Genomic DNA, 56716 nt, shown 5'->3' on the forward strand with positions numbered 1-56716 from the left:
ACAAAACCAGTCAACACCCTTCGCAAAATTATTTCTAGAAATTTAACCACCACCCTGTTTTAACAGGGTTTTTATTTCTAAAAAATACTATCAAACTTTCTACATAATCCACACATACAAAAAATACAAACTAAAGGCCGTCTGAAATGCTCTTTTAGACGGCCTTTTTTATGATTTCTATTTATCCAATGCGTTGAAGGACAATTTCTAGGACAAATTTACTGCCTACATAGGCAAAAATCAGACTAATAAATCCGACAATAGTCCAAACGGCGGCTTTTTTGCCGCGCCATGCGGTCATACTGTGTTTCAACAATAATGCGCCATAAATCAGCCACGACATAATACTGAAGATGGTTTTATGCGTGAAGGTCATCGGCTTGCCGAAAACGGTTTCTGCAAAAAACGTACCGCTGATAACGGAATAGGTCAACAAGACGAAACCTGCCCACATACCTTGGAACATGAGTTTTTCTAAACTCAATAATGGCGGCAAGAAGCTGACCAATGCGGAAAAACGGCGTTTGTGCAGATTGCGGTCGAGCAAAAGGATCAGGATGGCAAATAAGGTAACGATGCCAAACAGTCCGTATGCGAGCAATGATGATGCAATGTGCGACAGTGGCAATAAGTCTACGATTTGACGGCCTGAAAAATCCCCCGGGAAAAGGAAACCCAACAATAAAGTCAATGCGGCACAGGGATACAATAAGAGTTGCACCCCGCGCAGACAGTAAAAGAAGCTGCCCAGGCAGTACATCATCAACATCAGCCAAACTATCAGACTGAGCGAATAACCAAAACCGGTAATCAATACCCTATCCTGCAATACCGGGAACATCAATGCTGCACCATGTACCAATAATGCGCCGCTCAAAATCAGCAACTCGGTTTTCAGCGGGTAAGACTTATTATTGTGCTTTTTATGTTGCACCCAGGAAAATGCGCCCAATCCGGCATACACCAGCATAAGGCAGATTAAGACAATCGGCATAAATATCTTTCTCAATAGACGTGTGAACACTAGATGGGCAGCCGGCAGGGTTTCAGACGGCCTTGCTGTGCGTGTTTGTGTTCTTGAAGCATAACTTCGGACTATCGTGTAAAATAATCCGAATTTTATTTTAACAAAGAATGCCCTGTATTGGGCAGCTATTCTCATTATCAAGGATAAGTATGTTAGACAACCTGACCAACCGCTTCAGCAAGGTGCTTAAAAATATTCGCGGCCAATCAACACTGACCGAAGACAATATTAAAGAAGCCTTGCGCGAGGTTCGTCTTGCCCTGCTGGAAGCCGACGTTGCATTGCCCGTCGTTAAAGAATTCGTCAACACAGTCAAAGAACAGGCCCTTGGCCAAGAAGTCGTCGGCAGTCTGACACCTGACCAAGCCTTTATTGGTGTGGTCAACCAAGCCTTAGTCGAGCTGATGGGCAAGGAAAACAAAACACTGGATTTATCGGTTTCACCGCCTGCCATTGTTTTGATGGCTGGTTTACAGGGTGCCGGTAAGACAACAACCGTCGGCAAACTTGCCCGCCTGCTGAAAAACGATCAGAAGAAAAAAGTTTTGGTGGTATCTGCCGACGTTTACCGCCCTGCTGCGATTGAACAGCTGCGCCTGTTGGCCGAACAGGTCGGCGTGGACTTTTTCCCGTCTGATACCAACCAAAAACCGGTTGAGATTGCAACTGCCGCCGTCGATTACGCCAAAAAACATTTTTACGATGTCTTGATGGTCGATACCGCCGGCCGCCTGGCAATCGATGAAGAAATGATGAACGAAATCAAAGCGCTTCATGCTGCGGTCAACCCGGTTGAAACTTTGTTCGTCATCGATGCCATGTTAGGTCAGGATGCTGTGAACACTGCTCAGGCATTTAATGAAGCCCTGCCGCTGACCGGTGTCGTATTGACCAAGATGGACGGCGACTCGCGCGGCGGTGCGGCATTGTCCGTACGCCATGTAACCGGCAAACCGATTAAATTTATCGGCGTCGGCGAAAAAATCAACGGCCTCGAACCTTTCCACCCCGACCGTCTTGCCAGCCGTATTCTCGGTATGGGCGACGTATTGACCCTGATTGAAGACGTTCAAAAAGGTATTGATGAAGAAGCCGCCGCCAAAATGGCGAAAAAGCTGCAAAAAGGCAAAGGCTTTGATCTCAATGACTTTAAAGAACAAATTCAGCAGATGCGCAATATGGGCGGCTTGGAAAACCTGATGTCGAAAATGCCGGGCGAACTGGGCCAAATATCGAAACAAATCCCCGAAGGCACGGCTGAAAAAGCGATGGGCAAAGTAGAAGCCATCATCAACTCAATGACACCAAAAGAACGTGCCAACCCTGCCCTGCTCAAAGCCAGCCGCAAACGCCGTATTGCGATGGGTGCGGGCACAACCGTGCAGGAAGTAAACAAATTGCTCAAACAGTTTGAACAAATGCAACAAATGATGAAGATGTTCAGCGGCAACGGTTTGGGCAAACTGATGCGTTTGGCCAAAGGCATGAAGGGAATGAAAGGCATGTTCCCAGGTTTGTAAGCCGATTTGACAGAAAACGCCGTCTGAAAAGTTTCAGACGGCGTTTTTGTTTTTACTCTAGCAAGAATTACTATTCACATATAACTATGAAATCTATTCCTTTTAAGAATTTTCATAGCGTACTGATGCCTCTTCCAACATTTCCCATTGGCCACCACTACCATGGTAGGTTTCGGCACCAAGCCTGAAAACGGCATTGCAGTGCGTACATTGAAAATAATGTACCACAGAATCGTTCCAACCATATATGTCACGATTACCCTGAGAATCAGTATGGGTAATGTAACCGCTATTAGCGATGGTTTTGGCAACATCAAGGCTGGGACCATAAACTTTGTCGTAGGCTGGAGTAATATCGATAAGCGTGCCGTCTGCTAAACGATCAGAGGCTCGCAGTAACATTTGCGATAATTCTTTCGGAACCCTGATACGAACGGTAGGTCGCAGGTCAGAACAGTAATCACACATGGTTTGGATCTTTCAGCACAGTGAAGGAAAAAGAGATAAGGGACGCGAAATCTTTGCTCATTCAATCCTCAACTTATTGCGGCTTTTTCTGCTCTTCGCGTACTTTGTCCACCAACTGGTCAATCGTGGTCATGCCGGACTGCCAGTCTTTAAATTCGACTTGGTATTTGCCACCAACGATCACAGTCGGTGTGCCGCTGATTTGGAATTTATTGGTCAATTCTTCCATTTGAGCCGCACGTGCTTGGCTTTCGGGCGCTTCAAATGCAGCCAATACTTTTTTGCCGTCAAACGCTGTTTGTTCGGACAGCCATTTTTTCAGGGTATCGGTATCGGCCAAGTTGATTTTTTGGTTAACCATCGCATCGAAAATATGGCTGTTGGCTTTATCTGATTCACCGGCCATTTCCACTGCGGCCGCCAAACGTGCCAAAGGTTTCATTTCGTCACCCCACACGACATGCTCCCGGCGCATATAGGTATCGTCTTTAAACGTTTTGATGTGCTCGCTCAAAACCGGCTCAAGATGGGCGCAATGCGGGCAGAAGTAGCCGAAGAATTCCAATACTTCGATTTTGCCGGCCTGCTGTTGCGGAATCGGATTGGACAATACGGTGTAATTGACACCTTCGGTCAATGCGGCAGGGGCTGCCGGAGCGGATATGTTGCTTTGGGCGCTATCTGCCGGAACGCTGGTTTCCGCCTGTTTGCCGCAAGCGGCCAATGCCAACAGGGTTAATGAGGTCAAGGCTAAGGTTTTCAGTTTCATAGGTATCTCTTTACATTCAAATCAATGGGCGGATTTTATGGCATTTTGTTGGAGGTGTGTTCGATTTGAGTGAAAAAATGTGTTTAGTTTTATTTCAACCTTTATAAAAGGCCGTCTGAAATATGGCTTAGATCATAGCCTTATTTTCAGACGGCCTTTGCCTGATTTCATCAGAAACGGTAATTTACCCGGGCAGTATAGCCGCGCGGATTACCCGGCATGGCATCCGAACGCCAATATTTTTGATTGAGCAGATTGGCCGCGGCAAAGGTAACGTTGACGTTTTTATGGTTCCAGCCAAGCATGGCATCAACTCGGGCAAAGCCGGGAAGCGTAGTCACTTCTTTATTTCTTGAGTCGTAACCGTAGCGTTTGCCTGTACCGGTTACGCCGATTTCGCCGTAGAGGTTTTCGGTCGGGGTATAACGGAAAAACAGGTTGCCGGTAACGTTGCTGGTGTTATTCAAATGGATGCCCACTCGGTCGGGATTTTCTTTGTCTTCAACGACTTTCGCCTGCATCACGCCCAACGAACCGCGCAGATAGAGTTTTTTGGGTATGATTTGCCCGATGGCGGACAATTCCACGCCACGCGAACGGTGTTTACCGCCGACTGCCCAAGTGTAGGGATCATTTTGCGCGTCGGGGCGGTAGCGGATATTGAAGCGTTCTATTTGGTAGGCAGACAACGTAGTGCTGAGGCGGTCGTCCAGCCAACTGCTTTTAACGCCGGTTTCGTATTGGCGGGTGTACTCGGGGTCAGCGTTGAACACGGCAGAAGACGAAGTGTCGATACTCAAATAGCCGCCGCGTCCGCCATAAGGCGCGAAACCTTTGTTATAAGAGGCGTAAAGTGTGTGAACGGGGTTGATGTTCCACACTGCGCCGATGTTGGGGCTGAACGAGTGGCCGCTGTACTGGCGGCTGCTGCCGGTGAGTTTGTTTTCGGAATTAAAGGTGTATTTGTCGTAACGGCCGCCGAGGACGAATTTCAAATCGGGCGTAGCGGAGAAGATGTTTTGCACAAAGATGCCGTAGGAGTCGGCTTTGTGGCGGTTTTCGGTCAGTACGGGCTGCAATCTGCCCGAAGCCGGCCAGTTTGCGCGGTCGTAAGGGTCGATGGAAGCAGTAAAGGCGCGGCTGTAACCTAAGGTCGGGTTGCGGTGTTCGCGGCTGTAATCCATGCCTACGGTCAGGTGGTTTTCAAAACGGCCGATGTTGTAGTCGCCGTTGAGCGTGAAGTTGGACGACAGAGTTTTGTTGTCGGTCTGCTGCCAGGCGTAGTTGCGTTTGATTCGGCTGCCGTTTTCGCTGCCTGCATAAAAATGGTCGAAATCCTGCGCCGCCGTGCGGTGGGCAAGCTGCCATTGGGCGCGCCATTTGTCGTTGAAGGCGTATTCAAGGTCGGAACGCCAAACTTGCAGCTTGTCTTTCACAAAATCGTTCGGGTGGGCAAAACCCATGCGGTAAGGCAGTCCGAAGCGGTCGTACACGGACTTGGTCGGGCTGCGGTCGGGCGTGCGCTCCACATTGTCGTAGGTGTATTGCCCAGTCCATTTCAAACCGTTGTCGAGTTTGACGGTAATGCTGGGCGAAACCATGACATTTTTGCTGTCTATGCCGCTGCGGAATGAATTGGCGCGCCCGACTTCGCCGGTGAGGCGGATGGCGACGTTTTTGTTCAGCACCTCGTTAATGTCCATATTCAGGCTGCGGTTTGCCCACGAGCCGTAAACCGCTCCGATGTTGCGGCTTTGTTTGAAGTTGGCGTATTTGCTGACCATATTGATGACGCCGCCGCCGTTGGTGCGACCGTAAAGCACGGAAGACGGGCCTTTCAGGATTTCCACGCGCTCAATGTTGGCGGTACTGCGGCGCACTTGTCCGCTTTCGCGCACGCCGTCGCGGTAAATATCGGATGCGTCGGCTTGAAAACCGCGCAGGAAAATGCTTTCGCCGCGCATATCGTAAGCAGCGTCAATGCCGGCGTTACCTTCGAGGATGGAACTCAAATCGTTCGTGCCGTAGTTTTTGTTTTTCTGAATATTGAGCGTATCGATGGTTTGCGGCGTTTCTTTGATGAGCTGTCCGTTGCGGGTAACGGCGGCTTCGTCGTAGTTGATGTAGCCTTTGAGTACGCTGGTGTCGGACTGTCCGACCACGGAAACGGTGGGCAGGGTAGCGGTGTAATGTTCGCCATTATCCTGCGTATCGGCGGCAGCAACAGGGAAGGAAGCGATAATCAGCGTGGGTAATAAAGCCAAATGAAATGGTATTTGCATTTTTATACTCAATTTAACAAAACAACCAAATTATATTGCTTCATAAAAGAAATGAGAATAGTTTCTTTTAATTATATTTAACATGATATTTGCAAACAAAGGCCGTCTGAAATACATATCGGTTTCAGACGGCCTTCGTTTATTAATATTAATAGATATTACTACACTACTTACTCAACAACATTTCCTGCATCAGCTTCATGCCCCATTGCCAACCGCCGAGAGCGCCGTTTAACTGGCCGGAATGCGGTGATTGAAGCAGGCGCGCCTGCCAGCGGTCGGCCTGTTCTTGCGCCCAATCGCGTGGCGTGCCGTTTGTTTCGGCGATGACCAACGCCGTACGGCAAGGGCAGCGGACGCGTTGGAACGTATGGATTTCGTCCTCGGGAAAAGCTTCTGGGCGAGGCGAGACCAAAATAATATTGGTCAGGCGTTTTTGCGTCATGATGTCGGCTTGGTACAGCCATGCCAAAAATGCGGACACGCCGGCACCATGAGCCACGACGGCAATATTTCTGCTGACGATATGGTCGAAGGCCGTCTGAATGGCGTGTTGCCATTCGGAAATAGTTTGCCGACTATCGGCTTCGGCAGTTTGAACAATCGGATAGCTGACCACCCAGCGGTCTATCCACATTTCCGCTTCATCCGCATCGCGTATCAGAAACAGTGCCATTTCTTCGAGTTCGAAGCTCTGCATTTCAGACGGCCTATTTGAGCAAGTCGTTGAGTGTAAATGCAATCAGCAATGCGGCTGGCACGCTGAGGATGGCACAAGTCGCCAGACAAAGTACGATGTTGGCAATCAGCCGCCAGCCCTTCCAAGCAAAGCATTTGGCCGCAATCAGCAGGCAAGGCAGGGAAAACAGTAGCCATACCAACGCCCATGTCGGATTGGCCTTGGTCGGCGCAACCCAGCCGGACATCCGCGCCAGCATAAACACCGCCCACACCAGCATAGGCAATACAAATGCCGCCACGACCCACGCTGCGCCTACGCCGGTTTTGCCGTTTATATTCCAATCATATTTACCAAAAACCTTATTCGGCAACATAGTCATACTCCACAACTAAAGGGGCGTGATCCGAGAATTTTTCGTCTTTATAAACATGTGCGGAAACAGCTTTGGCGGCCAACTCCGGCGTCACCATCTGATAATCGATGCGCCACCCGACATCTTTCGCATACGCTTGTCCGCGGTTGCTCCACCAAGTATAGCCCGGCACATCGGGATAAAGTGTGCGCCACATATCAGTCCAACCGAGCTTGTGGATGACTTTGCCTATCCATTCGCGCTCTTCAGGCAAGAAGCCCGAATTTTTCTGATTGCCCTTCCAATTTTTCAAGTCGATGTTTTGGTGGGCGATATTCCAGTCGCCGCAAACGACAATATCGCGCCCTTCGTTTTTCATGGCTTCGAGCATGGGATAGAACGCGTCCAAAAAGCGGTATTTCACTTGTTGGCGCTCTTCCGCGCTGCTGCCGCTGGGCAGATACAGCGAAATTACCGACAACTTGCCGAAATCGCAACGGACAAAACGGCCTTCCCTGTCAAATTCTTCAATGCCCATGCCGATTTGCACATTGTCGGGTTTGCGTTTGCTGTACACCGCCACGCCACTGTAACCGCGCTTTTCGGCGCAATGCCAGTAGCCGTGCATACTGTGCGGATTTTTCATATCGTCCGACAGATCGGCTTCTTGAGCTTTCAGTTCCTGCACGCAGACAATGTCCGCGCCCGATGCGGCGATGTATTCATAAAAACCTTTTTTATAGGCGGAGCGGATGCCGTTGACGTTGGCAGAGATGATTTTCAACATAAGATTTGAGTAATTTTTAAAAACGGATAATAGGATTGAAGTTTCTCAGACGGCCTGCAAGTCATAAACGAATACTTTGGAATTGCGGCCGTTGGCATTGTATTCCTGCCGGCGTTCGGCAGGCAGGTCATCGGCTGAGGCCGTCTGAAAGCCCCGTTCGACAAACCATTCGCCCGTGTGCGTGGATAAGGCGAAAAGCGTTTTGATATTTAAGGCACGCGCTTTTTGAAACAGATGTTCCAACAGCAGTTCGCCGTAGCCGCCATCGCGCGCTTCGGGCGATACCACCAGACAGGCCAATTCGCCGCAGTCCGGTTCGGAAAAGGTTTTCAACGCCACGCAGCCGTAAATGTTTTGATCGTGTTCCAATACGGAAAAGCTGGAAATATGGTTTTCCAAATACTCGCGGCTGCGGTGTAACAAGATGCCTTGTTCCGCCAGAGGGCGGATTAAGGCGATGATGTGCGGAATATCGTCGCTGCGTGCCTGACGGATGGAAACAAACGGCTCGCGCGCAATAGATGTACCGCTGCCCTCGCGGGTAAACAGCTCGCGCAGCAGGCTGCCGTCTTCACGGCCGTTGAGAATCTGCACCCGCGATACGCCGTTTTCCAACGCGCCTACCGCCGCATGCAACAAATCGGCCGGCGCATCGGGATTGTCGTGTATCAGTTCCTGCACTTCGCCGATAGACAAAGTATTGGCCAAAGAGCCGTCGGCACGACGGATACCGGCTTCTTCGGTCAAGAAAACCAGTTTCTCCGCCTGCAAAGCCATGGCCACTTCCTGAGCGGTTTCACACATACTCAGATTGAAGGTTTTGCCGCTGTACGAATGTCCCAAAGGGCTGATCAGCACCACGGCGCCGCCATCCAAACGCAAACGGATTTCTTCTGCGTCGATTTTGCGGACGGTACCGGTATAGCCCATGTCCACGCCGTCAATAACGCCCAACGGACGGGCGGTAATAAAGTTGCCGCACGCGATAACCGGCGGCTTGCTCCGTTGCTGCGCAGATACGCTGCTGAACAAGGCGGCTTCCACATCGCTGCGGATAATCCCCGCCACCTGCTTCACTTCCATCAGGGTCGCTTCATCGGTAATCCGACGGCTGCCGCTGTATTTTGGAACAAAATTCCGACCCGAAGCCAATTTGTCGAGCAAATGCCGCGAACCGTGTACCAAGACCAAACGCAAGCCCAAGCTGGCCAACAGATTCAAATCTGCGGCCAAACGAATCAAGGTTTCGCCTTCCAACAGGCTGTCGGTCACGCCGACCACCATGGTTTTGCCACGCAAATATTGGATATAGGGCGCGGCCTCGCGAAAGCTGGCGACAAAATGGGCGATGGCACTCATAGCAGGGCAAGATAAAAGAGTTGCATAATCAAAACCGTCAGCGCAATCAACGATGCCAAAGTCCAGTTGAAACCGTCCTTGCGCGTTTTGACCGCCGCCTGCTCTTCCGCCTTGGGCTCTTCCTTAAGCGCGCTATTGAGCAAATCGGAAATTTCTTTGCGCGAGAGTTTGGAATGCTTGAGAATTTGCGCGCCGATGTTATGCACGAGGCGCACATCCGTTACCGCCACAGGCAGATGGGCCGGATCGGCCGGCAGGTTGCCCGACAGATAATCCTTGGCCTTAAACATCCCCGAACAACGCGTGCAGACCACGAAACCCTGCGCCACGTTCAACTGGGCATCTTTCACCCAATGCGGTGTTTTACAATGAGGACAAGAACAAGCAGGCATGAGTATTTTCCGTAAGTGTATTGAATCAAAAATATATTTTAGCCAATGCTTCAGGCCGTCTGAAACAGTTTTCAGACGACCTGAGCATGATGTTATGGTTTAAACCGCGCCGTAACGTTCGCGATAAGCTTTGACCGGCTCGAAGAAGCCGCCAAATTCGGCATTGTTTTGCAAGAGCGTGAACAAGTCGTTCAGGTTGGCAATCGAAACCACCGGCAGGCCGTATTGTTTTTCGACTTCCTGCACCGCCGACAATTCGCCCGTGCCTTTTTCCATACGGTCGAGCGCAATGGCCACTGCGGCAGGCGTTGCGCCTTCGGCCTCAATCAGTTTGACCGACTCGCGCACGGATGTACCGGCGGAAATCACATCATCGATAATCAGCACGCGGCCTTTCAAAGGCGCACCCACCAACACGCCGCCCTCGCCGTGATCTTTGGCTTCTTTGCGGTTGTAGGCAAAAGGCACGTTTACGCCTTTTTCCGCCAACATCATCGCTGTTGCCGCCGCCAAAATAATGCCTTTATAGGCTGGGCCGAACAGCATATCGAACTTCACGCCACTGGCAATAATGGCTTCGGCGTAAAACTTCGCCAGCTGCAAAGTCGATGCGCCGTCATTGAACAAACCGGCATTGAAAAAATAAGGCGACTGACGGCCGGCCTTGGTCGTAAATTCACCGAATTTCAACACGTTTTGTGCCAAAGCGAATTTGAGGAAGTCTTGACGGAAATCGGACATTTGGGTTCTCCCGAAAGATGTTGATTTATCAAAGAAACGATTATAAAGGATTCATGCGGAAAAATCAGGCCGTCTGAAAGCAGGTTCAACCCCGCTTTAAACCGACTTGCCCTATTCCCTTTCAAACCGACAAGGCGGTATTGCCGTCTTATCCTAGCAATCAAAACGGATTATTCCCGATGATACGGATGATTGTGCAAAATCGAAACGGCGCGATAAAGCTGCTCGGTCAATAAAACGCGCACCATGCCGTGCGGCAAGGTCAAGCTGGAAAGGCGCATCATCATGTTTGCCTGCTGTTTCAAACGGTCGGTCATGCCGTCTGCGCCGCCGATAATAAAGCAGACGTGTTCGCCGTTTTGCTGCCAGTTTTTTAAATATTGTGCCAATTCGACCGAAGTCGGCGCTTTGCCGCGCTCGTCCAATACCACCAAAAACGCGCCCTGCGGTATGGCTTCCAGCAGGCGTTTTTCTTCAGCCACCATGCCCTGAGCCGCATTCACACCCGCGCCGCGTTTTTCGGGCTTGATTTCTTTCAGCGCATAATTGACATCGCGCCCGAAGCGTTTGGCGTACTCGCCGACGGCTTCATCCACCCAACGCGGCATTTTCGTGCCGACAGCCAAGACGGTGATATTCATGGGGTATCCTTTTGTATCGTTGTCGGTTGGATATTATGGTCAAGCAAGCCCTTAACCTTTTCAAACCATGAGCCAATGCCTACGCAACCGACTGAAAATAAAAGGCCGTCTGAAAGCCGAATGTATCCCGTTCGGCTGTTTCAGACGGCCTTTCAATGATTAGCAGTGAACCAGTGTACCTTCGTTTTCACCGGTTACCACGCGTTTGAGCGAGCCTTCTTTAGCAATGCCGAATACCACGATATTGAGTTTGCGTTCGCGGCAGAGGGCGAAAGCGGTGGCATCCATCACTTTGAGGTTTTTCAACAAGGCTTCGTCAAAAGTAATGGTTTCGTAGCGTGTTGCAGATGGGTCTTTTTTCGGGTCTGCGGTGTACACGCCGTCGACGTTGGTGGCTTTGAGCATCACGTCGCAGTTCATTTCCGCACCGCGCAATGCGGCGGCAGTATCGGTTGTGAAGAACGGATTACCGGTACCGGCGGCGAAAATCACGACTTTGCCTTCTTCCAAATATTGAATGGCTTTAGGGCGGGCGTAAGTTTCAGCAATTTGCTGCATAGACAGTGCGGATTGTACGCGCGCTTTGATGCCCAAAGTTTCAAATGCGTCTTTGAGTGCCAACGCGTTCATGACGGTCGCCATCATGCCCATGTAGTCGGCAGTGGCGCGGTCCATGCTGCCTGCTTGTGCAGATACGCCGCGGAAAATGTTACCGCCGCCGACAACGATACCGACTTGCACGCCCATTCTCACGATTTCGGCAATTTCGCCGACAGTTTGAACGATGGTATCGTGATTGATGCCGAACGGATCGGAACCCATCAGAGATTCGCCGGAGAGTTTCAGTAATACGCGTTTGTATTTGATTTGCTGTGTCATGGGATACCTTGCTTTCTTGAATGTCGTCGGTCGGGGGTCAGACCGTCTGAATTTCAAACGGTCGGATTACAATGATATGGTGTGTCGTTCTATTATTGTTTTGTTTTCAGACGGCCTTTATATTCGGTCGTCTTAAAATAGGTACCGTAAACGGTTTTCTCAAAAAAAAGCACCCTGATTCGTTTGGAATCTAGGTGCTTTCTTTTTCATAAGTGTCTTACACTTTAGCAGCGGCAGCAACTTCGGCTGCGTAGTCAACAACGGCTTTCTCGATACCGTCGCCTACTTTGTAGCGTACGAAGCTAACCACTTCAGTGCCGTTTTCTTTAGCGAATTGGGCAACAGTTTGGTCAGGGTTCATCACGAATGCTTGGCCGTTCAGAGTGATTTCAGCCAAGAATTTGCGGATACGGCCTTCAACCATTTTAGCGGCGATGTCGGCAGGTTTGCCGGAAGCGATAGCTTGCTCGGTGTAGATGTGGCGTTCTTTTTCAACGGTTTCAGCATCTACTTCGGCTTCGCTTACGCATTGTGGTTTAGCGGCAACGATGTGCATACCGATTTTGCGTGCTACGTCTTCAGAGCCTTTGAACTCAACCAATACGCCTTCGGTAGCCAATGCACCATGGATGTAGGCAACCAGTTGGTTGGCAGTATCGATCACTTGGAAGCGGCGAACAGACATGTTTTCGCCCAATTTAGCGATGATGGCTTTGCGTTCTGCTTCAACCAGTTCGCTCAGTTCTTCAACGGTAGCCGGTTTTTTCTCGGCAGCAGTTTTAGCAACAAAGTTAGCAAATTCTACGAAGCCGGCGTCTTTAGCAACGAAGTCGGTTTCGCAGTTTACTTCAACCAATGCACCAACATTACCGTTAATTGCATAAGCCAATACGCCTTCGGCAGCAGTACGGCCAGCCAGTTTACCGGCTTTCGCACCAGATTTAATACGCAGGATTTCTTCGGCTTTGTCGAAGTTGCCTTCAGCTTCAACCAAGGCTTTTTTGCATTCCATCATGCCCAGGCCGGTAGCGGCGCGCAGGTCGGCAACCATTTTTGCAGTAATTTCTGCCATTTTGAATCTCCTAGATTTTTGGGAACACGGCCATTGCCGTGTTTGGAAATAGTGGCCGTCTGAAACGGATTTCAGAACGGGATTTGAGAAAAGGGGCATAACGCCCCTCTTCTGTGTACCGAATTATTCGGCAGCAGCTTCTTGGGCAGCGGCTACAGTTTCTTGCAGCGCTTGGTTTTTGCCTTCCAAAACTGCGTCAGCGATGCCGCGGCAGTACAGGCGGATGGCTTTAGCGGAGTCATCGTTACCAGGGATAACGTATTTCACGCCGTCAGGGCTGTTGTTGGTATCGACTACGGCGATAACAGGGATGCCCAATTTTTCAGCCTCAACCAGAGTACCTTTTTGGTAGCCGGTATCGATAACGAAAATCGCGTCAGGCAGGCCTTTCATGTTTTTGATACCGCCCAAAGAACGTTCCAGTTTTTCAACGTCGCGTTGCATTTCCAGAATTTCTTTTTTGTTGAAACCGCCTTCTGCAGCGTTTTCCAGGGCAGCAGTTTTTTCTTCCAGGCGTTTGATGGATTGCTTAACGGTTTTGTAGTTAGTCAGCATACCACCCAACCAGCGGTAATCAACGAAAGGCATACCGGCACGGGTAGCTTCTTCGCGGATGATGTCGCGGGCTTGGCGTTTGGTACCAACGAACAATACTGTACCTTTGTTGGCAACCAGACGACGTACGGCTTCTTGCGCCTCTTGGAACATCGGCAGGGTTTTTTCCAAGTTTACGATATGGATTTTGTTGCGCGCACCGAAAATATATTGAGCCATTTTCGGGTTCCAGAAACGGGTTTGGTGACCGAAGTGAACACCGGCTTCAATCATCTGACGCATAGTAATTTGAGACATGTTATTTCCTTGAAAGGGTTAAAGAGCACACATTCAATCGCATAGAACTTGATAGGCGGCGCCTATTGTCAAGCACCCTTCGGCGAAAGTGGGCATAAGTTTTAAAAAATAAAAGAGTGTTTCCGAAATGGAAAACTGACGGATTATAGCGGATAAGAGGCCGTCTGAAAAGGGATTTTATACCTTTCCGTCCTGTTTTTCATCCGTCTGTACCGCCTTTTGGCGGGCCGCTTCAAACTCCGCCTGCTCCTGCCGTTTCATCAGGCGGTTGCGGCGGCGGATGGTCACGACGAAGACCGTGAACACGGTGGGCAACACTGCCCAAAAAACCAAATAAATCAACGCGCGCGCAATACTCGGCTGCGCGGCGGAAAACATCACGGCAACAAAAAGATAGCCGATGGCGACAATGTGCCACATCGTGTGCGTCCTGTTTGAATGTTAACAAAATCGTTATAATCGCAACATTCTACCGCAATCTCGAAAGGCCGTCTGAAAATGAGGAATCCCGAAAAATCGGCACTACGCAAACAGTTCCGCCGCGCACGCGCCCAAATGAGCGCAGACGAGCGAAACGCCGCCACCAAAACCATCAACCGCCTGCTCAAACCCTACATCAAAAAAGGACGGAAAATCGGCGTGTATTGGCCGATGGGCAAGGAATTGCGATTGGACAGCTTTGTCCGTGCCGCACAAAAACGCGGCGCCAAACTCTACCTGCCCTATATCGAACCGAACACGCGCCGGATGTGGTTCACGCCTTATCCTGGCAACGGAGTAAAACAAGAACGCAAGCGCGGCCGCGCCAAATTGCATGTCCCCCAATTCACCGGCAAAAAAATCCGCGTCCACCAACTCAGCCTGCTGCTGGTCCCCATCGTCGGCATCGACAAACGCGGCTACCGCCTCGGACAAGCCGGCGGCTATTACGACGCCACCCTCTCCGCCATGAAATACCGCCTACAAACCCAAACCCTGGGCGTAGGCTTCGGCTGCCAACTGACCGACACTCTGCCAACCGAACCACATGATATTCCCCTCAACGGCTTTGTCTCCGAGCTTAGCGTATTGAAATTCAGACGGCCTTAAGCATGACAATCATAGTAGCTTAGAGGTTATCCCATCTCAAAATCATCAATTTATTAACAATACATATGCAGATAAATAATCTTTTCAAATTAACTTTACATTATAAAAAATTAAATTTATGTATATGAAATGATTGTTGTTCCTGTGCAGCTTAATCAAATTTAAGAGCAACACCTTCTCATAATGAGAAGGTTAGAGCTTTGCTTTTCCATCATAAGATTTAATAAACAAGGCCTTCTAAACATTTTTAGGTTATTTTCAATCTTGCTCCCACAGGCTTATCTACTCATGCCATAGAATTGTGATTGATCCAACTGCCTTTGCAGCACTTCATATTCAAACTTCTGTTCCGTTTGTCGAATGTTTTTAATACTCTCTTCAATCGATGTGGACCCAGCACTATTTACATCCATAGTAGCCTTTATCAAAATAGGAGTAAGTTCGCCGATTAAATAGTGTCCATCCTTAATATTGAACAGTAGTTCTGCATTCCCTTTACCCATTGTTTTAGAATACCCCAAAGCAGCTAAAGACATTGCAGCATTATTCATTGCCTCCTCATTCTTCGTTGGAAGGCCATGTTTTTCATGATATTCACCAAGTCGCTCTTTAATAGAATGGAAAAGTTTTTGTGCTGGCAGGGGCAAATCTTCAATTCTTGACAAATTCCCTTCGGAAACTGCCATCCGCTCCATCTCAAAATCCCAGCGGTTCTGCGACATTTTGTTCCAATCTCTATCTATGTTCTCCCTTGTCTTTTGGTACATCTCCATTATCGACACACCACTGCCAGACATATTTTTTTTCGGCTCCTCCAAACGGATGCCCAAATCGCCGTTTTTGAAGTTTTCGATTTTCAGACCGTTAACATCCAAAGTCCCCGTTTTTTTATTCCAGTCGTAAACTGTATTGCCGTCTCGGAAAATCGTACGGTCGTGTTCGGACAAATCGCGCACACCACCGTGCAACCTACGCCCGTCCAAAAACACTTCTCCTTTACCGTCTTCATCACGGATAATATCGTATCTGTCGGCGCGGTAGGTGTCGTAACCTCTGCCCCCGTACAGCCCGTCTTTGCCCTCATTACCAGCCAAAAGGTCATTGCCGTCCCCACCTTCAAGCTTATCGTCCCCACTGCCGCCCAGCATCCTGTCGTGCGATTTTGTCCCCGTCATCACATCATTACCCGCATCGCCGTACATAGACGCACCACCGTTCAGTCGGGTAGTCGGTTTGCCGTGCAGCAGGCTTTGACGATCGACCGCGCCGTTTGCATTGACGCTGTTGCCTCTACTATCGCCGAAAGTATCGTAATTTGCCATATGCTTGACGAAACCGACCATGTCGCTTTTCCTTAACCCTGCCTCGGCAAAATCTTTTTCAAAAGCGGTACGGCGGTGCATAAAGAAGAGAATGTCGTTTTCGTAGTAAGACAACCTAACCGACCCGTTCGTACTCGGATACATCCCGTACATATTTTCACGAGCAAGCAAATCTTTGACCTGCTCATAACTTTTACCTTTGACTTGAGAATAAAGACCACCGCTGATATGGGTGCTGTATGCTCTGCCGTTGCGCCGCTCTTCGTAAGCGACCATACGCGCCTCGTTGTAAATCGCTTCAGCTTCTCCGTAGCCTCGGGCTTGGGCGTAGGATTTGGCAGTAAGGTAGTAATCAACCGATTTGGCTTGATTTTTACCTAATGCATGTCCAACTTCGTGGGCTAAAATTCGGGCAGTGATGTATTGAGAATTTGGCTCAAAATAGATATTCCCTTTTTTAGGGCTGTAATATGCACCTGAGCCTTTATTAGGAATTTCAAGAAAACTTTTCCCTTTCCCCCTAAACTCATTGATTTGCGCAACCAATTCTTCATCAGCTTTTATCCTGTCCAACTCCGTCATGGTAGAATTAGGCATTCTTTTATTATGAAAACCAAGTTTCTTTAATTCAGCTTCTGCCTGTTGATTTAATATTATATTTGCCATAGAAACTCCTTAATTCATCGGACTCATTTCAAGATTGCTATAAAAAGAAAGAGCCAAAATAGCACCAGTACCTGAATTTGTAGCAATTATCTCCCTACCATTTTCTCTCCAATAATAATGAAACCGTTCTTTAATTGAATCACTTTCTTTTCTATCCACAAAGATCGTGTCCGTATAATAGGAATCTGGCATTTCATCCTCTTTAGGAACAGGAAGAAAAGCAGGAAAGTTATTCTCAGGAAAAATACTTCCTTTTTTTTCTCGATATTTTTTTGTCATTGATATATATATATTTGTTTTATAAGAAGTATGTTCAATAACAACATACATTCCAATTGGTGACTCTATATCTAAATACTTTGGCATCTCAGGGTAGCTGTCTGTTACTGGAATTTTCCATATTTCTTTCAATTCTTCAGCATGCATCACATACAGACAGTCATCTTTAAATGCTGTTTCGTACATTTGTTTAATCAAATCATCACGACTTTCCACTTTATGCAACATTCTACGGCAGCGATTTCGTACCTGTTCCATCGTAGTTTCTTTCTTTACAGTTTGAGTATTTGGGGAATTTTCTTTATTCCTGCTACTTACTTGTTGAGTGCAGGAACTCAATAAAAAAACAGTTAATACGGCAGTTGCCGACAGTTTCATGCATAGTCTCCTTTTTTAGTCTGTATATTCAAATAAATTTCTTCTGAGAAGTTTAGACAACTTTGATTTCTATTGCGCATCTTTAAACCCGCGCTTCAAATGCACCATCAGTAATGCGACGGCGGCAGGCGTTACGCCGGAGATGCGGCTAGCTTGGCCGACGGTTTCGGGTTTGTGCTGGTTGAGCTTTTGCTGCACTTCGGCCGACAAACCTTTGACTTTGCTGTAATCGATATCTTCGGGCAGCTTTAAGGTTTCGATGTCGCGGCGGCTGTCGATTTCTTCGTTTTGGCGGTCGATATAGCCTTGGTATTTGACTTGGATTTCGACTTGTTCGACCACGCTGTCGGCAAGTGCGGTTTCAGGTTGTGCGTCGGGCAGGGTCATCAGCGCGGCGTAGTCGAGGTTCGGGCGGCGCAGGAGGTCGTGCAGGTTGGCTTCGCGGCTGAGCTTTTGGCCGAATACGCGCAGCTGCTCTTCTTCGGCGAGTTTTTGCGGCGTGTACCACGTTGTTTTCAAACGTTGGATTTCGCGCTCAATGGCTTCGCGTTTTTCGTTGAACATACGCCATTGTTCTTCACCCACCAAGCCGATTTTGTAGCCGTCTTCGGTCAGGCGCATGTCGGCGTTGTCTTCCCTGAGTTGCAGGCGGTATTCGGCGCGGCTGGTGAACATTCGGTAAGGTTCGTTCACGCCTTTGGTGATGAGGTCGTCCACCAATACGCCGAGATAGGCTTGTTCGCGGCGCAGCAGGAGCGGGTCTTGTTCACGGATGTATTGCACGGCGTTTGCACCGGCGAGCAGGCCTTGCGCGGCGGCTTCTTCGTAGCCGGTCGTGCCGTTGATTTGTCCGGCAAAGAAGAGGCCTTGGATGGTTTTGGTTTCGAGGCTGGCTTTAAGGTTGCGCGGATCGAAATAGTCGTATTCGATGGCGTAGCCGGGGCGCAGGATATGGGCGTTTTCAAGGCCTTTCATGCTGCGGACGAGCGCGATTTGGATGTCGAACGGCAGGCTGGTGGAGATACCGTTGGGGTAGTATTCGTGCGTGGTCAGGCCTTCGGGTTCGAGGAAAATCTGGTGGCTGTCTTTGTCGGCGAAGCGGTTGATTTTGTCTTCAATAGACGGACAATAACGCGGACCCACGCCTTCGATTTTGCCGGTAAACATCGGGCTGCGGTCGAAGCCTGAGCGGATGATGTCGTGGGTTTGCGTGTTGGTATGCGTAATCCAGCAGGACACTTGGCGCGGGTGCATATCGGCGCTGCCGCGTACGGACATTACGGGCACAGGCGTGTCACCGGGCTGTTCGGTCAGTTGGGAGAAGTCAATCGTGCGTCCGTCAATACGCGGCGGCGTGCCGGTTTTCAGACGGCCTTGAGGCAGGTTCAATTCACGCAAACGGCCGCCCAAGGATTTGGCGGCGGGATCGCCGGCGCGGCCGCCTTCGTAGTTTTCCAAACCAATGTGGATTTTGCCGGACAAAAACGTGCCTGCGGTCAATACGACGGCGCGTGCTTTAAACTCCACGCCCATCGCGGTAACCACGCCGCTGATGCGTTCGCCGTCGAGCGTTACGTCTTCGACGGCTTGTTGGAAAAGGTCGAGGTTTTCTTGGTTTTCCAACATTTCGCGGATGGCGGCTTTATATAGGATGCGATCGGCCTGCGCGCGCGTGGCACGGACGGCCGCGCCTTTGCTGGCGTTCAAGCGGCGGAACTGGATGCCGGATTTATCGGTCGCCAACGCCATCGCGCCGCCGAGCGCGTCAAGTTCGCGTACTAAATGTCCTTTGCCGATGCCGCCGATGGACGGGTTGCACGACATTTGTCCGAGCGTTTCGATGTTGTGTGTGAGCAAAAGCGTCTGCGCGCCCATGCGTGCGGCGGCAAGCGCGGCTTCGGTACCGGCATGGCCGCCACCGACGACAATCACGTCGTAGGTTTTGGGGTAAATCATGTAAGTCATTTTTATGTGTTCTGTAAAGGTTTCAGACGGCCTTTTGTTGATCAGGCCGTCTGAAAAGTGGAATCAAATCTTAAAAAACCAAGCTTAGAAGGTATAGCCTGTTTCCAATTCGTCATCGCCGACCAATTCGACCAGCAATGCATACAGCGGCGCCAAATCGTTGTAACGGCGGGATACGCGGCGCAAGTAGTTCAAGAAGCGCGGAATTTCAGGACGGTATTTGTCTTTGCCGTCGCGGTAGTACAGACGGGCAAAAATACCGGCCACTTTCAAATGGCGTTGTACGCCCATCCATTCAAACCAGCGGTAGAACTCGTCAAACTCGGCAGGCACGGGCAGCTCGGCAGCGCGTGCTTTTTCCCAATAACGGATGACCAAGTCCAATACAAATTCTTCTTCCCATTCGATAAACGCATCGCGCAACAGCGACACCAAATCATAGGAAATCGGGCCGTAAAGCGCGTCTTGGAAGTCCAATACGCCCGGACGGCCTTTTGCCAGCATCAGATTGCGGACGATAAAGTCGCGGTGGACATACACTTTGGGCTGCGCCAACAAGGGTGGCAACAGTGTATCGACGGTTTGCTGCCACAACTGGCGTTGTTTGAAGGTCAGCTCGCGGCCCAATTCTTTGGCCACAAACCATTCGGGGAACAAGTTAATCTCGCGCAGCATGACTTCGCGGTCGTATTCCGGCAGTTTGCCGGGCTGGCTGGCCTTTTGCAGTTCGATCAGTTCGTCGATGGCTTCGAGCAGCAGGGCTTTGTGGGCAGTTTCGCTGTTTTCCTGATTCATGGCGGTCAGGAATGTGGTATTGCCCAAATCGTTCAATACCATAAAGCCCAACGCTTCATCCACATGAAGCACTTGCGGCACATTGACCATGTTAAACAGTTTTTGCACTTTCAAATAAGGCGCAACACTCATCTTCTCAGGAGGCGCGTCCATACAGATAACGGTCTGACCGTCTGAAAACGTCGCGCGGAAATAGCGGCGGAAGTCGGCATCGGCTGCCGCAAAACTCAATTCGAACGGCTGGTTCGGGTAAACAGACTCCAGCCAGTTTTGTAATTCGGTTTGTCGTTGCATAGCGGTATCGCAGAATTTCAGGTTACAATAACCGCTATTCTAACTGGCAAACCGATTTAAGGGGCGATTTTGGCTCGTTTATTTTCACTCAAACCCTTGGTACTCGCCTTAATTATGGGCTTTGGCGCAACAGCCGTGCGTGCGGAAGATGCTTCTGTTCCACAGGCGGAAGACTATACCCCTGCCCCCGTCACTGCATCCAAACCGGCAAAAACCAGCCAAAGCGAAGCCGACCCGCTTTCCTTGGGCAGTACTTGCCTGTTTTGCGACCACGAAGATGCCAAGCCGGCCGAAACCGCCGAAATCAAACGCAGCGGCGAGCCTGCCCTGCCTGCCGATTACACCCGCGTCAACGCCGATAAAATAGAAGGTCAGACCCAAGTCGGCGTCCGTGCCGAAGGCGACGTCATTGTCGAGCGTAATGCCGATGTTCTCAACGCCGATTGGGCGCAATACGACCAAGCCACCGATACCGTTACCGCCGGCGACCGCTTTACCCTGTATCAAAACGGTTCGACCGTATCCGGCGATCAATTGGTTTACAACCTCAAAGACCAAACCGGCTCCGGCACTGCTGTGCGCCTCAATACCGAGCAAGGCGGCCGCCGCCTTCAAAGTGTCAGCGAAAAAGCCGAACTCAAAGGCAAAGGCCTCTACAAGCTCATCAATACCAAATTCAACACCTGTTCACCCGGCGATGCCAGCTGGTATATCCAAGCGCAAAGCATTGAAGCCGATGAATCGACAGGTATCGGCGTGGCCAAACACGCTTCGCTGGTATTCGGCGGCGTCCCTGTCCTCTACACGCCTTGGGCGGACTTCCCCATCAACGGCAACCGCAAAAGCGGCCTGCTCGTTCCGACCATTGCCACAGGTTCAGACGGCCTTGAGCTGAGCTTGCCCTACTATTTCAACCTTGCACCGAATTTGGATGCCACCATCCGCCCGGGCATTATCAGCAAACGCGGCGTGCAACTGGGCGGCCAAGTCCGTTACCTGCAACCGAATTACAGCGGCGAAGTCGATGGCGACTGGATGCCGAACGACCAAAAAAGCGTCCACAACAACCGCTACCAGTTCAAATGGAAACACCAGCAGCAGCTGAACAGCAAAATCAGCGGCGGCATCAACTACAACCAAGTTTCCGACGACGATTACTACCGCGACTTCTACGGCCGCGAAGACATCGCACGCAACGTCAACCTCGACCGTCAGGCATGGCTCAATTACAGTGACAAACTGTTGGGCGGCAGCTTCGACGGCTCGTTGCGCGTACAAAAATATCAAACACTGGCCAACCAAGACGGTTATAAAGACGAGCCTTATGCCATCATGCCCCGTCTGACCGGCCGTTGGCAAAGCCATCTCGGCAAAGCGCAACTCAACGTGTTCGGCCAATTTACCCGTTTTGATCACGATACCAAGCAAGACGGCAGCCGCGTGGTGCTCTACCCGAGCGTTAAATGGGACTTCCACAACCAATGGGGCTACATTCGACCTAAAGTCGGCGTACACGCCACTTATTACAGCCTCAACAGCTTCAACGGCCAAAGCAGCCGCAATGTCAGCCGCGTCCTGCCGATTATCAACGTCGACAGCGGCCTGACTTTCGAGCGCAGGGCCCGGCTCTTCGGCGGGGAATACCTGCAAACGCTTGAACCGCGCCTGTTTTACAACTACATTCCGACCAAGTCCCAAAACGACCTGCCTAATTTCGACAGCTCTGAAAACAGCTTTACCTATTCGCAGCTGTTCCGCGAAAACCTGTATTCGGGCAACGACCGCATCAATTCGGCCAACAGCCTGACGCTGGCCACACAAAGCCGTATCCTCAACCCCAACACCGGTGCGGAACTCTTCCGTGCAGGTATCGGCCAGAAGTTTTACTTCAAAAACGACAACGTCCTGCCTGACGGCAGCGTCAGCCGTTATCCGCGCAGCCAGTCCGACTGGGTAGCCTTTGCACACGGCAACATTACCCCGAGCATCCGCATCGACTTGGACATCCACTACAACCAAAACCAAAGCCGTGCCGAAAGCTACGCCGCAGGGATTGCCTACAACCCCGAACCCGGCAAAGTCTTAAGCGCGCGCTACAAATACGGACGCAACGAGCGCATTTATCTACAAGCCAACGGCGACTATTTCTACGACAGGCTCAGCCAAATCGACCTTGCCGCCCAATGGCCGTTGAGTAAAAACCTGTACGCCGTTGCCCGTTACAACTACGAAATCGAAGCCAAAAAACCGCTGGAAATGCTCATCGGTGCAGAATACAAAAGCAACTGCGGCTGCTGGAGCGCAAGCTTGGTCGGCCAACGCTATGTTACCGGCGAAAACAGCCACAAAAACGCCGTATTCTTCAACCTCCAACTCAAAGACTTGAGCAATATCGGCAACAACCCATTCGAAAAACTCCGCTTAGCCATCCCCGGTTACAGCAAAACCAACGAGGTAGTCAAACAATGAACTTCAAACCCCTGATTCTCGTCGCCGCACTCACTTTCGCAGTAGGCGCACACGCCGCCCCTAAAGCCAAAGCAGGCAAAGCGCGCGCAGCCAAAGCAGCTGCCGTCAGCGCCACCACCATGCCTGCCGTACAAAGCGGCGTACATCTTTCAGACGGCATTGCCGCGGTTGTCGACAACGAAGTCATTACCCACCACCAAGTAGCGCAAGCCGTAGCGCAAGCGCGTCAAACCATGCCTAAAGGCACGCAAATGGACGCCAACGAGCTGCGCCAACAGGTTTTGGCACAAATGATCAACCAATCCCTGATCCTCCAAGCAGGCAAACGCCGCAACATCCAAGCGACCGATAGCGAAATCGAAGCCGTTATCGCGCACAACCCCAACATCAAAAACCCGTCTGCCGCCGTCCGCCAAGACATCGCCGACAGCATTATTGTTGAAAAAGTGCGCCAACAGGCCATCATGCAAAACAGCCGTGTCAGCGACTCCGAAGTGGCACGCTACATCGAGCAGGCCAAACAACAAGGCGTAACCCTGCCTGAAGCAGACCCTGTGCGCCAATACCATGCCCAACACATCCTCATTAAAGCCGACAACGACAATGCCGCCGTCGGCGCAGAAAGCACCATCCGCAAAATCTACTCACAAGCCCGCAGCGGCGCAGATTTCGGCGGTTTGGCACGCCAATACTCGCAAGACAGCAGTGCCGGCAATGGCGGCGATTTGGGCTGGTTTGCCGACGGCATGATGGTTGCCCCATTTGAAGAAGCCGTCCACAAACTCAAACCCGGCCAAATCAGCGCCCCTGTCCGCACCCAATTCGGCTGGCACATCATCAAGCTGAACGACGTCCGCGAAGCAGGTACGCCTGAAGAGCGCCAACAAAACGCCGTCCGCCAATATCTGTCCCAACAAAAAGCACAACAGGCGACCACCAACCTCCTGCGCGAACTGCACAGCAGCTCATACGTTGACGTACGCTAATCGCGCGTATTGTTAAAAAGGCAGAAATCCGTACAATAAGGCCGTCTGAAATCCATTGTTCAGACGGCCTTCTCTCCTTTTACTTAAGCAACCCATTGATTAAAGCACCCCATCATGCCCATCCGTCCCAACTGGCAAACCGCCACCCTGCTGCAAGCCGAAGAAACCTCCATTACCTCCGCCCACACCGGCCGCACCTACCGCATTCAAGCCGCGGCACTCGGCGAGCGTCCGGCAGACGGCTATCCCGTACTGTATATCCTTGACGGAGATGCCTTTTTCCCCGCCATCCTCAATATGGCGCAATCCCTGCTCATCAACCCCATCACCAAAAGCCATGCCGCCTGTCTGATTGTCGGTATTGGCTACACCGGCGGCACCATCCGCGACTTAAGCCAACGCGCCCTCGACTACACGCCGCCGCTGCCCGACAGCGCGCCTGAATCCGAACGCAAACAATACGGCCAAGCCGACCGCTTCAGCCGCTTTATTGATGACGAACTCTCCGCCCTGCTCAACAGCAAATACCGCATCGATACCCAAAACCAAGCCATCTTCGGCCATTCGTTCGGCGCACTGTACGGCCTCTATTCCCTATTCACCCGCCCCGAACGATTCCGCCATTATTTGCTGGTTTCGCCGTCTATCTGGTGGCAAGACCGCCGCGTGCTCGATTGGCTGCCCGACACTTTGCCGCAAAGAATCGGCATCCGCCTCGGCGCAGGCGAACATGAAGGCAGAAACAACCGTCCCGACCAAACCAGCCGCGGCATGGTCGCACAAGCCAAAATCCTTGCCGGCACTTTGCACCACCTCGGCGCGGATGTCCGCTTTACCCTCTACCCCAACGCCAATCACGGCAACGCCCCGTTTTACGCCCTGACCGACTGCATCGAATATTTGCGCGGCGCATGGCAGCGTTGAAGCAGGTTTGCCAAACATTGAGGCCGTCTGAAACGCAAACACCAAAGCGTATTGAACCTATTGGATCAATCTAAAATCCAATTATAAAAAGGCCGAGACCTTTGCAATAACATAGGTTGAGACCTTTGCAAAGGCCTCGGGGCATGAAAAAGGGAGAGGCTACCTGAAAAATAGATTTTCAGGTAGCCTCAAACTGGTTTGGCATGCATCCGAAACGGAAAATTTGAGCGGTTACATACCTTGGGTTGGTGGCAGTGTTATTTCAACTTGGCTGCCAATTTGTCGAATTTTTGTTTGATGTCGGCCTTGAAGGCTTCCACTTTCCCTTGGCGTTCGGCTTTGCGTTCGGCTTTGCGCTGTTTTTTCCACGCTTCGTGTGCCTGACGTGCCACTTCTTTCTCCGCTTCTATTGCTGCCAATACCTCCTCTTGGGCAACGGCTGCATCTTGCCGGAGAATAACGGTTTTGAAACGGTGGAAGAAAGCATCCAATATAGCTTCGTTGAGTTCTTGCGCCAAAATAATGATTGCAGTACTGCCGTTATCCAGTTTTTTGGCTGCATTTTCCAGCAACGCCCCCTCTCCCAATGTTTGGGCAGTGCCTACATCACTGCCGATGAGTGCGCCAGTAGCTCCACCCAACAGAACACCGATAGGACCGCCGAGGATGCCGACCAGTGAACCAATGAGGCCGCCCGTCCATGCGCTTTCGGCCGTATTGGCGGTAAAGTCGGTGCTTTCTGCTGGGATAATCAGACCATTTTCCTTTTTAATCAAAACGGCTTGTGCCACCAAAGCATCTGTTGTCTGCGAGTAAGCTTTCAATTCAGAAAAGGCTTGATAAGCTTCGCTGGAGATGTCGAATAAGGCAACGATGATATTTTGTTTCATAAGTCCACTCCCGTAGATTGAAAGATTTAAGAACATACTAGTTGTATGCAGTGTCATTGTAAATTACAAGGGGGGGGGGGGAGCAATGCGGCAAACAGAACTTTACCTATATAAAGCCTGTAGAACCGGCAAACGGATAACGAACAATACCCAGTTTTGCCTGTAGGAAATCGTCGCATCGTTCACACCACAGGTTGAGAAAAATAAGCCTGCAAGACCTCAAGCGTCGTCTGAAATCCGTTTCCACTCCAACGCTAAATCATACAGCGCCTTTTTATTCTCGCCGGTAATCTTGGCGGCAAGCTCGGCAGCTTGTTTGGTCGGCAACTCGGCCGCAAGGATTTTCATGGTATTTTGCGCCGCCTCGGGCAAATCGCTGTGTTTCTCTTTCACCGAAGGGTGCAACACCAGCACCATCTCGCCGCGCGTTTGGTTGCTGTCGTTTTTGAGGGCGGCTTGGATTTCGGCAACCGTGCCGCTGAGGAAGGTTTCAAACGTTTTGGTGATTTCGCGCGCCAGAGTCAACCGGCGTTCGGGGAACTGCGCGGCCATATCCGCAAGGCTTGCTTCGATGCGGTGCGGCGTTTCAAACATCACAATCGGAAAATCGGCTTCCGCCCATTTGGCCAACAGCTTTTGGCGTTCGCCGGCCTTAGGCGGCAGGAAACCGTTGAAGTAAAAATCGGATTCCGTCACCCCGGCCACGCTCAATGCCCCCATGACCGCGCTTGCGCCGACCACAGGCACCACTTTAAATCCGGCTTCGCGCACGCGGGCGGCAAGTTTTGCACCGGGATCGCAAACCGCAGGCGTACCCGCATCCGAAACTTGGGCGACGCTCAGGCCGTCTGAAAGATGGGCGATGATTTTATCGGCCATTTGCTGCTCGTTGTGTTCGCGCACGCTCACGAGTTTGCCCTGAATGCCGTACGCACTCAAAAGCTGGGCGGTAACACGGGTGTCCTCGGCGCAGATAATGTCGGCCTTTTGCAGAACGGCCAGCGCGCGCAGCGTTATGTCGGCTAAATTGCCGATGGGTGTGGCGACAACGTATAATGTCTGTTTTTCGATGCTGTCGACGGCTTTTTGCAGGTGTTTTGTGTACATAGATTCAAGGCCGTCTGAAACGGCGTCTCTTTAAAAACAATGATTATATAACGGGTAAACTTTTCATGCGCTTAAACCACAAACAGGGGGCGGCGGCCGAAGATGCGGCACTGGCATTCCTGCTGGGCAAAGGCTGCTCGCTGCTGGCGCGAAACTGGCATTGCGCCTACGGCGAAATCGATTTAATCGTCAAAAACGGCGGTACGATTGTGTTTGTTGAAGTAAAATACCGCAAAAACCGAGGTTTCGGTGGTGCCGCATACAGCATCCCGCCGTCCAAATTATTGAAATTGCAACGAAGTGTAGAGTATTATCTGCAAAAGCACGGGTTAAACCATGCGCCCTGCCGCCTGGACGCGGTATTGATTGAGGGCGACGGCCCGCCCGAATGGATTCAAAATATTACAGGTTAACCTCATGACAACATTACAAGAACGCGTTTCCGCACATTTTGCCGAGAGCATCCGCTCCAAGCAAGAAGCCGAAAAAGTACTGGTCGAGCCGACCGCACAGGCCGCCGAGCTGATGCTGCAATGCCTGATGAACGACGGCAAAATCCTGGCTTGCGGCAACGGCGGTTCGGCTGCCGACGCGCAACACTTTGCCGCAGAAATGACCGGCCGTTTTGAAAAAGAACGCATGGAATTGGCTGCTGTCGCGCTGACAACGGACACTTCCGCCCTGACCGCCATCGGCAACGACTACGGTTTCGACCATGTATTCAGCAAACAAGTGCGCGCGCTCGGACGTGCCGGCGACGTATTGGTCGGCATCTCCACCTCCGGCAATTCCGCCAACGTCATCGAAGCCATCAAAGCGGCACACGAACGCGATATGCACGTCATTGCCATGACCGGCCGCGACGGCGGCAAAATCGCCGCCATGCTCAAAGATACCGACGTTTTGCTCAACGTCCCTTATCCGCGTACTGCCCGCATTCAGGAAAACCATATTCTGCTGATTCACGCCATGTGCGACTGCATCGACTCCGTCCTGCTTGAAGGCATGTAACCCTTTCTTTTCAGACGGCCCATCCCTTAAAGGCCGTCTGAACACCCAACCGTCCATACCCAAGGAAAAGGATATGAAGAATATCAAACGCTACGCCCTCCCCGTTCTGACTGCGACCCTTTTGAGCCTGAGTCTGAGCGGCTGCGTCGGCGCACTGATCGGCGGTGCAGCCGTCGGCACCAAATCCGCCGTCGACCGCCGCACCACAGGCGCGCAAACCGACGACAACGTTATGGCCCTGCGCGTCGAAACCACCGCACGCTCCTACCTGCGCCAAAACAACCAAGTCGAAGGCTACAAGCCCAAACTGAACGTTGTCGGCTACAACCGCCACCTGCTCCTGCTCGGCCAAGTGGCCACCGAAGGCGAAAAACAATTTATTGAACGCATCGCCCGTTCCGAACAAGCCGCAGAAGGCGTGTACAACTACATTACCGTCGCCTCGCAAGCGCGTTCGCTTGGCGACGTGACCAACGACACCTGGGGCACATCCAAAGTCCGCGCCGCCCTGTTGGGCCTCAGCCCGGCCACCCAAGCACGCGTCAAAATCGTGACTTACGGCAACGTGACCTATGTAATGGGCATCCTCACGCCTGACGAACAAGCCCGCGTGACCCAAAAAGTCAGCACGACCGTCGGTGTACAAAAAGTCGTGACCCTCTATCAAAACTACGTTGCCAACTGATTCACAGGCAACCCGGGGCCGTCTGAACATTCAGACGGCCATTCCTCCAACGATTACCTGCCACATCATGTCAAAGAATAATAAAACCCCTTTCCAACTTAAGCCCAAACACCTAATCCGCGCTTTATTCCTTGTCAGCTTTATTGCCGTCGCAGCCCTTGTTGCCGGCGTATTCAGCACCCTAAACTCCGGCAAAACCGACGTACCCGAAAAAAGCCCTGCCGAACAAACCGACACACGCATTGAAGTTTGGCGTCCCAACGGCACTGTCGAACCTGAAACCGTTCAGCCTACCAAAGACGGCGACACAAAAACCGCCTCCGGCAATCCTGTCGTCCCACAAAACGAAAAAAGCGAAAAAGCGGAAGAAGGTGTAAAAAATGACCGCCCCACTACACACCGCAGCAAACGCACAGAAAACAAACGCGCTGAAGCCGACAAATCAGAAAACACACAATCCGACAACAGCAGCCCTGCCGCTCCAAACAAACCTCAAGCAGACAGCCAGCCGGTAGCAAACAAAGCCGCAGACAGCAAACCTGCCGCACAAGCGGTAGAAAACAAACCGGAAAAAGCCAAAGCCCCCGAGTCCAAACCGACTCCCAAAGCCGAGCCCGAGGCCAAACCACAAGCCAAACCGCGCAATAAAGACAATCTCGACAACCTGTTTTAAACAGACGGCACACCCGTCCCGTTCAGACGGCCTCCATACTGTCTGAAACAAGAAGGAAACCTCATGGACAAAGTCATCATCAAAACCCCCGAAGAAATCGAAAAAATGCGCGAACTCGGCCGCTTGGTCGCCGAAGCCCTCGATTACATCGGCCAATTCGTCAAACCCGGCGTAACCACCAACGAAATCGACAAACTCGTTTACGACTACCACGTCAACGTTCAAGGCGGTTATCCGGCCCCCCTCAACTACGGCAACCCGCCCTACCCGAAATCCTGCTGCACCTCCGTCAACCACGTCATCTGCCACGGCATTCCCGATGACAAGCCGCTGAAAGAAGGCGACATCGTCAACATCGACCTGACCATTAAAAAAGACGGCTTCCACGGCGACTCCAGCCGGATGTTTACCGTCGGCAAAGTCTCCCCGATTGCCCAACGCCTGATCGACGTGACCCACGCCTCCATGATGGCGGGTATCGAAGCGGTCAAACCCGGCGCCACTCTCGGCGACGTCGGTTATGCCTGCCAACAGGTTGCCGAAAATGCCGGCTACTCCGTAGTACAGGAATTCTGCGGACACGGCATCGGCCGCGGCTTCCACGAAGCGCCGCAAGTAGTCCACTACGGCCGCAAAGGCGAGGGCCTCGTCCTCAAACCAGGCATGATTTTCACCATCGAGCCGATGATCAACCAAGGCAAACGCCATCTGCGCATCCTGAACGACGGTTGGACAGTGGTCACCAAAGACCGCTCCCTCTCCGCCCAGTGGGAACACGAGGTTTTGGTTACCGAAACCGGCTACGAAATCCTTACTATCAGCCCTGCCAGCGGTAAGCCTTAACCTTGAAAAAACCTTCAGGCCGTCTGAAAATACAGATTCAGACGGCCTGAAATTTATTCGTATTCTCAACCTAGAAAACCGAACAAAAACTCGAAATTAAGTTTTTACCCAAATTGAATTGTTTAATTATGTAAAAATTTGCTTACGCCATATTTAAGATAAAAGCATAATTTGATGATTTATATAATGAAAATTTACCGAAATAATGAATTAAGAAATATTTACACAAATTATGGCAAACAGCGGAAAACTTCTTTCGAATATACTGTCTAATTATCTAGATCAGTCATTTGCAATACGCCCACATATCACCCCAAAAGCCTACAGGAAAGGGATGCCGGCATTCTTGCAGACCCATTTTTATGCCTAGAGGCATGCAACAAATACCACAATAAGGAAGATTCATGAAATCGTTCGAAAAAATTGAAAACATCCGCGATATCCGTAAAAAACTCGGCCTGAACCAAATGGACTTCTGGAGCCGCATTGGTGTGACTCAATCCGGTGGTTCCCGTTACGAATCCGGCCGCAATATGCCTAAACCTGTACGCGAATTGCTGCGTTTGGTACACATCGAGCGCGTAGATTTGGCTAAAGTCAACCGTGACGACTTGGCCGTTGCGTCCTTGCTGAAAAACCGCGACCCTGAGTTGTACGCTTCTCTGAAAAAAGAAGCTAAAGCCGACAACAAAGGCAAATAATCAAGCCATTCAAAAGGCCGTCTGAAATTCGTTTTCAGACGGCCTTTTTACTTTCTACACACTAAGGGCATGTCGCATACATGCCCTTTTTCATTTACGGCTGATACTGTTTGAAATAGTCCAACACCGTTTGCGGCAGCCATTGCAGATTCAGACGACCTTGATCGCGGCTGACGAAGCCGACATGACCGCCGTATGCCGGTTGCAGCAGCGTAACGGCCGAGGACACGTCCCGCTCGGTCGGCAGGGCTTCCGGCGGCAGGAAAGGGTCATTGACGGCATTAAGCAGCAGCAACGGCGTATCCACGCCTTTCAGAAACGGTTTACAGGAGTTTCGGCGGTAGTAATCATGACGGTCGGCAAAACCGTGTAGCGGCGCGGTAAAGCGGTCGTCAAAATCGCCAAGCGTTTTGCAGTTTTGCTGGCTTAAAGCCGTCTGAAACCGGGGAATCGCTCGGGCTTTCGGCAACAGCGAATTTAAAAAATAGCGCGTGTAAATCAGTCGCGTCATGCCTTGATCGAAACGCGTACCGGCCGCTACGGCATCAACCGGCGCGGAAACGACGGCAGAAGCACGCGGAACGGCATTGCTGCCCTGCTCGCCCAAATATTTGGCCAGGGCATTGCCACCCAAAGAGACGCCGACGGCGTAGATGGTTGAGTAGCGTTGTGCCAGTGTGTTGAGCATAAAGGCGATTTCGGGCGTATCGCCGAGGTGGTAGAACACAGGCGCGGTGTTTTCTATGCCGCCGCAACTGCGGAAATGGGCAACCACGCCGTTCCAACCGCGCTGCTGTACGGCTTTCATCAACTCGACTGCGTAATGGCTCTCGCTGCTGCCTTCCAGTCCGTGGAACAAAACCACCAGCGGCGCATCGGGGTCGGTACTGTCAACAAAATCGTAGGCAACTTGGGTTTTGCCGGTACTGTCGGGCAGAAGCTCGCGGCGGTAGTCGGGCGCCTTGCCTTGCAGCAATTTGGCAAACAGAGTGTCGGCATGGCCGTTTCTGAGCCAATAAGGCGTGTTGGGTGAACGTGTATTCATGATTTATTTCTTCTATTTTTCAGACGGCCTGAAGATGAGTATATACACCAGCAAGGCAGTCAGCGTGCCGTTTGTCCAGCCTGCCCAAACATCGGTGGGATAATGCACGCCCAAATAAACGCGTGAAAACCCGGTCAACAGGGCAAAGGCAATACCGACCACCCAAGCGGCGCGGCGGTAGCGCGTGCGGCGGCAAAGCAATATCAGCATGACGGCAATGGCGGCGGAAAACGTACTGTGACCGCTGGGGAAGGAAAAATTGCTCTCTTCAACCAGGCGCGGCCAAAGCAGCGGACGTTCGCGGGCAAACCATACCTTCACAATCAGCATATTCAAAGTCGGCACCAATGCCGCCAACACGCAAAACAGCGCTTCGCGCTTCTTATCGGCAAAATACAGGGCAGCGGCAACCGCGCCGATTAGCGGCACAGCAATCGCGGTTTTACCCAAATAGTGCAACACGGTGGCAATCGGGTCAAACCATGTGCCCACGTGGGCATGGACGGCGTGCATCAGCGGCGGTTCGAAAGCGAAGCCGCCATATTGCGCCAGCCAAATGCCAATAACGAGGGTCGGCGGTAAAAACAGCAAAGAAGCGAAAGTCAGTGCGCGTTTGGCTTGGGCCGGAGACAAGTGCATTATTCCACCGTTTCTTTCAAAGTCGCGCCAATTGCCTGCAAACCCTGCAACGCATCTTCCCACGCCGCATCCAGCAAGCGGCAGGCCTCGCCTTCCGCCTTAATGCCGAACTCGATATGCGGCGGAATATAACGGCCGTCTGAATCGGTACGGCCCACAGTGGGCAGGCTGTACGAACGGATACCGGCGTAGGTACGCTCAAGATGTTCCATAATCGGCGTAATGCGCGATTCGGGTTGGTCGAACACATACACGCTGCGGCTGCCGCGTTCGGTTTGGTTGAAGCGGTTGGCGTAATAAGTTTCCAATACCCATTCGGCCATCGGGTGCGCCATCACCGGGAAACCGGGGAAGAAATAATGCTCGCGGATGGAAAATCCGGCGATGTTGTTAAACGGATTGGGCACCAATTCCGCGCCTTCGGGAAAATCCGCCATCTTCAGGCGTTGGGCGTGTTCCGGCGAATCGAGCGGTTCGCCGCGTTTCTGGGTCACGCCTTCGATAAACTTGGCAGCTTCAGGATGGAGGACGACAGGTAAATCCAAAGCAGCCGCTGCGGCTTGGCGCGTGTGGTCGTCAGGCGTAGAACCGATACCGCCGGTAACGAAAGTCGGCAGGCCGTCTGAAAAGCTGCGGCGCAGCTGTTTGACCAGCAAATCGGGTTCGTCAGGCAGATATTGCACCTGATTGAGCTTCAGCCCGTGCGATTCCAATAAAGATTTAAAAAAGGAGAAATGCTTGTCTTGACGGCTGCCGTGCAGGATTTCATCGCCGATGATAATAAGGTTAAAAGCGTTCATGATGAGGTTTCTTTAATACGGCCCTCCGAACATTCAGACGGCCTAATTGCTGACAATGTATTCCATTTATAAGATAATGGTTTCAACTTTTCAAGTCTGGAGGAATCCCAATGAGCCAAAACCATACCATTTTACAAAATCTCCCCATCGGTCAAAAAGTCGGCATCGCCTTCTCCGGTGGTCTTGATACCTCTGCCGCGCTTTTATGGATGAAACTCAAAGGCGCACTGCCTTACGCCTACACTGCCAACCTCGGCCAGCCCGACGAAGACGATTACAACGCCATTCCTAAAAAAGCAATGGAATACGGCGCAGAAAATGCCCGCCTGATTGATTGCCGCGCGCAGCTGGCACACGAAGGCATTGCCGCCATCCAATGCGGTGCGTTCCACGTTTCCACCGGCGGCATCGCCTACTTCAACACCACGCCTCTGGGTCGCGCCGTGACCGGCACCATGCTCGTTTCCGCCATGAAAGAAGACGATGTGAATATCTGGGGCGACGGCAGCACCTACAAAGGCAACGACATCGAGCGTTTCTACCGCTACGGCCTCTTGACCAATCCCGCGCTGAAAATCTACAAACCTTGGCTCGACCAACAATTTATCGACGAACTCGGCGGCCGTCACGAAATGAGCGAATTTCTGATTGCCAACGGCTTCAACTACAAAATGTCAGTTGAAAAAGCCTACTCCACCGACTCCAATATGCTGGGTGCCACCCACGAAGCCAAAGACTTGGAATTTCTCAACAGCGGCATCAAAATCGTTAAGCCCATCATGGGCGTTGCCTTCTGGGACGAAAACGTCGAAGTCAAACCCGAAGAAGTCAGCGTGCGCTTTGAAGAAGGCGTGCCGGTTGCATTGAACGGCAAAGAATACGCCGATCCTGTCGAACTCTTCCTCGAAGCCAACCGCATTGGCGGCCGCCACGGCTTGGGCATGAGCGACCAAATCGAAAACCGCATCATCGAAGCCAAATCGCGCGGCATCTACGAAGCCCCGGGCATGGCATTGTTCCACATCGCCTACGAACGCTTGGTTACCGGCATCCACAACGAAGACACCATCGAACAATACCGCATCAACGGCCTGCGCCTCGGCCGCCTGCTCTACCAAGGCCGCTGGTTTGACAGCCAAGCCCTCATGTTGCGCGAAACCGCCCAACGCTGGGTTGCCAAAGCCATCACCGGCGAAGTCACCCTCGAGCTGCGCCGCGGCAACGACTACTCGATTCTGAACACCGAATCGCCTAACCTGACCTACCAACCCGAACGCCTGAGCATGGAAAAAGTCGAAGACGCAGCGTTCACACCGCTCGACCGCATCGGCCAACTGACCATGCGCAACCTCGACATCACCGACACCCGCGCCAAACTGGGTATCTACTCGCAAAGCGGTTTGTTGGCATTGGGCGAAGGCTCCGTATTACCGCAATTGAATAATAAGGAGTAGAATCAGGGGGCTTTAAAGCCCCCTTATTTTTTAAAGGAATAAAATGAAAGAATATAAAGCTGTCATTTATCAAGAGAACCTGCTTTCCAGTTTGGTTTTCGGCAGCGCCAAAATCAATCCGGTCAAATTCAGCGATTTCCTCAACAGCCACGCTTCGCAAGGATGGAAGGTCGTTACCATGGAAAAAGACCAGCGCCGCATGCTGCTGTTTTTCGTGCGTGAAGCCTACGTCGTCATTTTGGAAAAAGAACGTGTTTAAACTCGGCGTCTATGCCTGTCTCGGATTGTTCGTCAGCTGGGTGTTGCTCTTGATTTTGCAACTTTGGTTTTCCTTCATCGATGCCGATTTGTTTCTCAAAATCACCCTTGACCATGGCAGGTCTTTTCATTATCATTCTGGCCAGTTTGCTGGTCATCAGCCAGTATTTTTCCGAAAAGAAAATGAAGGATGACGGATTTATCAACTGATACTACTTCAGGAAGCACCATGTATGCTTTATCCGAAACCTTGACGCAACATCCTTGTTTAATAGACGAGGCCGTCTGAAATTTAAGTTTCAGACGGCCTTATTACCCTTCCCAAATTTATCAAATACCATGAAATTCTTTTCCCACTTTTATCTTGAAAACCATATGTATTTCAACGACTACTTGAAATACGTCCTGATTTTCGCCGCCCTCGTCATCCTCCTGCTCGCCGTATCGCAATACCTGCGCCACCGTATGGACACCAAATACCGCGACCTGAGCATTATTGCGCTGTTGTTGCTCATCCTCATCTGCGGCACGCAATATCTTTCATACAGCGAGCGTCAAAACTTTGCCGCCGATACTTCGCGCATGGTGGGTTTTCTCAATGCCTTGATTGAAAACCAAAAAGTTGAAAAACAAGACATCATCGTCAACAGCACGCGCCTGTTCAACGGCATGATTATCGGCATCAAAAACCAATACTACGAAGTCCATTTCAATCAAGACTTCTCCGCCTACACGCTGACGCCCATCAATTTGGTCAACAACAATATCGAACTCATCGATAAAGAATAACAGGATACACACATGGAAGCATACTCCCTGCTCGCCCTCAAACTACTGATGGGTATTTTAGGTTTGATTTTGCAAATCAACCTCTTAGGTAAAGGCAACCTCGCGCCGACCTCCGCCATGGACCAAGTGCAAAACTATGTACTCGGCGGCATCATCGGCGGCGTGATTTACAGCGACAGCGTCGGCCTGTTGCAATTTTTCCTCGTGCTGATTTTGTGGACACTGTTGGTCTTGAGCCTGAAATTCATCAAAAACCACAACCGCTGGGTCAAATCCATCATTGACGGCAAATCCGTCTGGGTTATCGTCAACGGCAAAATCCAAACCGATGAATGCATGAAAAACGGCATCAGCGCACACGACCTCATGTTCAAACTCCGCGCCGCCGGCATCTACGAAATCTCTGCCGTCAAACGTGCCGTGATGGAACAAAACGGCCAGCTCGCCGTCATTAAGTACGGCGACGAAAGCCTGCGCTATCCGCTGATTACAGACGGCCAAGTCGACCCCGACATCCTCGAAATCATTAAGCGTGATGAAGAATGGCTGCAACAGGAACTCGACCACCTCCACCTTGAAGCCTCGCAAGTCTATATCGGCGAATACATAGACGGAAAATTGGTGGCACACCGTTATCCTTCTTGATTTGAAAATAGCAGGCCGTCTGAAACCTTAATTTCAGACGGCCTTTTTGTATTCAGCCCAAACACTGATTTTTTAATCGCGATATTCAAACGTTGTGCCCAAAAATTGAGCCAGTGCGGAGATGTGGGAATGTCGAGGGTCTTTGACGGCGGTCAGCAATAAAATATTGCCGTGCTGTTTTTCCAAATCCAGCAGCCGCTTGATAGCGGCCTGCTCGGCATCGCCTTGCAGCTCTTCGTGATAACGGCTGACAAAACCGTCAAAATTCTCAGCCGGATTTTCATGATACCAGCGGCGCAGGTTTGCACTGGGCGTAATGTCTTTGAGCCAAATCGCCGTAGCGAAAACTTCTTTATGGACGCCGCGCGGATAAAGGCGGTCGATAAAGACGGCGGTCTGTTCGGGATTCGGCTGATAAGCATAAATGCGTTGTACGGTAAACATTTTTTCTCGTCTCCAATGGATTCAGGCCGTCTGAAAATTCAGACGGCCTGATATTTTTTAGGTTTAGAACAGTTTTTTGACTTCGGCTTCGATATCTTCGGCACGCATAAAGGTTTCGCCGATCAGGAAAGTATGCACGCCGTGGCCGCGCATGAAATCGACATCTTCTTTGTTGCGGATGCCGCTTTCGGTTACAACGGTTTTACCGTTCAATTCAGGCAAGAGGTCGAGGGTTTGTTGCAGGGTCACTTCAAACGTACGCAGGTTGCGGTTGTTGACGCCCCACAACGACGTGGTCATGTTGCGGCATTTTTCCAGCTCGGACGCATCGTGCAACTCCAACAATACAGTCATGCCCAATTCGTGGGCAACGGCTTCAAAACGCTCAAGCTGCCCGGCTTCCAATGCGGCGGCAATCAGAAGAACCGCATCCGCACCCCACGCGCGCGCCTGATAGATTTGGTATTCGTCGATGATAAAGTCTTTACGCAAGACCGGCAGCGCCACGGCCGCACGCGCCTGTTTCAAATACTCGGGCGAGCCTTGGAAGTAAGGTTCGTCCGTCAACACGGACAAGCAGGCCGCTCCGGCTTTTTCATAGGCAGCGGCGATTTCAGCAGGATGAAAATCAGGACGGATCAGGCCTTTGCTCGGGCTGGCTTTTTTGACTTCGGCAATAATGGCTGGCAGATTCTGCGCGTGTTTTTCACGGATCGAGCCGATAAAGCTGCGAACCGGCGCAGCAGCCTGCGCTTGGGCTTTGATGTCTTCCAAGGAAACGGCGGCTTTTTGGGCGGCTACTTCTTCTGCTTTGGTGGCAAGGATTTTGTTGAGAATATCGGTCATGGCGTTTTTCTATTGGGGCTGATTTTCGGGTTTGAATCGTACAACATGCTGTTGCAGATTAGATTTCAGACGGCCTGAATGCCGTTATTTTAATGGTTTGAAAAAAGGCGGGCAAGAATGCCCGCCTTTGTGTCTGCTTCAATTTAGTGATGAATGCCCAAAACGGTCGCGTTGTAGCTAATGATTTCGTCCGCCAAAGTCGGATTGTCGTTCAGCTTGATACCGTAGCCGGGCACCAATTCTTTCAGACGGCCTGACCATGATTCGGCATGACCTGGGAAGCATTGGTTGATCAGCTTAATCATCAAAGGTACGGCGGTTGATGCACCTGGGGACGCGCCCAGCAATGCGGCCAGCGAGCCGTCGGCATGGGCGACGATTTCGGTACCGAATTGGAGTACACCGCCTTTTTTCGGGTCTTTTTTAATGATTTGTACGCGTTGACCGGCGGTAATCAGTTCCCAATCGTCAGGATTGGCTTCCGGATAATACTCTAAGAGCGAAGTGAAGCGTTCTTCTTTGGTTTTACGCAATTCACCCAAGAGGTATTTGGTCAGCGGCATATTAGCCCAACCGGCGCGGAGCATAGGATAGAGGTTGTCCATGTGGATAGACATCGGCAAATCCATGAGCGAGCCTTGTTTGAGGAAGTTGGGACGGAAGCCTGCATACGGGCCGAACATCAAATGGCGTTGGCCGTCCACGTTGCGGGTATCCAAATGCGGAACGGACATAGGGGGCGCGCCGACGGAGGCTTGGCCGTACACTTTGGCGTTGTGTTGCGCGGCCGTTTCGGGATTGCTGTTGCGGAAGAAGAGGCCGGAAACAGGGAAGCCGCCGTAGCCTTTGCCTTCGGGGATACCGGATTTTTGCAGCAGGGTCAGTGCGCCGCCGCCTGCGCCGAGGAAGACGAAACGGGTGCGGAGTGTCAACGGGTCGTCATCGTCTTTGGTGCTGCTGGTTTTCAGCACCCATGCGCCGTCCGATTCGCGGTTGAGGTCGTCGACATGACGGTTGAATTTGATTTTTACGCCTTTGTCGCTCAAGTATTTGACCATCTGGCGGGTCAGGCTGCCGAAATCGACGTCTGTGCCTTCGGCGGAGTAGTTGGCGGCAATGGATTGGTTTTCATCACGGCCGTTGACAACCAGCGGCGCCCATTCGGCAATTTTGGCGCGGTCGGTAGAAAACTCCATTTTTTCAAAGAGTTTTTGGTTTTTGAACACGTCGAAACGTTTTTGCAGATAACTGCAATGGTCGGCGTTCATCACCAGCGACATATGGGGAACGGAATTGATGAAAGTGCGGTCGGTCAGTTTGCCTTCTTCGACCAAAGTCGCCCAAAATTGGCGGCTGATATGGAATTGTTCGGCAATATTGAGGGCACGGGTCGGATCGATCGTGCCGTCGGCAGTCAGGGGCGCATAGTTCAATTCACACAGCGCAGAGTGTCCCGTACCGGCATTATTCCATGCATTTGATGATTCCAACGCTACATCTTCCAAGCGTTCGATCAGGGTGATTTCCCAAGATGGTTCGAGTTCTTTGAGCAATACGCCCAAAGTGGCGCTCATAATGCCGCCGCCTACTAATACGACATCGGTTGCTTCAGCCATGGTTTTACTCCTACTAAAGTCAGGCATGGTTTGCCTTGTGGTTATCTATCATTATAAACAACTGATTTCATAGGAATTATTTTGTATTTTTGTTGTGTGTGAAACTTTTGTTGCCTGCTGAGTTTCCGAGCGTAAATGGCGGGAGGCAGTTTCGGTTTGGGTTCCAGATTTCAGGTCTTTATAATATGTTATTGAGAATTTAGTAGATTTTACGGAGAAATGCAAAGATTTTCTGTTCGGTTCATATAAAAATAAGAGATTAGGCCGTCTGAAAACGTTTTCTTAACCTTTATCCGCCAACGTTTGCTAAGAAAAAAGAATTTTTCATTTCTTTTTTAATTGACCGTTTTTGTCAGCAATTTCAGCGCTAACAAACGTGAATCAACCGCCAATCTGCTATCATTTCGACTTATCCCACAACAAGGCAAACCGCCATGTATCTGACACAAGAAAAACCCTACCGCCCCCTATTGGTCGCACTGATGTTCCTCACCCTGCCGCTGGCGATGATATTGCACAATATCGTGCAAATCGCCTTTTCAGACGGCCAAGGCCTGCTGATAACGGTCAAAGACGGCACATGGGCATGGCAAAGCGGTTGGCAGGACTCCGTTGCATGGTTCGTCTGCGGCATGTTTGCCTTCCTCAACCTGCCGATTGCCGGCGGACTGACCAAGCTGGCGTATAAAAAAATGATGCGCCGGCATTCGCGTTACGCCATCTTCCTTGCCGGTGTCGCAGCGTGTGCCTCGGCGGCGGCAGGATTGATTTTTGAAGCCATCTTAGGCAATGCCGCATTGGCCGGTATGCGCGGGCAAGGCGTGTTCTACTACACACTCTCCGTATGGATCATCGCCATGCTGACCCTGCCCAAACAGCTCACGCGCGCACCGGAGCAGCCCATCGTCTTTCACAAGATGAAACGTTGATTCAACAGGCGCAAACATTTTCAGACGGCATGCTTTCCGTTACCATTACATCCAACGCGTTTTAACCAATAAGGAATAACAAATGAATCAGGCGCAACAGCTCCGCGACGGCATACAGGCACTGGGTTTGGACATCGACGAAGCCAAACAGGCCAAACTGCTAGACTATGCCGCCCTGCTGCAAAAGTGGAACAAAACCTACAACCTGACCGCCCTGCGCGATCCCGCCCAAACCGTCAGCCATCACCTGCTCGACAGCCTGACCCTCCTACCCTATATCGAACACGCACAAACCATGCTCGACGTCGGCTCCGGCGGCGGACAGCCCGGCATACCCACCGCCATCTGCCGCCCCGACCTCGACATCACCCTCCTTGATGCCAACACCAAAAAAACCGCCTTTCTGCAACAAGCCGTCATCGAACTCGGCCTTAAAAACGTCCGCGTCATCAGCGGCCGCGTAGAAGCCGCCGCCGACTGCCGCGCCGACGTCATCACCAGCCGCGCCTTTGCCGAACTCGCCGACTTCGTCAACTGGACCGAGCACCTCCTCAAAGACGGCGGCTACTGGGCGGCCATGAAAGGCGTATATCCGCAAGAAGAAATCGACAAACTGCCCGAAAGCGTCGCCGTCGAAAAAGTCGAAGCATTGCACGTCCCCCAACTCAATGCCGAACGCCATATTGTCATCATCCGCAAAAAGGCCGTCTGAAAACAACCCAAGCATACCGAATAACGGTACAATCCAGCCATCCACACTTAACACGACAGCAAAGCACATGAGCGCACAAATCCTCGCCGTCGCCAACCAAAAAGGCGGAGTCGGCAAAACCACCACCACCGTCAACCTAGCCGCCTCCCTGGCCTCCAAAGGCCGCCGCGTCCTCGTCGTCGACCTCGACCCCCAAGGCAACGCCACCACAGGCAGCGGCATCAACAAAGCCACCATCGAAAACGGCGTTTACCAAGTTGTCCTCGGCGAAACCGACATCCCCAACGCCGTCGTCCGCAGCAAAGAAGGCGGCTACGACGTATTGGGTGCCAACCGCACACTGGCCGGCGCAGAAGTCGAACTCGTCCAAGAAATCGCACGCGAAATCCGCCTCAAAAACGCCCTGCAGCTCGTTGCCGACGACTACGACTACGTCCTCATCGACTGCCCCCCGTCCCTGACCCTGCTCACCCTCAACGGCCTTGTCGCCGCCAACGGCGTCATCGTCCCCATGCTTTGCGAATACTACGCCCTCGAAGGCATTTCCGACCTCGTGGCCACCGTCCGCAAAATCCGCCAAGCCATCAACCCTGACCTAGACGTAACCGGCATCGTCCGCACCATGTACGACAGCCGCAGCCGCCTCGTCGTCGAAGTCAGCGAACAGCTCAAACAACACTTCGGCAACCTGCTCTTCGATACCGTCATCCCCCGCAACATCCGCCTCGCCGAAGCCCCCAGCCACGGCCTCCCCGCCCTCGCCTACGATGCCCACGCCAAAGGCACCCAGGCTTATCTGGACTTGGCCGACGAACTGATTGCACGGTTGGAAAAATAAACAAAAATATGAATATAAAAAGGCCGTCTGAAAGTTGGGAAATACTTTCAGACGGCCTTTGGTTTAGTTGGAAAGAATATTTCTTAAGACCGCGTGCGTGCGTACCGCACACACCCTACACATAAATTTCAAATTCTTTGTGATTCATAGGTAGGGTGTGTGCCTTAAGGCACGCATGCGGTTTGATGTAGGCTACAGCTTGCTGATTCGGGCAACGTTTGGGGAGATGGTAGCGGGAAGATTTGTTTTACAAAGTGGCAAAAGGTCGTCTGAAAATGGGTTTCAGACGACCTTTGGGAAAAGAGATAGCCAGTTAGCAATCCAACAGATAACAACATTGTCAAATGAGATTTTAACAACTTAAATTGTGTTTTTTAGGAATTTCTGTAAAATAACAGTTTGAGGCATAAATAGATTTGTTGTCCTGCTTCGGGATAATTTAAAACAATGTGCCAAGGGTAACGCGTCTCGTGCAGTCTGCACTCGTCGCTAATTACCCTCATCTTTCTTGACTGCATGAGAGTATTTATGCCTCTTCTTAACGATCCAATAACCATTTGAAACTTATAAAGTCATGTCTAACCACTTGAAAAAATTAAAATCATGTAAAACAGGCATCGATTTAGTCAATATTTTTTCTAATGAACTAGGAGTTCCCACCAAACTCTTTTGGGATACCATATATTCTCTTAATCATTTCTCACAATATACATCATTTATTATCCCCAAAGCATCAGGCGGAGAAAGAACTATCCTTATTCCTCCTCAACCGTTAAAAGACTTACAGAAAAAGTTTGCAACTATTTTAAATTTTTGCATACAAGAGATACAACAAGAAAATCCAAGCTACTTAGTCTGTAATCATGCTTTTGAAACAAAAAAATCTATTATAACAAATGCACAAATTCACAGAAATAAAAAATATATATTAAACATTGATTTATCTAATTTTTTTGGAAGCATTCATTACGGAAGAATTAGTAGTTTTTTCAAATCAGATAAATATTTTAGATTAAGTGAAAAAGTAGCAAAAACTATTGCTCAATTAGCATGTTTTCGCGATAAAAATAATAAAACTTTCTTGCCACAAGGCTCGCCGTTATCACCGATAATAGCTTCTCTCATTGGTAACTTATTGGATATAAGGCTAGTAAAAATTTCCAAAGAATACAAATTAACTTATAGTAGATATGCTGATGATTTAACATTTTCATCCAACAAACCAATTCCTGAAGATTTAGTGAAATGGAACGGTGAAAATTTCATATGGGAAGCTGGGGATAAATTAAGAAAAGTAATAGAAGATGCGGGATTTAAGATAAATGATAAGAAAACTAGATTGTTTTCTGCTAAGCAACGTCAAACTGTTACAGGTATTATTGTTAATAAAATTCTTAACATATCTGAATATTACCAGAAGCATAATAGAGCAATGATGCACAGTTTATTTACCAATGGGAAGTTTTCAATTGGTGATAAAGAAGGGTCAATAAATCAGCTAATTGGACGACTTAATTATGTCGCGTCAGTTAAATATCTGAAACAGCACCATGGTATGTCTAATCAAAAATGGGAAGAAGAAAGAAAGAAATTTTCTTTCTTATGCGCAGAAAATTTTGATAATAAAGAAAACTCAAATCGAAGTATCAGATTATTAAGGCAAGCAATCTTCTATAAATATTTTATTGGTAATGACAAGCCAATTATTTTTCCAGAAGGAGTAACAGATTCCATATATTTTAAATTAGCAAATAAAATTCTTAATCCAAACGAATACAAAGAAAACTATATTATTCAGTCAATCAATTCAGAACTCACAAAAATAGGTTTAGGTGGCGGAACTTCTTTAATCAATAGTTTTCTTTTGCATGCCTATAAAAATTATTATATCAATTTAGAAAATCTAGAAGTTAAAAGTAAACACCCAGTTATATTTATACTTGATTATGACCAAGGATTGGAGACCAAAGATAAAGATGGAAAATCAAAAGGAAATATTCCTTCTACTTATAAGATGAAAGATGGACAACAATGGGTTCATATCAGGGGAAATATTTATTTGGCTTTATTAAAGCCATTAAAACTAGAAGGAAATCCTAAAAAACCGATACCAACATTTAAAAACACCCCAGATATGGTATGTATTGAAAATCTGTTATCTCATGTTTCTGCTGGAAAAATTCAAATAGATGATCAAAATCATGAAAATATAAAATTCAAAAAAGGAATATATCCCAAAACTGTTTTTGCAAAATATGTTGCTAAACACTCTACACACTTTAATTTTTCAGAGTTCAAAAAAATTTTTGAACTATTAGATGAAATTAAACAGCACTTTTATCAGGAAATCACTTCTGATTAAGAAGAGGTCGTCTGAAACTTTCAGACGACCTTTCTTTTTACCCTTTATTCAAACTCTCCCACTCCTTCATTAACCTCTTCACCGACACCGGATACGGTGTCTTCAATTCCTGCGCAAACAGCGACACTCTCAATTCTTCAATCATCCATCTAAACGCGGCGAGGTCGTCTGAAACGGGCAATCCTTGTTTTACCAGGCCGTCGATTTTTTCCTGCCACATTTGTTCCAATTCCTGTATATCGGCTTCGCGGGCTGCGTCGCGGGCGGGGTTGCTGCTGTATTTTTCGAGGCGCAGGGTCATGGCTTTGAGGTAGATGGGGAGGCGCGGCCATTGTGTCCACGGGGTGCGGGTGGCGAAGCCGGCGGCGAGCAGGGTTTGCAGGCGTAGTCTTAGAAGGTGGGTCAATGGGTGTTTGCCGAGTTTGCTGTTCAGTTCGGCATAGGCGGCGGCGGTTTCCTGCAAATAGCGGCTGAGGGCTTCTTTGACGGCGGGCAGGCGGCTGCGGGCGCGTTTGATTTGTTCTTTAAAGGCTTTTTCGTTGCGCGGCAGCTCGTCTTCGCCGATAAAGGCGCGGTCGCAGACGGCCTGTGTGAGGTCGTCGTGCAGGGTGTCGGCGTTGATGTGTTTGAGCAGCATGGCGGCTTGGGTGAAGCCTTGGATGCCTTTGTTCAGGTCTTTTACCTGCTCTTTTAATTGCAGCTTCATCAATTCGATTACGCCTTGACGGTGTGCCTGTTCGGCGGCTTCTGTGGTGTCAAACAGGCGCAGGGCGATGCGGCCGTCTTTTTCTTTTTGCAGGCCGAGGTAGCCGGTGAGCTGTTGTTTGCCGCGTGCAAATTTGATGGATTCTGGCAGGGTACCGATGTCCCATGTGGTCACGTTGTCGCGCTCAAATTCTTGGGTGTTGTCGCGGAAGGTGACGGCGGCGGCTTGGCCGAGTTGTTGTTGCAACTCATGCAGTTTGCGGCCACCGGCAAGCTCTTGTCCGCCATCATCGATAATGCGCAGATTCAGATAGCAGTGTTCGGGTAATTCTTGCGCCGCCCATGCGTCTTGGTCGATTTGCTCGAGAATCCGCATATCGCCGGCGCTTTTGGCGATAAAGTGCGCCAACTGGGGAATGATGGCCGCTTGACGGTCGGGATTGCTTTCGAGAAATTTGGTGATGAAATCGGGTACGGGCACGCAAATGCGGCGGATTTGCTTCGGCAGGGCTTTAATCAGCAGCTGGATTTTTTCGCGCAACATACCGGGCACCAGCCATTCGAGCGACGGCGCGTGCAAGCGGTTGAGGACGGTCAGCGGCACGGTCATGGTCACGCCGTCAAGCGGATGGTGCGGCTCGAAGCGGTAGGAAAGTTTGAACTTGCCGTCTGCGGTTTGCCAGAATTTGGGGAACTGCTCTTCTGTAATGTGTGCGGCGGCGTGTTGCATCAAATCGTCGCGGCTGAGGAACAACAGGCGTGGATTGTCGCGCTCGGCGGTTTTGAGCCAGGCTTCAAAGGTGCGGATATCGGCAAGGGGTAAAGGTTTCAGACGGACTTTTTGAAATGCTGGCTGCTTTTTGGGTTTGGGGTCGTCTGAAACATTTTGTCGGGTATGTGAACTCGGTTCACGCTCGCGGTTGGACGCATCTTTGGAATCCGCGTGCGTGGCTTGCGCCACACGCCCTGCGTTGCGCTGGTTTGCTTGTCCGTTTTGATCGGCTGTCTTGTCCGACTGGGTTTGTCCGCCCTCTTCGCTTCCCCAAACGCCGCCTTTCGCGTCTTTCCACACCAGCTCGGGCAGGCGTTCGTTATAAAACGCAAACAGGGCTTCGTCATCGACCAATACGTCTTGCTTACGAGATTTGTGTTCGAGTTCGGTAATTTCTTTAATCAGCTTTTTATTGTGGGCAAAAAAAGCCGTCTGAAGATTGCTTTCCTGCGCCACCAATGCGCCGCGGATAAAGATTTCGCGCGCTTCTTCGGGTGCAACTTTGCCGTAAGACACGGGGCGGCGCGGCAATACGGTCAGGCCGTAAAGCGTCACGCGTTCGCTGGCGACGACTTCGCCGCGTTTTTGTTCCCAGTGTGGCTCGAAATAATGATAGCGGACGAGGTGCGGCGCTTCCTGCTCGATCCATTCGGGCTGGATAACGGCGACGTCTCGCGCGTAAAGGCGCGTGGTTTCAACCAATTCTGCCGCCATCACCCATTTGGGTTTGGCTTTGAACAGGGCTGATGCAGGAAAAAGGTGGAAACGGCTGCCGCGCGCGCCGGTATAGTCGTTGCCGTCGGGCGATTTCATGCCAACGTTGGCGATAAGGCCGGTCAGCAGGGCGCGGTGGATTTGTTCGTAGCCCGCTTCTTTGGCGGCGCGGATTTGGGCGCGGTGTTGTTTCTTGTCCAGTTGTTTTTGTTTGAGCTTTGCCGCCAAATCTTGGTCGCCCTGGCTTTCAGACGGCCTTAATTGTTCTTGGGAAGGAGCTTGTCTAAACGCGGCTTCTTTGGTGGTCAAACCCATTTCAATCGCGGTTTGGGCAAGCTGGTGATGCAGCTCGCGCCACTCGCGCATACGCAGGTGCGACAGGAAATATTGGCGGCACCATTGCACCAATTGCTTGTTAGACAAACCTTTGTCGCGCTCGCGCTGGAAGCTGTCCCAAATATTCAGATAGGCAAGAAAGTCGGATTGCTTGTCGGTAAAGCGTTCATGCGCCTTAGCCGCGGCATCGCGTGCCTCCAGCGGCCGCTCGCGCGGGTCTTGAATCGACAGCGCGGACGCAATCACCAATATTTCCGCCATGCAGTCGTGTTTCTTCGCCGCCAGCAAAATGCGCGCAATTTTCGGGTCGATGGGCAGGCGTGCCATTTGTTCGCCAAGTTTGGTCAGACGGTAGCGCGTGTTGGCGCCGATATGGCCCGAACTATTTTGCAGGCCGTCTGAAACATTGGCTGGGTTGGTTCGGGCATCCATGCCTGATCCGCGTACTTGGTTTTTCATATTTTGCATAGTCTTGTCGGTCGGGCATCTTCCCCGACATCATCTAAATTTGTCTTTATTGGTTTTTATGCCGCTTATTGCGGATAAACATATTCCGCCTTGCCGTCGCGAATGTTCAAGCTGCCTGCATCGCCTGTAATCAGATTGCCCGTTACCGAGCCTTCGCGACAACCTGAAACCGGCATATCGTAGCCCAGCGTGTGAATCAGGAACGTTGAAAGCTGCTGATGGAAGGCAATCTCGCAAGGCGCAAAAGCCTGGTTGACAGCCTGTTGCACGGCCTTATCCGGGCTGTACAACACCAGCGGCACGAGATAGCTGTCGGGCTGCACCGTGCCTTGATTGTAGGTATCTTGGCGCACATACTGACCATGATCAGAGGTATAGGCAAACAGCCAGTTGCCATCAGGCTGCTTTTGCAGCTGCTCGAATACGGTTTGGATCATTTGGTCGGTTTTGTGGATGGTGTTGTCGTACTTATCCACAATATTGGCTTCGCCGAAAACTTTATCTTGAGGCTGCAACAATGCGCCGTATGGGACGTGCGAACCGCGTTGGTGCAACACAATAAAATGCTTTCCCTGCTGCAAATTGATTTTGTCGAACAGCGGCAGCAGCTTCTCATCAGGCATATTGTCGCCGTTGCCGTAGCCAAGCTGCGTCGGCTGAATCAGATGGTCTATCCATTTCTTACCGATTAAGTTCAAAATTGCCATCTCGTTTTCCGCCTGCGCGCTGTAAAAATACGTTTCATAGCCCTGCTCTTTGGCGAGACGGAACATATTGGTATCGCCGCTGCTGATTTGTTCATAGCCGTTGGCATGCGGTATGGCATTGAAAAAGCTGGGCAGGGACACAGCCGTCATCAAAGCGGCGGAATAGCTTTGTTTCACAATCGGCTTAAAGTCAGCTTGCGACAGCTGGGTCAAAAACGGCGAAGTTTCGCGTCCGTAGCCAAACAGTTTCAAATGCGCCGCGCTTTCGCTTTCGCCCATGATGAGAACGATATTTTGAATACTGCCCTGCCCGATTTTGCTTGGCGCAGGCTGTTTGAACACAGGAATCTTGCTTAAATCAAACAACTGATATGGCAATACGCGCCCGACAAAATAGCCAAAGCTGAAATAATTGGCTTTGATGCGGCTGTATGTCGGTTTGGGCGAAATACCGTGTTCCTGTGTTGTACTGAATGAACGTCCAAAAATCAGCAACATCGCCGCAATAAACAAAATATCGGCGGCAAAATGCGTCTTACGGCGGAACTTGGCAAGGCTGCAAAACAACACGACTTCCGCCACGCCCCACAACGCAGGCAGCCACAACTTATCCAACATCGACGCGCCCGCGCTGCCAACTTCGGTAACCTCTTTCAGCATCAGCCAATAATTAATGCCCGTCATCCAGCTTTGATAAACCGCGTAATGCACATTGTTGGCAATAATGCTGAGCGCAAAAAACACCGCAATCAGCAAACGCGTCACCTTATAACGCGCAAACAGATACAGCGCAGCAATCACAAATGTCAGCGCAAACGTTTCTGCCATTTTCGCAGCCGGTAAGGTTTCAATTCCGAATACAAAACGATAGGCGATTTCGCTAGCAGTAAGTAGAGACGAATACAGAACAAGCGTGAGGAAAGATTTTTTCATCATTAATATTTCACAATAAAAAATTTACCGATTGGGTTTTAAAACCCAATATTCCCTTTTCAATAGTTTTTAGTTTCTCAATGATTTAGGCCGTCTGAAAATGAAACATGGCCTGCCATTTGATTAAGAAAGATTTTATTTTCAGACGGCCTCCACCGCACCCAATTCCAGCAATACCTGAAAACCGTCATTGATATACCGTGAATCGGGCATTTCTAAAAATGGGAATGCTGCTACGTCGCCTAAGTTCAGCGATGCCATGCGCAGGATGACGGCGGCGAGGTTGCTGCGGACGATTTCGGGATCGGTAAATTCAGGGCGGCTGTTGAAATCTTCTTCTGAAAACAATCGGATACATACGCCTGCAGAGACGCGGCCGCAGCGGCCGGAGCGTTGGCGGGCGGCGGCTTGAGAGATTTTTTCTACATGAAGCTGCTCCACTTTCGCCCGTGCAGAATAACGTTTAACGCGCGCGAGGCCGGTGTCGATGACGTATTTGATGCCCGGCACGGTGAGCGAGGTTTCGGCGACGTTGGTTGCTAACACGATGCGGCGTTTTGCGCCTGAAGGGTGGAAGATTTTGTGCTGTTCGGCGTGCGACAGGCGTGCGAACAGGGGCAGGATTTCGTCGTTGCGGCGCAGCGTGGATTTGCGCAGGGCTTCTGCCGCTTCGCGGATTTCGCGCTCGCCCGGCAGGAACACCAAAATATCGCCTTCGCCATAGCGTGCCAATTCGTCGGCTGCATCAACAATCGCGTCGGTCAGCTCAACTTCTGCGTCATCTTCGTCTTTGCTGGTCAGCGGTCGGTAGAGGATTTCGACGGGATACGTCCGTCCGCTCACTTCTAAAACGGGGGCGCCGTTGAAGTGTTGGGAGAAGCGTTCTGCGTCTATGGTTGCCGAGGTGATGATGACTTTCAAGTCGGGGCGGCGCGGCAGCAGCTGTTTCAGGTAGCCCAAGAGGAAGTCAATGTTCAGGCTGCGTTCGTGCGCTTCGTCAATGATAATCGTGTCGTAGGCGGCGAGATAACGGTCGGTCTGGGTTTCCGCCAGCAGGATGCCGTCGGTCATCAGTTTGATGCAGGCATCGCGCGAGGTGTGGTCGGTAAAGCGCACCTTATAGCCCACCGCGTTGCCGATTTCCGATTTCAACTCTTCGGCAATCCGCTCTGCCACGGAACGCGCAGCCAAACGGCGTGGCTGGGTATGCCCGATCAATCCTGCCGCCCCGCGCCCGAGTTCCAAACAAATCTTGGGCAACTGCGTGGTTTTGCCCGAACCGGTTTCGCCGCAAATAATCGTTACCTGATTCTCGGCAATGGCTTTTTTGATTTCGTCGAGTTTTTCGTGAACGGGCAGCGTGTTGTCGAATTCGGGCTTGGGCAGTTTGGACAGGCGTTGCAGATAGAGATCGTGCGATTTTTTGTATTTTTCCTCAACCTTGGCCAAGCCGCCGTATTTTTTGGGGTTTTTAAAGGCAGATTGCAGGAAATGGCGGTCTTTGGAGAGGGTTTGGGCGAAATCGGGTTGCGGCATGATGGTGCAATAAATTAAATAATGTGAAAAGAATGGAATTATAGCAAAAGGCCGTCTGAAACTTGCTTGCTTTCAAGTTTCAGACGGCCTTTGTATGGATAAACCGTTTTAGTCGGCGGCGTGCCAAGGTTTTTGCATACCGGCGTGGAAACTCGGTTTTTCTCCGCCCCACAAGGTGTCGATGTCGTAAAAGTCGCGCACTGCAGGGAGCATGACATGGACAACGAGGTCGCCTGCGTCGACGAGCGTCCATTCGCCGCTGTCGCCTTCGGTGCTGAGGATTTCGAAACCGGCTTCTTTCAAATCGACGGCAACGTTGTTCGCCAGTGCTTTAACTTGGCGTGTGCTGTCGCCGCTGGCAATAATCATGCGGGCAAACAGGGAGGTTTTGTCTTGGGTTTCCAAAACAGAGATGTCTTTGGCTTTAATGTCTTCGAGGGCGTTTACGGCCACTTCGACCATTTTTTGCAGGTCTTGCAATTCTTGTTCGTTCATTGTTTTCCTAGTTGAAATGTTTTCAGACGGCATTATAGCTTATCTGCCTGAATAAACGCTATTTTTCATAGAGTTTGTGTTGGCGGATGTATTGGGCAACGGGTTGCGGCAGGCCGTCTGAATGGTGCGTTTTGGCGAGATCGGCGCGGATTTGGGTGGAACTGGTATTGTGCAGCGGCGCGTTGAGGATGCGGACACTGCCGTTTTGCAGGGCTTCGCCGAGCCATGCGTGCAATTCGCGCGGGGTTTTGTTGAGGTTGTCGCCTTGGCGCATGGCGATGGCGATATGGGTCTGGCGCACGAGGGTTTGCCATTTTTTCCATGTGTGCAACTGCATCAGGCTGTCGCTGCCCATCAGCCACCACAGTTGCGCGCTGGGAAATTGCTGGCGGAAGATTTGGACAGTGTCAAACGTATAAGTCGCGCCGTCGCGGACGATGTCGCAATCGCTGGCGGCGAATTTCGGCTCGTCGGCGATGGCGAGTTCGACCATATTGAGGCGCTCTTGTGCCGGCGTGCGCGTGCTGTCTTTGTGGTACGGGTCGCCTGCCGGCAGGAAGACGACAAGGTCCAAACCGATTTCGTCGGCGAAGGCGCGGGCGATGTGGAGGTGGCCGTTGTGGATGGGGTCAAACGTGCCGCCGAATAATCCGATGTTTTTCATTTCGTGGTGGTGTCTGCGTTAGATGTTTTGGCCGTCTGAAGCAGGCAGGCTGCCGTCAACAATCAGGTTGAGCTTGCCTGTGGTCGGGTGGATGACCAGGCCGTGGATGGCGATGTTGTCGGGCATCAGCGGATGTTTGCGAATCAGCTCGACGGTATGGCGCACGCTGTCTTCGACATCGTCAAAACCGGTCAGCCAGCCGCCCAAATCGATACCGGCATTGCGCAGGGTTTCGATGCGGTCGTCGGGGATATTGCTGTCGTGTACGCGTTGGAGGAACTCTTCGGCGTGCAATCCGCGCATACCGCAGTCGTGGTGGGCAATGACCATGATTTCTTTGACTTTGAGTTCAAATACGGCTACCAACAAACTGCGCATCACCGAACCCCAAGGATGGGTCACCAGCGCGCCGGCGTTTTTGATGAGCTTGGCATCGCCGTTTTTCAAACCCAAGGCATTGGGCAATAATTCGATAATGCGCGCGTCCATACAGGAGAGGATGGCCAGCTCGCGGCCGGGGTATTTGTTGGTAAAGTATTTTTCGTATTCGCCCGTTTCGACGAAATGTTGGTTATAGGCGAGGATTTCGCTCAATTCGCTCATGATGTGCTCGTTTCGGATGGTTTACTCTATTATAGCGGTTTTCGAGTAGTGAGGTTGTTTTGCAAATTCGCCGTAAACGGCTAAAATCGACGTATCTTTAGTTCTTTTGGAGGATGCGCCATGTCTCAGTCTTTCCGTTTTGAACAGGTATTCGCGTCTGATGTCCACGACGCATTGTGGGATTGGGCACAGACAAGCTATGGCGCATCCGACGATTGGTGCATTCTGTATCTCAACGGCCTGCCTTTAGGCCGTCTGAACCCGTTATGGCGCGAACGCCTCGGGCAAGATTGGACAGGCAGGCAGTCGACCCTTTCAGACGGCCTGAATCTGGAAACCGACGGCTGGGCTCAGATGGGCGACAGTTTGCAAATGCTGGCGCAACAATGGCGCGAATGCGGTTGGCTTAAAGGTTGGCGCGGTGAAAAGTTCGACATCTGCGACCAGTCAGGCAAGCCTTTATGCGCACTCGAACGCGCCGCCTTCCGTCCGTTCGGCCTAATGAGTCAGGCAGTACATTTGAACGGATTGGTCGAAACAGAAAACAGTCTGCGCTTTTGGATAGGCCGCCGCAGTCCGCACAAAGCCGTCGATCCAAACAAACTCGACAATCTGACTGGCGGCGGCATCAGCAGCGGCGAGAGGCCGTCTGAAGCCGTCTGCCGCGAAGGCGAAGAAGAAGCCGGCATTCCCGCTTCTCTGACACCCCATATCCGACCGACTGCCCAAATATATAGTTTGCGCCCCGTTAACCGCGGTGTCCACAACGAAATCCTGTATATCTTCGACATCATCCTGCCCGAAGGCTTCCGTCCCGCCAACCAAGACGGCGAAGTTGCCGGTTTTGAACTGATGGACATCCCCACCCTGCTCGATGCCATGTTGTGCGGACACATGATGCACGATGCCCAGCTGGTCACGATCGAAGCCTGCCGTCGATACGGCCTGATCGACCCCAAACATCCGCTGTCCGCATGGCTCGACAGCATCCGTTGCCGACCCCATTTTTAAAGGCCGTCTGAAACCATGTTGCAACTCAAAAACATCAACAAACGCTTCGGCAGCAAAACCGTTGCCCAAGACATCAACCTAAACATCGAAGCAGGAGAAATCCTCGCCGTACTCGGCCGCTCCGGCTGCGGCAAATCCACCCTGCTCAAAACCATCGTCGGCCTAGTGCGTCCCGACAGCGGCGAAGTCTGGCTCAACGGCGACAACATCACCGACATGCCGTCTGAAAAGCGCAATATCTCGCTGATGTTTCAAGACTACGCCCTTTTGCCGCATTTATCCGCCCTCGACAACGTCGGCTTCGGCCTCAAAATGCGCCGCCTGCCCAAAGCCGAAATCGAAGAACAATCCATGCAGGCCTTGCGCGACATCGGTTTGGAACACGAAGCGCAACGCAAACCCGAAAGCCTCTCCGGCGGCGAACAGCAACGCCTCGCCCTCGCACGCGCCCTCATCACGCGCCCGTCACTGTTGCTCTTGGACGAAGCCTTCTCCAGCCTCGACACCCACCTGCGCCACCACCTGCGCACCCTGACCGCCGAACGCATCCGCAGTCAAAACATCCCCGCCATCCTCGTGACCCACTCCGCCGAGGAAGCCTGCACCATGGCCGACACCATCGCCATCATGCACGAAGGCCGCATCCTCCAACACGGCACGCCGGAAACCCTTATCCGCCGCCCCGTCAACGCCCAAGCCGCCCTGCTGCTCGGTTTGGCCAACACCGACGACACACGCTACATCCCCCAGCACGCCATCCGATTCGACCCGAACGGCACGTCCGTCCGCATCAGCGAAGCCGTCCCCCTCGCCGAAGGCACACGCCTCACCATCGCCCATCCGCAATACGGCGATTTGATTTGGTATCCCCACGCTAACCACGACACGGACAAACCGCAAACCGGACAGGAAATCCGCATCAGCGTGGATGAAGGTCAAATTGTTTGGTTTGATTGAATTTGATGGATTAAGAAAAAGAAAAAAGCCGTCTGAAATTTAAGTTTCAGACGGCCTTTGTTATCTAGCCATCAATCAGACAAACCTATCTGACCTATGGTCGCTTTTTACTTCACTTTCGTACATATCTTACGGAATCCATCTTCTCCAGACACCAATTTGCCTGTTCTATCTAATTGTTGAACATCCTCTATAGTAGCTTTACCCATCATGCTATTCAACATGCTGTGTATCATGTTCTCCACTGATCTAGCACCCTCTGACTTCTCTAACCATGCCTTTGTTTCAGGGCTGTGATGTCGTGACAAGTCACTAAACTCGATTTGACTCTTAGTTAACGTATTATTCTCAAAACGCCATTTTCCTGTACTGATTAAATGATATGTCAATACATTGTTACTATCATCATCGATATCAACATTAACTGTAACATCTCCGTTGAAACTACCATCCGGAATATATTTTATTCGCATATCACCTTGATGGATGCCATCTGAACTGGTGCAATGCCATGTACCGACAATCGGAGAAGCTAGGGCGGTTGTTGCGGATAAAAGCACCGGCAAAATAAAGAGTTTCATTTTTTTCCTTTCTTAAAAGAGGCCGTCTGAAAAAACATTTTTCAGACGGCCTTGTCTATTCAATCAAAATCAGTCTTTCAACTTAGCCAACTGAGTTTGAACTTTCGCCATTTTGTCTTCCAATTCCGCCAAATCGGCTTTGTCTTTTTCCACCAAATGCGCCGGGGCTTTTTCGGTGTAGCCGGGTTTGGAGAGTTTGGCGTTGAGTTTGTCCAAGGCTTTTTGCAGCTTCTCGGCCTCTTTGCTCAAGCGGGCGGTTTCGGCGGCTTTGTCGATTTCGACTTTCAACATCAGGCGCGCGCCGTTGCAGACGGCGACGGGGGCGTCTTCCGCTTCGGGCAGGCTGTCCACCAGCTTGGCTTCGGTCAGTCGGGTCAGCGACGGCAGGTATTTGAGCAGGCCTTCGAGTTCTGCGCTGCCTTCGACAAAGAGCGGCGCTTTGACGTTTGGCGCGATACCCATTTCGCCGCGCAGTTTGCGCACTTCTTCCACCAAGTCTTTCAATGCGGCCATTTTATCGAAGGCCGTCTGAACGATTTGTTCTTTATCGGCTTGCGGATAGGCGGCCAACATGATGCTGTCGGCGGTTTTGGCATTCGCCAGAGGCGCAACAACCTGCCACAGCTCTTCGGTAATGAACGGCATGATCGGGTGCAGCAGGCGCAGGATGGTTTCGAGTACGCGCACGAGGGTGCGGCGTGTGGTGCGCTGGGTTGTCGGGCAGCCGGTTTGGATTTGCACTTTTGCCAGCTCGATGTACCAGTCGCAATATTCGTTCCACACAAATTCGTACAGCGTTTGCGCGGCAAGGTCGAAGCGGTAGGTTTCAAAGGCTTCGGCAACGGCGGCTTCGGCTTGTTGCAGTTTGCCGATAATCCATTGGTCGGCAAAGGTAAACGCCAACGGCTGCATTTCGTCTTGACCGCAGTCTTTGTCTTCGGTGTTCATCAACACGAAGTTGGTGGCATTCCACAATTTATTGCAGAAGTTGCGGTAGCCTTCGGCGCGTTTGAAGTCGAAGTTCACGCTGCGGCCGAGGCTGGCGTAGCTTGCCATGGTAAAGCGCAATGCGTCCGCGCCCATGCTGGGGATGCCTTCTGGGAAGAGTTTTTTGGTGGCTTCTTCCACTTTCGGCGCGGTTTCGGGTTTGCGCAGGCCGGTGGTACGTTTTACCAGCAGTTTTCCCAAATCGATGCCGTCAATCAAATCGACGGGGTCGATGACGTTGCCTTCGGATTTGGACATTTTTTTGCCTTCGTGGTCGCGCACGATGCCGTGGATGTACACGTCTTTAAACGGTACTTTGCCGGTGAAGTGGGTGGTCATCATAATCATGCGCGCCACCCAGAAGAAGATGATTTCGTAGCCGGTGACCAAGACGTTGGACGGCAGGAAGGCTTTGAGTTCGTCGGTTTCAGACGGCCAGCCCAATGTGGAGAACGGCACGAGCGCGGAGGAGAACCATGTGTCCAATACGTCTTCTTCGCGGGTCAAGCCTGTTTTGCCGGCTTGTTTTTCGGCTTCTTCTTGATTACGGGCGACGTACACATTGCCTTCGTTGTCGTACCACGCGGGGATTTGATGACCCCACCACAGTTGGCGTGAAATACACCAGTCTTGGATGTTGTTCATCCATTGGTTGTAGGTATTGACCCAGTTTTCGGGAATAAAGCGTACCGCGCCGCTATCAACGGCTTTTTTGGCTTTGTCAGCGAGGCTCAAGCCTTTGAATTCGCTGTCAGGCTCGCCGCCGTTTGGTGTGGCGGACATGGCGACAAACCATTGGCTGGTCAGCATCGGCTCAATTACCGAACCGGTACGGTCGCCTTTCGGCGTCATCAGCGTGTGCGGTTTGATTTCGACCAAAAAGCCTTGTTCCTGCAAATCGGCAACCATTTGTTTACGCGCGGCAAAGCGGTCTAAGCCTGCGTATTTTTCAGGCAGGGCAAAGCCTTGT

At 51.1% G+C, this 56716-nt stretch carries 56 protein-coding genes and 1 pseudogene (1 of these 57 cut by a window edge); 22 read left to right on the forward strand and 35 right to left on the reverse strand.

All coding sequences use genetic code 11. The features are described from left to right. Positions 1-181: 181 nt before the first annotated feature. Positions 182-994, reverse strand: a complete 813-nt coding sequence (locus tag O3681_RS10015) for an inner membrane protein YpjD (protein ID WP_107724176.1) — start codon at positions 992-994, stop codon at positions 182-184. Positions 995-1176: 182 nt separating this feature from the next. Between O3681_RS10015 and ffh the strand changes: the two genes are divergently transcribed. Further along, entirely contained in the window at positions 1177-2547 is a 1371-nt protein-coding gene (gene ffh / locus O3681_RS10020; protein ID WP_003684000.1) for a signal recognition particle protein, read from the forward strand. 102 nt (positions 2548-2649) lie between these two features. Here ffh and O3681_RS10025 read toward each other — a convergent pair whose 3' ends face one another. The 14 genes from O3681_RS10025 to O3681_RS10090 all read right to left on the reverse strand — a co-directional run bounded on the left by O3681_RS10025 (position 2650) and on the right by O3681_RS10090 (position 14243). Continuing rightward, a complete protein-coding gene (locus O3681_RS10025; protein ID WP_371459883.1) occupies positions 2650-2949 on the reverse strand; it encodes a hypothetical protein in 300 nt (99 codons plus the stop codon). Positions 2950-3088: 139 nt separating this feature from the next. Further along, entirely contained in the window at positions 3089-3784 is a 696-nt protein-coding gene (locus O3681_RS10030) for a thiol:disulfide interchange protein DsbA/DsbL (protein ID WP_371459884.1), read from the reverse strand. A gap of 170 nt (positions 3785-3954) precedes the next feature. After that, positions 3955-6066, reverse strand: a complete 2112-nt coding sequence (locus O3681_RS10035; protein WP_371459885.1) for a TonB-dependent receptor — start codon at positions 6064-6066, stop codon at positions 3955-3957. Between the two features lie 166 nt (positions 6067-6232). After that, positions 6233-6766 carry an alpha/beta hydrolase gene (locus O3681_RS10040; protein WP_371459886.1) on the reverse strand — a complete coding sequence of 178 codons (534 nt, stop codon included), beginning with the start codon at positions 6764-6766 and terminating at the stop codon, positions 6233-6235. Positions 6767-6776: 10 nt separating this feature from the next. Next, positions 6777-7121 carry a hypothetical protein gene (locus O3681_RS10045; protein WP_049330844.1) on the reverse strand — a complete coding sequence of 115 codons (345 nt, stop codon included), beginning with the start codon at positions 7119-7121 and terminating at the stop codon, positions 6777-6779. Continuing rightward, on the reverse strand, positions 7108-7887 hold the full coding sequence (locus O3681_RS10050) for an exodeoxyribonuclease III (RefSeq protein ID WP_371459887.1): 780 nt from the start codon (positions 7885-7887) through the stop codon (positions 7108-7110). Before O3681_RS10050 ends, O3681_RS10045 begins: the two co-directional genes overlap by 14 nt. A gap of 45 nt (positions 7888-7932) precedes the next feature. Then, entirely contained in the window at positions 7933-9246 is a 1314-nt protein-coding gene (gene argA, locus O3681_RS10055; RefSeq protein WP_371459888.1) for an amino-acid N-acetyltransferase, read from the reverse strand. Continuing rightward, the gene (locus tag O3681_RS10060) at positions 9243-9638 is read right to left on the reverse strand and encodes an MJ0042-type zinc finger domain-containing protein (protein WP_039862294.1); all 396 of its coding nucleotides are present in this window, start codon (positions 9636-9638) and stop codon (positions 9243-9245) included. Before O3681_RS10060 ends, argA begins: the two co-directional genes overlap by 4 nt. A gap of 99 nt (positions 9639-9737) precedes the next feature. Then, positions 9738-10379, reverse strand: a complete 642-nt coding sequence (gene pyrE, locus O3681_RS10065) for an orotate phosphoribosyltransferase (RefSeq protein WP_003682682.1) — start codon at positions 10377-10379, stop codon at positions 9738-9740. Positions 10380-10549: 170 nt separating this feature from the next. After that, a complete protein-coding gene (gene rlmH, locus O3681_RS10070) occupies positions 10550-11020 on the reverse strand; it encodes a 23S rRNA (pseudouridine(1915)-N(3))-methyltransferase RlmH (RefSeq protein WP_371459889.1) in 471 nt (156 codons plus the stop codon). A gap of 159 nt (positions 11021-11179) precedes the next feature. Further along, entirely contained in the window at positions 11180-11899 is a 720-nt protein-coding gene (pyrH, locus tag O3681_RS10075) for a UMP kinase (RefSeq protein ID WP_003708812.1), read from the reverse strand. Between the two features lie 217 nt (positions 11900-12116). Then, entirely contained in the window at positions 12117-12971 is an 855-nt protein-coding gene (gene tsf / locus O3681_RS10080) for a translation elongation factor Ts (protein WP_107724181.1), read from the reverse strand. 123 nt (positions 12972-13094) lie between these two features. Next, entirely contained in the window at positions 13095-13823 is a 729-nt protein-coding gene (gene rpsB, locus O3681_RS10085) for a 30S ribosomal protein S2 (protein ID WP_002230071.1), read from the reverse strand. 177 nt (positions 13824-14000) lie between these two features. Continuing rightward, the gene (locus tag O3681_RS10090; RefSeq protein WP_004520263.1) at positions 14001-14243 is read right to left on the reverse strand and encodes a hypothetical protein; all 243 of its coding nucleotides are present in this window, start codon (positions 14241-14243) and stop codon (positions 14001-14003) included. Between the two features lie 78 nt (positions 14244-14321). On the opposite strand from O3681_RS10090, the gene O3681_RS10095 reads away from it, so the two are divergent. Next, entirely contained in the window at positions 14322-14912 is a 591-nt protein-coding gene (locus O3681_RS10095) for a 5-formyltetrahydrofolate cyclo-ligase (protein WP_371459890.1), read from the forward strand. 278 nt (positions 14913-15190) lie between these two features. Here the strand turns inward: O3681_RS10095 and O3681_RS10100 are convergent, their stop codons facing one another. The 4 genes from O3681_RS10100 to amgK form a co-directional block, all read right to left on the reverse strand. Continuing rightward, the gene (locus tag O3681_RS10100; protein ID WP_234394614.1) at positions 15191-16900 is read right to left on the reverse strand and encodes a calcium-binding protein; all 1710 of its coding nucleotides are present in this window, start codon (positions 16898-16900) and stop codon (positions 15191-15193) included. 9 nt (positions 16901-16909) lie between these two features. Beyond that, positions 16910-17557 (reverse strand): hypothetical protein, encoded by a 648-nt coding sequence (locus O3681_RS10105; protein WP_107724184.1) that lies wholly within the window; start codon positions 17555-17557, stop codon positions 16910-16912. Between the two features lie 69 nt (positions 17558-17626). Then, entirely contained in the window at positions 17627-19522 is a 1896-nt protein-coding gene (mnmG, locus tag O3681_RS10110) for a tRNA uridine-5-carboxymethylaminomethyl(34) synthesis enzyme MnmG (protein WP_371459891.1), read from the reverse strand. A gap of 84 nt (positions 19523-19606) precedes the next feature. Beyond that, positions 19607-20611, reverse strand: coding sequence for an N-acetylmuramate/N-acetylglucosamine kinase AmgK (amgK, locus tag O3681_RS10115; RefSeq protein ID WP_003749406.1), 1005 nt, complete (start codon positions 20609-20611; stop codon positions 19607-19609). 69 nt (positions 20612-20680) lie between these two features. Here amgK and O3681_RS10120 point away from each other — a divergent pair, with 69 nt between their 5' ends. From O3681_RS10120 to O3681_RS10130, 3 genes are all read left to right on the forward strand, one after another. Next, positions 20681-23080 (forward strand): LPS-assembly protein LptD, encoded by a 2400-nt coding sequence (locus tag O3681_RS10120; RefSeq protein ID WP_371459892.1) that lies wholly within the window; start codon positions 20681-20683, stop codon positions 23078-23080. Further along, on the forward strand, positions 23077-24066 hold the full coding sequence (locus tag O3681_RS10125; protein ID WP_371459893.1) for a peptidylprolyl isomerase: 990 nt from the start codon (positions 23077-23079) through the stop codon (positions 24064-24066). Before O3681_RS10120 ends, O3681_RS10125 begins: the two co-directional genes overlap by 4 nt. Positions 24067-24180: 114 nt before the next feature. After that, positions 24181-24990 (forward strand): alpha/beta hydrolase, encoded by an 810-nt coding sequence (locus O3681_RS10130; RefSeq protein WP_070649303.1) that lies wholly within the window; start codon positions 24181-24183, stop codon positions 24988-24990. Positions 24991-25247: 257 nt separating this feature from the next. Here O3681_RS10130 and O3681_RS10135 read toward each other — a convergent pair whose 3' ends face one another. After that, complete coding sequence (locus O3681_RS10135) at positions 25248-25880, reverse strand: DUF1269 domain-containing protein (protein WP_049343748.1); 633 nt, start codon at positions 25878-25880, stop codon at positions 25248-25250. A gap of 219 nt (positions 25881-26099) precedes the next feature. Further along, entirely contained in the window at positions 26100-26987 is an 888-nt protein-coding gene (gene rsmI, locus O3681_RS10140) for a 16S rRNA (cytidine(1402)-2'-O)-methyltransferase (protein WP_049343746.1), read from the reverse strand. 65 nt (positions 26988-27052) lie between these two features. Between rsmI and O3681_RS10145 the strand changes: the two genes are divergently transcribed. The 6 genes from O3681_RS10145 to O3681_RS10170 all read left to right on the forward strand — a co-directional run bounded on the left by O3681_RS10145 (position 27053) and on the right by O3681_RS10170 (position 30900). Then, positions 27053-27400: a YraN family protein gene (locus O3681_RS10145; protein ID WP_371459894.1), complete on the forward strand. Its 348-nt coding sequence runs from the start codon at positions 27053-27055 to the stop codon at positions 27398-27400. Positions 27401-27404: 4 nt separating this feature from the next. After that, complete coding sequence (locus tag O3681_RS10150) at positions 27405-27998, forward strand: phosphoheptose isomerase (RefSeq protein WP_107724192.1); 594 nt, start codon at positions 27405-27407, stop codon at positions 27996-27998. 73 nt (positions 27999-28071) lie between these two features. Continuing rightward, positions 28072-28683, forward strand: coding sequence for a BON domain-containing protein (locus O3681_RS10155; protein WP_107849022.1), 612 nt, complete (start codon positions 28072-28074; stop codon positions 28681-28683). A 67-nt stretch (positions 28684-28750) separates the two neighbouring features. After that, positions 28751-29356 (forward strand): hypothetical protein, encoded by a 606-nt coding sequence (locus tag O3681_RS10160; protein WP_371459895.1) that lies wholly within the window; start codon positions 28751-28753, stop codon positions 29354-29356. A 63-nt stretch (positions 29357-29419) separates the two neighbouring features. Beyond that, on the forward strand, positions 29420-30199 hold the full coding sequence (map, locus tag O3681_RS10165) for a type I methionyl aminopeptidase (RefSeq protein WP_004520245.1): 780 nt from the start codon (positions 29420-29422) through the stop codon (positions 30197-30199). A gap of 404 nt (positions 30200-30603) precedes the next feature. After that, a complete protein-coding gene (locus O3681_RS10170) occupies positions 30604-30900 on the forward strand; it encodes a DNA-binding transcriptional regulator (RefSeq protein WP_003680641.1) in 297 nt (98 codons plus the stop codon). 94 nt (positions 30901-30994) lie between these two features. Here the strand turns inward: O3681_RS10170 and O3681_RS10175 are convergent, their stop codons facing one another. Genes O3681_RS10175 through O3681_RS10185 form a run of 3 tightly spaced genes read right to left on the reverse strand, consistent with a single transcriptional unit; the run spans position 30995 to position 33384 of the window. Beyond that, positions 30995-31945 (reverse strand): YheT family hydrolase, encoded by a 951-nt coding sequence (locus O3681_RS10175; protein ID WP_371459896.1) that lies wholly within the window; start codon positions 31943-31945, stop codon positions 30995-30997. A gap of 12 nt (positions 31946-31957) precedes the next feature. Next, positions 31958-32584 (reverse strand): phosphatase PAP2 family protein, encoded by a 627-nt coding sequence (locus O3681_RS10180; RefSeq protein ID WP_371459897.1) that lies wholly within the window; start codon positions 32582-32584, stop codon positions 31958-31960. Then, a complete protein-coding gene (locus tag O3681_RS10185; RefSeq protein ID WP_371459898.1) occupies positions 32584-33384 on the reverse strand; it encodes a competence/damage-inducible protein A in 801 nt (266 codons plus the stop codon). The genes O3681_RS10180 and O3681_RS10185 overlap by 1 nt, the downstream gene beginning before the upstream one ends. A 110-nt stretch (positions 33385-33494) precedes the next feature. Here O3681_RS10185 and argG point away from each other — a divergent pair, with 110 nt between their 5' ends. The 5 genes and pseudogenes from argG to O3681_RS10210 all read left to right on the forward strand — a co-directional run bounded on the left by argG (position 33495) and on the right by O3681_RS10210 (position 36530). Next, complete coding sequence (argG, locus tag O3681_RS10190) at positions 33495-34838, forward strand: argininosuccinate synthase (RefSeq protein ID WP_049322465.1); 1344 nt, start codon at positions 33495-33497, stop codon at positions 34836-34838. 43 nt (positions 34839-34881) lie between these two features. Continuing rightward, entirely contained in the window at positions 34882-35097 is a 216-nt protein-coding gene (locus O3681_RS10195; RefSeq protein ID WP_003749376.1) for a DUF4177 domain-containing protein, read from the forward strand. Beyond that, a pseudogene (locus O3681_RS10200) lies at positions 35090-35306 on the forward strand (hypothetical protein). Before O3681_RS10195 ends, O3681_RS10200 begins: the two are co-directional and overlap by 8 nt. 129 nt (positions 35307-35435) lie before the next feature. Beyond that, a complete protein-coding gene (locus O3681_RS10205) occupies positions 35436-35885 on the forward strand; it encodes a DUF3290 domain-containing protein (RefSeq protein ID WP_049330865.1) in 450 nt (149 codons plus the stop codon). A 12-nt stretch (positions 35886-35897) separates the two neighbouring features. Continuing rightward, on the forward strand, positions 35898-36530 hold the full coding sequence (locus O3681_RS10210; RefSeq protein ID WP_107724200.1) for a DUF421 domain-containing protein: 633 nt from the start codon (positions 35898-35900) through the stop codon (positions 36528-36530). A 72-nt stretch (positions 36531-36602) separates the two neighbouring features. Here the strand turns inward: O3681_RS10210 and O3681_RS10215 are convergent, their stop codons facing one another. The 3 genes from O3681_RS10215 to O3681_RS10225 form a co-directional block, all read right to left on the reverse strand. After that, entirely contained in the window at positions 36603-36974 is a 372-nt protein-coding gene (locus tag O3681_RS10215) for a DUF488 family protein (protein WP_314513853.1), read from the reverse strand. Positions 36975-37037: 63 nt separating this feature from the next. After that, positions 37038-37820, reverse strand: a complete 783-nt coding sequence (gene trpC / locus O3681_RS10220; protein ID WP_314513855.1) for an indole-3-glycerol phosphate synthase TrpC — start codon at positions 37818-37820, stop codon at positions 37038-37040. A gap of 143 nt (positions 37821-37963) precedes the next feature. Beyond that, entirely contained in the window at positions 37964-39436 is a 1473-nt protein-coding gene (locus O3681_RS10225) for a malate:quinone oxidoreductase (protein WP_070588207.1), read from the reverse strand. 434 nt (positions 39437-39870) lie between these two features. Here O3681_RS10225 and O3681_RS10230 point away from each other — a divergent pair, with 434 nt between their 5' ends. The 4 genes from O3681_RS10230 to O3681_RS10245 all read left to right on the forward strand — a co-directional run bounded on the left by O3681_RS10230 (position 39871) and on the right by O3681_RS10245 (position 44277). Continuing rightward, complete coding sequence (locus O3681_RS10230) at positions 39871-40365, forward strand: hypothetical protein (protein WP_070588206.1); 495 nt, start codon at positions 39871-39873, stop codon at positions 40363-40365. An 82-nt stretch (positions 40366-40447) separates the two neighbouring features. Beyond that, the gene (gene rsmG, locus O3681_RS10235) at positions 40448-41077 is read left to right on the forward strand and encodes a 16S rRNA (guanine(527)-N(7))-methyltransferase RsmG (protein ID WP_036493627.1); all 630 of its coding nucleotides are present in this window, start codon (positions 40448-40450) and stop codon (positions 41075-41077) included. 67 nt (positions 41078-41144) lie between these two features. Then, positions 41145-41915: a ParA family protein gene (locus O3681_RS10240; RefSeq protein WP_049336841.1), complete on the forward strand. Its 771-nt coding sequence runs from the start codon at positions 41145-41147 to the stop codon at positions 41913-41915. A 574-nt stretch (positions 41916-42489) separates the two neighbouring features. Beyond that, positions 42490-44277 carry a retron Ec67 family RNA-directed DNA polymerase/endonuclease gene (locus tag O3681_RS10245; RefSeq protein ID WP_371459899.1) on the forward strand — a complete coding sequence of 596 codons (1788 nt, stop codon included), beginning with the start codon at positions 42490-42492 and terminating at the stop codon, positions 44275-44277. A 37-nt stretch (positions 44278-44314) separates the two neighbouring features. On the opposite strand, the gene O3681_RS10250 is transcribed toward O3681_RS10245, so the two are convergent. The 6 genes from O3681_RS10250 to O3681_RS10275 all read right to left on the reverse strand — a co-directional run bounded on the left by O3681_RS10250 (position 44315) and on the right by O3681_RS10275 (position 52210). Further along, positions 44315-47272, reverse strand: coding sequence for a DUF3418 domain-containing protein (locus O3681_RS10250; protein WP_371459900.1), 2958 nt, complete (start codon positions 47270-47272; stop codon positions 44315-44317). Positions 47273-47337: 65 nt separating this feature from the next. Then, on the reverse strand, positions 47338-48915 hold the full coding sequence (lpt3, locus tag O3681_RS10255) for a lipooligosaccharide phosphoethanolamine transferase (protein WP_371459901.1): 1578 nt from the start codon (positions 48913-48915) through the stop codon (positions 47338-47340). A 138-nt stretch (positions 48916-49053) separates the two neighbouring features. Next, positions 49054-50448 carry an ATP-dependent RNA helicase HrpA gene (hrpA, locus tag O3681_RS10260; protein ID WP_107724209.1) on the reverse strand — a complete coding sequence of 465 codons (1395 nt, stop codon included), beginning with the start codon at positions 50446-50448 and terminating at the stop codon, positions 49054-49056. A gap of 108 nt (positions 50449-50556) precedes the next feature. Further along, positions 50557-50943 (reverse strand): ribosome silencing factor, encoded by a 387-nt coding sequence (gene rsfS, locus O3681_RS10265; protein ID WP_002246503.1) that lies wholly within the window; start codon positions 50941-50943, stop codon positions 50557-50559. Between the two features lie 58 nt (positions 50944-51001). Then, positions 51002-51607 (reverse strand): nicotinate-nucleotide adenylyltransferase, encoded by a 606-nt coding sequence (gene nadD / locus O3681_RS10270; protein WP_371459902.1) that lies wholly within the window; start codon positions 51605-51607, stop codon positions 51002-51004. An 18-nt stretch (positions 51608-51625) separates the two neighbouring features. Beyond that, positions 51626-52210, reverse strand: coding sequence for a beta-class carbonic anhydrase (locus O3681_RS10275; RefSeq protein ID WP_371459903.1), 585 nt, complete (start codon positions 52208-52210; stop codon positions 51626-51628). A 120-nt stretch (positions 52211-52330) separates the two neighbouring features. Here O3681_RS10275 and O3681_RS10280 point away from each other — a divergent pair, with 120 nt between their 5' ends. Both O3681_RS10280 and O3681_RS10285 read left to right on the forward strand, forming a co-directional pair. Next, positions 52331-53221 (forward strand): NUDIX domain-containing protein, encoded by an 891-nt coding sequence (locus O3681_RS10280; protein WP_371459904.1) that lies wholly within the window; start codon positions 52331-52333, stop codon positions 53219-53221. 15 nt (positions 53222-53236) lie between these two features. Then, positions 53237-54178: an ABC transporter ATP-binding protein gene (locus O3681_RS10285; RefSeq protein ID WP_371459905.1), complete on the forward strand. Its 942-nt coding sequence runs from the start codon at positions 53237-53239 to the stop codon at positions 54176-54178. A 107-nt stretch (positions 54179-54285) separates the two neighbouring features. On the opposite strand, the gene O3681_RS10290 is transcribed toward O3681_RS10285, so the two are convergent. Both O3681_RS10290 and O3681_RS10295 read right to left on the reverse strand, forming a co-directional pair. After that, the gene (locus tag O3681_RS10290) at positions 54286-54759 is read right to left on the reverse strand and encodes a hypothetical protein (protein ID WP_371459906.1); all 474 of its coding nucleotides are present in this window, start codon (positions 54757-54759) and stop codon (positions 54286-54288) included. A gap of 69 nt (positions 54760-54828) precedes the next feature. Next, a protein-coding gene (locus tag O3681_RS10295) for a valine--tRNA ligase (protein ID WP_371459907.1) crosses the window boundary here: on the reverse strand, positions 54829-56716 show its 3' portion. It continues 944 nt past the right edge of the window; only the last 1888 of its 2832 coding nucleotides appear in the window; the start codon falls outside the window, past its right edge; its stop codon occupies positions 54829-54831.

It is taken from the genome of Neisseria sp. 27098_8_158 (assembly GCF_041433145.1).
GTDB classification, from domain to species: domain Bacteria; phylum Pseudomonadota; class Gammaproteobacteria; order Burkholderiales; family Neisseriaceae; genus Neisseria; species Neisseria subflava_E.

Bases quoted from the DNA above. Each gene is read 5' to 3' on its own strand.
- O3681_RS10015 (WP_107724176.1), bottom strand. From the start codon at position 994: ATGCCGATTGTCTTAATCTGCCTTATGCTGGTGTATGCCGGATTGGGC.
- ffh (WP_003684000.1), top strand. From the start codon at position 1,177: ATGTTAGACAACCTGACCAACCGCTTCAGCAAGGTGCTTAAAAATATT.
- O3681_RS10025 (WP_371459883.1), bottom strand. From the start codon at position 2,949: ATGTTACTGCGAGCCTCTGATCGTTTAGCAGACGGCACGCTTATCGAT.
- O3681_RS10030 (WP_371459884.1), bottom strand. From the start codon at position 3,784: ATGAAACTGAAAACCTTAGCCTTGACCTCATTAACCCTGTTGGCATTG.
- O3681_RS10035 (WP_371459885.1), bottom strand. From the start codon at position 6,066: ATGCAAATACCATTTCATTTGGCTTTATTACCCACGCTGATTATCGCT.
- O3681_RS10040 (WP_371459886.1), bottom strand. From the start codon at position 6,766: ATGCAGAGCTTCGAACTCGAAGAAATGGCACTGTTTCTGATACGCGAT.
- O3681_RS10045 (WP_049330844.1), bottom strand. From the start codon at position 7,121: ATGTTGCCGAATAAGGTTTTTGGTAAATATGATTGGAATATAAACGGC.
- O3681_RS10050 (WP_371459887.1), bottom strand. From the start codon at position 7,887: ATGTTGAAAATCATCTCTGCCAACGTCAACGGCATCCGCTCCGCCTAT.
- argA (WP_371459888.1), bottom strand. From the start codon at position 9,246: ATGAGTGCCATCGCCCATTTTGTCGCCAGCTTTCGCGAGGCCGCGCCC.
- O3681_RS10060 (WP_039862294.1), bottom strand. From the start codon at position 9,638: ATGCCTGCTTGTTCTTGTCCTCATTGTAAAACACCGCATTGGGTGAAA.
- pyrE (WP_003682682.1), bottom strand. From the start codon at position 10,379: ATGTCCGATTTCCGTCAAGACTTCCTCAAATTCGCTTTGGCACAAAAC.
- rlmH (WP_371459889.1), bottom strand. From the start codon at position 11,020: ATGAATATCACCGTCTTGGCTGTCGGCACGAAAATGCCGCGTTGGGTG.
- pyrH (WP_003708812.1), bottom strand. From the start codon at position 11,899: ATGACACAGCAAATCAAATACAAACGCGTATTACTGAAACTCTCCGGC.
- tsf (WP_107724181.1), bottom strand. From the start codon at position 12,971: ATGGCAGAAATTACTGCAAAAATGGTTGCCGACCTGCGCGCCGCTACC.
- rpsB (WP_002230071.1), bottom strand. From the start codon at position 13,823: ATGTCTCAAATTACTATGCGTCAGATGATTGAAGCCGGTGTTCACTTC.
- O3681_RS10090 (WP_004520263.1), bottom strand. From the start codon at position 14,243: ATGTGGCACATTGTCGCCATCGGCTATCTTTTTGTTGCCGTGATGTTT.
- O3681_RS10095 (WP_371459890.1), top strand. From the start codon at position 14,322: ATGAGGAATCCCGAAAAATCGGCACTACGCAAACAGTTCCGCCGCGCA.
- O3681_RS10100 (WP_234394614.1), bottom strand. From the start codon at position 16,900: ATGGCAAATATAATATTAAATCAACAGGCAGAAGCTGAATTAAAGAAA.
- O3681_RS10105 (WP_107724184.1), bottom strand. From the start codon at position 17,557: ATGAAACTGTCGGCAACTGCCGTATTAACTGTTTTTTTATTGAGTTCC.
- mnmG (WP_371459891.1), bottom strand. From the start codon at position 19,522: ATGACTTACATGATTTACCCCAAAACCTACGACGTGATTGTCGTCGGT.
- amgK (WP_003749406.1), bottom strand. From the start codon at position 20,611: ATGCAACGACAAACCGAATTACAAAACTGGCTGGAGTCTGTTTACCCG.
- O3681_RS10125 (WP_371459893.1), top strand. From the start codon at position 23,077: ATGAACTTCAAACCCCTGATTCTCGTCGCCGCACTCACTTTCGCAGTA.
- O3681_RS10130 (WP_070649303.1), top strand. From the start codon at position 24,181: ATGCCCATCCGTCCCAACTGGCAAACCGCCACCCTGCTGCAAGCCGAA.
- O3681_RS10135 (WP_049343748.1), bottom strand. From the start codon at position 25,880: ATGAAACAAAATATCATCGTTGCCTTATTCGACATCTCCAGCGAAGCT.
- rsmI (WP_049343746.1), bottom strand. From the start codon at position 26,987: ATGTACACAAAACACCTGCAAAAAGCCGTCGACAGCATCGAAAAACAG.
- O3681_RS10145 (WP_371459894.1), top strand. From the start codon at position 27,053: ATGCGCTTAAACCACAAACAGGGGGCGGCGGCCGAAGATGCGGCACTG.
- O3681_RS10150 (WP_107724192.1), top strand. From the start codon at position 27,405: ATGACAACATTACAAGAACGCGTTTCCGCACATTTTGCCGAGAGCATC.
- O3681_RS10155 (WP_107849022.1), top strand. From the start codon at position 28,072: ATGAAGAATATCAAACGCTACGCCCTCCCCGTTCTGACTGCGACCCTT.
- O3681_RS10160 (WP_371459895.1), top strand. From the start codon at position 28,751: ATGTCAAAGAATAATAAAACCCCTTTCCAACTTAAGCCCAAACACCTA.
- map (WP_004520245.1), top strand. From the start codon at position 29,420: ATGGACAAAGTCATCATCAAAACCCCCGAAGAAATCGAAAAAATGCGC.
- O3681_RS10170 (WP_003680641.1), top strand. From the start codon at position 30,604: ATGAAATCGTTCGAAAAAATTGAAAACATCCGCGATATCCGTAAAAAA.
- O3681_RS10175 (WP_371459896.1), bottom strand. From the start codon at position 31,945: ATGAATACACGTTCACCCAACACGCCTTATTGGCTCAGAAACGGCCAT.
- O3681_RS10180 (WP_371459897.1), bottom strand. From the start codon at position 32,584: ATGCACTTGTCTCCGGCCCAAGCCAAACGCGCACTGACTTTCGCTTCT.
- O3681_RS10185 (WP_371459898.1), bottom strand. From the start codon at position 33,384: ATGAACGCTTTTAACCTTATTATCATCGGCGATGAAATCCTGCACGGC.
- argG (WP_049322465.1), top strand. From the start codon at position 33,495: ATGAGCCAAAACCATACCATTTTACAAAATCTCCCCATCGGTCAAAAA.
- O3681_RS10195 (WP_003749376.1), top strand. From the start codon at position 34,882: ATGAAAGAATATAAAGCTGTCATTTATCAAGAGAACCTGCTTTCCAGT.
- O3681_RS10205 (WP_049330865.1), top strand. From the start codon at position 35,436: ATGAAATTCTTTTCCCACTTTTATCTTGAAAACCATATGTATTTCAAC.
- O3681_RS10210 (WP_107724200.1), top strand. From the start codon at position 35,898: ATGGAAGCATACTCCCTGCTCGCCCTCAAACTACTGATGGGTATTTTA.
- O3681_RS10215 (WP_314513853.1), bottom strand. From the start codon at position 36,974: ATGTTTACCGTACAACGCATTTATGCTTATCAGCCGAATCCCGAACAG.
- trpC (WP_314513855.1), bottom strand. From the start codon at position 37,820: ATGACCGATATTCTCAACAAAATCCTTGCCACCAAAGCAGAAGAAGTA.
- O3681_RS10225 (WP_070588207.1), bottom strand. From the start codon at position 39,436: ATGGCTGAAGCAACCGATGTCGTATTAGTAGGCGGCGGCATTATGAGC.
- O3681_RS10230 (WP_070588206.1), top strand. From the start codon at position 39,871: ATGTATCTGACACAAGAAAAACCCTACCGCCCCCTATTGGTCGCACTG.
- rsmG (WP_036493627.1), top strand. From the start codon at position 40,448: ATGAATCAGGCGCAACAGCTCCGCGACGGCATACAGGCACTGGGTTTG.
- O3681_RS10240 (WP_049336841.1), top strand. From the start codon at position 41,145: ATGAGCGCACAAATCCTCGCCGTCGCCAACCAAAAAGGCGGAGTCGGC.
- O3681_RS10245 (WP_371459899.1), top strand. From the start codon at position 42,490: ATGTCTAACCACTTGAAAAAATTAAAATCATGTAAAACAGGCATCGAT.
- O3681_RS10250 (WP_371459900.1), bottom strand. From the start codon at position 47,272: ATGCAAAATATGAAAAACCAAGTACGCGGATCAGGCATGGATGCCCGA.
- lpt3 (WP_371459901.1), bottom strand. From the start codon at position 48,915: ATGATGAAAAAATCTTTCCTCACGCTTGTTCTGTATTCGTCTCTACTT.
- hrpA (WP_107724209.1), bottom strand. From the start codon at position 50,448: ATGCCGCAACCCGATTTCGCCCAAACCCTCTCCAAAGACCGCCATTTC.
- rsfS (WP_002246503.1), bottom strand. From the start codon at position 50,943: ATGAACGAACAAGAATTGCAAGACCTGCAAAAAATGGTCGAAGTGGCC.
- nadD (WP_371459902.1), bottom strand. From the start codon at position 51,607: ATGAAAAACATCGGATTATTCGGCGGCACGTTTGACCCCATCCACAAC.
- O3681_RS10275 (WP_371459903.1), bottom strand. From the start codon at position 52,210: ATGAGCGAATTGAGCGAAATCCTCGCCTATAACCAACATTTCGTCGAA.
- O3681_RS10280 (WP_371459904.1), top strand. From the start codon at position 52,331: ATGTCTCAGTCTTTCCGTTTTGAACAGGTATTCGCGTCTGATGTCCAC.
- O3681_RS10285 (WP_371459905.1), top strand. From the start codon at position 53,237: ATGTTGCAACTCAAAAACATCAACAAACGCTTCGGCAGCAAAACCGTT.
- O3681_RS10290 (WP_371459906.1), bottom strand. From the start codon at position 54,759: ATGAAACTCTTTATTTTGCCGGTGCTTTTATCCGCAACAACCGCCCTA.